Origin of the sequence: Cyanobacterium sp. IPPAS B-1200, assembly GCF_001747005.2 — a bacterium.
Classification (GTDB): Bacteria; Cyanobacteriota; Cyanobacteriia; order Cyanobacteriales; family Cyanobacteriaceae; genus Cyanobacterium.
Map to the genome: position 1 here is coordinate 173,015 of NZ_CP182899.1, position 57,671 is coordinate 230,685.

Annotated in this window: 45 protein-coding genes and 1 riboswitch (1 of these 46 cut by a window edge); of the genes, 22 read left to right on the forward strand and 23 right to left on the reverse strand. The window is 38.0% G+C overall.

From position 1 onward, the window contains the following. Positions 1-1,441, reverse strand: partial view of an alpha-mannosidase gene (locus A5482_RS00780; RefSeq protein WP_069789979.1) — the beginning only. 1,670 nt of this gene lie to the left of the window's left edge; only the first 1,441 of its 3,111 coding nucleotides appear in the window; the start codon lies at positions 1,439-1,441; its stop codon lies off the left edge, out of view. A 389-nt stretch (positions 1,442-1,830) separates the two neighbouring features. Here A5482_RS00780 and A5482_RS00785 point away from each other — a divergent pair, with 389 nt between their 5' ends. Next, complete coding sequence (locus A5482_RS00785) at positions 1,831-2,367, forward strand: universal stress protein (protein WP_069789978.1); 537 nt, start codon at positions 1,831-1,833, stop codon at positions 2,365-2,367. A 151-nt stretch (positions 2,368-2,518) separates the two neighbouring features. Beyond that, on the forward strand, positions 2,519-3,769 hold the full coding sequence (locus tag A5482_RS00790) for an aspartate aminotransferase family protein (protein WP_069789977.1): 1,251 nt from the start codon (positions 2,519-2,521) through the stop codon (positions 3,767-3,769). Between the two features lie 97 nt (positions 3,770-3,866). On the opposite strand, the gene A5482_RS00795 is transcribed toward A5482_RS00790, so the two are convergent. After that, on the reverse strand, positions 3,867-6,140 hold the full coding sequence (locus A5482_RS00795; RefSeq protein ID WP_069789976.1) for a DUF3769 domain-containing protein: 2,274 nt from the start codon (positions 6,138-6,140) through the stop codon (positions 3,867-3,869). A 330-nt stretch (positions 6,141-6,470) separates the two neighbouring features. Here A5482_RS00795 and hemE point away from each other — a divergent pair, with 330 nt between their 5' ends. Further along, a complete protein-coding gene (gene hemE / locus A5482_RS00800) occupies positions 6,471-7,508 on the forward strand; it encodes a uroporphyrinogen decarboxylase (RefSeq protein WP_069789975.1) in 1,038 nt (345 codons plus the stop codon). A gap of 213 nt (positions 7,509-7,721) precedes the next feature. On the opposite strand, the gene A5482_RS00805 is transcribed toward hemE, so the two are convergent. Beyond that, positions 7,722-8,885: a GuaB3 family IMP dehydrogenase-related protein gene (locus A5482_RS00805; protein ID WP_069789974.1), complete on the reverse strand. Its 1,164-nt coding sequence runs from the start codon at positions 8,883-8,885 to the stop codon at positions 7,722-7,724. A 262-nt stretch (positions 8,886-9,147) separates the two neighbouring features. On the opposite strand from A5482_RS00805, the gene petM reads away from it, so the two are divergent. The 8 genes from petM (at position 9,148) to A5482_RS00845 (ending at position 15,853) form a co-directional block, all read left to right on the forward strand. Beyond that, complete coding sequence (petM, locus tag A5482_RS00810; RefSeq protein ID WP_069789973.1) at positions 9,148-9,258, forward strand: cytochrome b6-f complex subunit PetM; 111 nt, start codon at positions 9,148-9,150, stop codon at positions 9,256-9,258. Between the two features lie 55 nt (positions 9,259-9,313). Beyond that, positions 9,314-10,231, forward strand: coding sequence for a thylakoid membrane protein ThyD (gene thyD, locus A5482_RS00815; protein ID WP_069789972.1), 918 nt, complete (start codon positions 9,314-9,316; stop codon positions 10,229-10,231). Positions 10,232-10,464: 233 nt separating this feature from the next. After that, positions 10,465-12,477, forward strand: a complete 2,013-nt coding sequence (gene tkt, locus A5482_RS00820; RefSeq protein WP_069789971.1) for a transketolase — start codon at positions 10,465-10,467, stop codon at positions 12,475-12,477. 105 nt (positions 12,478-12,582) lie between these two features. Beyond that, complete coding sequence (locus A5482_RS00825; protein WP_446684787.1) at positions 12,583-13,701, forward strand: glycosyltransferase; 1,119 nt, start codon at positions 12,583-12,585, stop codon at positions 13,699-13,701. A gap of 305 nt (positions 13,702-14,006) precedes the next feature. Beyond that, a complete protein-coding gene (locus tag A5482_RS00830; protein WP_069789970.1) occupies positions 14,007-14,231 on the forward strand; it encodes a Calvin cycle protein CP12 in 225 nt (74 codons plus the stop codon). Positions 14,232-14,311: 80 nt separating this feature from the next. Continuing rightward, positions 14,312-14,905, forward strand: coding sequence for a DUF3177 family protein (locus A5482_RS00835; protein ID WP_069789969.1), 594 nt, complete (start codon positions 14,312-14,314; stop codon positions 14,903-14,905). 12 nt (positions 14,906-14,917) lie between these two features. After that, the gene (locus A5482_RS00840; protein WP_069789968.1) at positions 14,918-15,205 is read left to right on the forward strand and encodes a DUF7734 family protein; all 288 of its coding nucleotides are present in this window, start codon (positions 14,918-14,920) and stop codon (positions 15,203-15,205) included. Between the two features lie 9 nt (positions 15,206-15,214). After that, a complete protein-coding gene (locus A5482_RS00845; RefSeq protein WP_141712656.1) occupies positions 15,215-15,853 on the forward strand; it encodes a HEAT repeat domain-containing protein in 639 nt (212 codons plus the stop codon). A gap of 68 nt (positions 15,854-15,921) precedes the next feature. Here A5482_RS00845 and A5482_RS00850 read toward each other — a convergent pair whose 3' ends face one another. After that, entirely contained in the window at positions 15,922-20,148 is a 4,227-nt protein-coding gene (locus A5482_RS00850; protein WP_069789967.1) for a choice-of-anchor I family protein, read from the reverse strand. 259 nt (positions 20,149-20,407) lie between these two features. Here A5482_RS00850 and hisG point away from each other — a divergent pair, with 259 nt between their 5' ends. The 5 genes from hisG to A5482_RS00875 all read left to right on the forward strand — a co-directional run bounded on the left by hisG (position 20,408) and on the right by A5482_RS00875 (position 27,721). Further along, positions 20,408-21,040 carry an ATP phosphoribosyltransferase gene (gene hisG, locus A5482_RS00855; protein ID WP_069789966.1) on the forward strand — a complete coding sequence of 211 codons (633 nt, stop codon included), beginning with the start codon at positions 20,408-20,410 and terminating at the stop codon, positions 21,038-21,040. 120 nt (positions 21,041-21,160) lie between these two features. Further along, a complete protein-coding gene (locus tag A5482_RS00860) occupies positions 21,161-22,741 on the forward strand; it encodes a glycoside hydrolase family 3 protein (RefSeq protein ID WP_069789965.1) in 1,581 nt (526 codons plus the stop codon). A 149-nt stretch (positions 22,742-22,890) separates the two neighbouring features. After that, entirely contained in the window at positions 22,891-23,124 is a 234-nt protein-coding gene (locus tag A5482_RS00865) for a DUF4327 family protein (protein ID WP_069789964.1), read from the forward strand. Positions 23,125-23,784: 660 nt separating this feature from the next. Further along, positions 23,785-27,033 (forward strand): carbamoyl-phosphate synthase large subunit, encoded by a 3,249-nt coding sequence (gene carB / locus A5482_RS00870; RefSeq protein ID WP_069789963.1) that lies wholly within the window; start codon positions 23,785-23,787, stop codon positions 27,031-27,033. Positions 27,034-27,295: 262 nt separating this feature from the next. Next, the gene (locus A5482_RS00875; protein WP_242411901.1) at positions 27,296-27,721 is read left to right on the forward strand and encodes a DUF411 domain-containing protein; all 426 of its coding nucleotides are present in this window, start codon (positions 27,296-27,298) and stop codon (positions 27,719-27,721) included. A 376-nt stretch (positions 27,722-28,097) separates the two neighbouring features. Here A5482_RS00875 and A5482_RS00880 read toward each other — a convergent pair whose 3' ends face one another. From A5482_RS00880 to A5482_RS00895, 4 genes are all read right to left on the reverse strand, one after another. Continuing rightward, positions 28,098-29,387, reverse strand: coding sequence for a cytosine deaminase (locus A5482_RS00880; protein ID WP_069789961.1), 1,290 nt, complete (start codon positions 29,385-29,387; stop codon positions 28,098-28,100). A 256-nt stretch (positions 29,388-29,643) separates the two neighbouring features. Further along, positions 29,644-30,696 (reverse strand): anthranilate phosphoribosyltransferase family protein, encoded by a 1,053-nt coding sequence (locus tag A5482_RS00885; RefSeq protein ID WP_069789960.1) that lies wholly within the window; start codon positions 30,694-30,696, stop codon positions 29,644-29,646. A 58-nt stretch (positions 30,697-30,754) separates the two neighbouring features. After that, positions 30,755-31,882, reverse strand: a complete 1,128-nt coding sequence (locus tag A5482_RS00890) for a HEAT repeat domain-containing protein (protein WP_161486823.1) — start codon at positions 31,880-31,882, stop codon at positions 30,755-30,757. 314 nt (positions 31,883-32,196) lie between these two features. After that, positions 32,197-32,403: a glycogen debranching protein gene (locus A5482_RS00895; RefSeq protein ID WP_069789958.1), complete on the reverse strand. Its 207-nt coding sequence runs from the start codon at positions 32,401-32,403 to the stop codon at positions 32,197-32,199. A 137-nt stretch (positions 32,404-32,540) separates the two neighbouring features. On the opposite strand from A5482_RS00895, the gene A5482_RS00900 reads away from it, so the two are divergent. Beyond that, a complete protein-coding gene (locus A5482_RS00900) occupies positions 32,541-33,944 on the forward strand; it encodes an amidase (protein WP_069789957.1) in 1,404 nt (467 codons plus the stop codon). A gap of 46 nt (positions 33,945-33,990) precedes the next feature. Here the strand turns inward: A5482_RS00900 and A5482_RS00905 are convergent, their stop codons facing one another. The 4 genes from A5482_RS00905 to A5482_RS00920 form a co-directional block, all read right to left on the reverse strand. After that, on the reverse strand, positions 33,991-35,748 hold the full coding sequence (locus tag A5482_RS00905) for a two-component system response regulator (RefSeq protein ID WP_069789956.1): 1,758 nt from the start codon (positions 35,746-35,748) through the stop codon (positions 33,991-33,993). Between the two features lie 741 nt (positions 35,749-36,489). Further along, on the reverse strand, positions 36,490-37,086 hold the full coding sequence (locus A5482_RS00910; RefSeq protein ID WP_069789955.1) for a hypothetical protein: 597 nt from the start codon (positions 37,084-37,086) through the stop codon (positions 36,490-36,492). Positions 37,087-37,130: 44 nt separating this feature from the next. Continuing rightward, positions 37,131-38,006, reverse strand: a complete 876-nt coding sequence (locus A5482_RS00915; protein ID WP_069789954.1) for a (2Fe-2S) ferredoxin domain-containing protein — start codon at positions 38,004-38,006, stop codon at positions 37,131-37,133. Between the two features lie 9 nt (positions 38,007-38,015). Then, on the reverse strand, positions 38,016-40,103 hold the full coding sequence (locus tag A5482_RS00920; protein ID WP_255365529.1) for a TonB-dependent receptor plug domain-containing protein: 2,088 nt from the start codon (positions 40,101-40,103) through the stop codon (positions 38,016-38,018). A 24-nt stretch (positions 40,104-40,127) separates the two neighbouring features. Then, positions 40,128-40,274, reverse strand: a riboswitch (cobalamin riboswitch). Between the two features lie 143 nt (positions 40,275-40,417). Between A5482_RS00920 and A5482_RS00925 the strand changes: the two genes are divergently transcribed. The 3 genes from A5482_RS00925 to A5482_RS00935 all read left to right on the forward strand — a co-directional run bounded on the left by A5482_RS00925 (position 40,418) and on the right by A5482_RS00935 (position 45,607). Continuing rightward, positions 40,418-41,065, forward strand: coding sequence for a MotA/TolQ/ExbB proton channel family protein (locus A5482_RS00925; protein ID WP_069789953.1), 648 nt, complete (start codon positions 40,418-40,420; stop codon positions 41,063-41,065). Then, positions 41,052-41,453 (forward strand): ExbD/TolR family protein, encoded by a 402-nt coding sequence (locus A5482_RS00930; protein ID WP_069789952.1) that lies wholly within the window; start codon positions 41,052-41,054, stop codon positions 41,451-41,453. The genes A5482_RS00925 and A5482_RS00930 overlap by 14 nt, the downstream gene beginning before the upstream one ends. 146 nt (positions 41,454-41,599) lie before the next feature. Then, positions 41,600-45,607: a type ISP restriction/modification enzyme gene (locus tag A5482_RS00935; protein WP_083260386.1), complete on the forward strand. Its 4,008-nt coding sequence runs from the start codon at positions 41,600-41,602 to the stop codon at positions 45,605-45,607. Positions 45,608-45,796: 189 nt separating this feature from the next. On the opposite strand, the gene A5482_RS00940 is transcribed toward A5482_RS00935, so the two are convergent. From A5482_RS00940 to A5482_RS00950, 3 genes are all read right to left on the reverse strand, one after another. After that, positions 45,797-46,132, reverse strand: coding sequence for a ribulose bisphosphate carboxylase small subunit (locus A5482_RS00940; protein ID WP_069789951.1), 336 nt, complete (start codon positions 46,130-46,132; stop codon positions 45,797-45,799). A gap of 3 nt (positions 46,133-46,135) precedes the next feature. Next, entirely contained in the window at positions 46,136-46,540 is a 405-nt protein-coding gene (locus A5482_RS00945) for a chaperonin family protein RbcX (RefSeq protein WP_069789950.1), read from the reverse strand. Between the two features lie 161 nt (positions 46,541-46,701). Next, positions 46,702-48,108: a form I ribulose bisphosphate carboxylase large subunit gene (locus tag A5482_RS00950; RefSeq protein ID WP_069789949.1), complete on the reverse strand. Its 1,407-nt coding sequence runs from the start codon at positions 48,106-48,108 to the stop codon at positions 46,702-46,704. Between the two features lie 492 nt (positions 48,109-48,600). Here A5482_RS00950 and A5482_RS00955 point away from each other — a divergent pair, with 492 nt between their 5' ends. Next, positions 48,601-49,476: an MBL fold metallo-hydrolase gene (locus A5482_RS00955; RefSeq protein ID WP_069789948.1), complete on the forward strand. Its 876-nt coding sequence runs from the start codon at positions 48,601-48,603 to the stop codon at positions 49,474-49,476. Here the strand turns inward: A5482_RS00955 and A5482_RS00960 are convergent. Then, positions 49,438-50,754 (reverse strand): mechanosensitive ion channel family protein, encoded by a 1,317-nt coding sequence (locus tag A5482_RS00960; RefSeq protein ID WP_083260385.1) that lies wholly within the window; start codon positions 50,752-50,754, stop codon positions 49,438-49,440. The genes A5482_RS00955 and A5482_RS00960 overlap by 39 nt on opposite strands. Positions 50,755-50,781: 27 nt before the next feature. On the opposite strand from A5482_RS00960, the gene A5482_RS00965 reads away from it, so the two are divergent. Next, positions 50,782-51,087: a hypothetical protein gene (locus A5482_RS00965; protein WP_069789946.1), complete on the forward strand. Its 306-nt coding sequence runs from the start codon at positions 50,782-50,784 to the stop codon at positions 51,085-51,087. Between the two features lie 286 nt (positions 51,088-51,373). On the opposite strand, the gene A5482_RS00970 is transcribed toward A5482_RS00965, so the two are convergent. The 7 genes from A5482_RS00970 to A5482_RS01000 form a co-directional block, all read right to left on the reverse strand. Beyond that, positions 51,374-51,802: a YggT family protein gene (locus A5482_RS00970; RefSeq protein WP_069789945.1), complete on the reverse strand. Its 429-nt coding sequence runs from the start codon at positions 51,800-51,802 to the stop codon at positions 51,374-51,376. Positions 51,803-51,834: 32 nt separating this feature from the next. Then, the gene (locus A5482_RS00975; protein WP_141712655.1) at positions 51,835-51,987 is read right to left on the reverse strand and encodes a lmo0937 family membrane protein; all 153 of its coding nucleotides are present in this window, start codon (positions 51,985-51,987) and stop codon (positions 51,835-51,837) included. Positions 51,988-52,086: 99 nt separating this feature from the next. Next, the gene (locus A5482_RS00980) at positions 52,087-52,566 is read right to left on the reverse strand and encodes a CsbD family protein (protein WP_069789944.1); all 480 of its coding nucleotides are present in this window, start codon (positions 52,564-52,566) and stop codon (positions 52,087-52,089) included. A 305-nt stretch (positions 52,567-52,871) separates the two neighbouring features. Then, positions 52,872-53,246 carry a hypothetical protein gene (locus A5482_RS00985; RefSeq protein WP_069789943.1) on the reverse strand — a complete coding sequence of 125 codons (375 nt, stop codon included), beginning with the start codon at positions 53,244-53,246 and terminating at the stop codon, positions 52,872-52,874. 172 nt (positions 53,247-53,418) lie between these two features. Next, on the reverse strand, positions 53,419-53,601 hold the full coding sequence (locus A5482_RS00990) for a CsbD family protein (RefSeq protein WP_069789942.1): 183 nt from the start codon (positions 53,599-53,601) through the stop codon (positions 53,419-53,421). 318 nt (positions 53,602-53,919) lie between these two features. Continuing rightward, positions 53,920-54,816 (reverse strand): ABC transporter substrate-binding protein, encoded by an 897-nt coding sequence (locus tag A5482_RS00995; RefSeq protein ID WP_069789941.1) that lies wholly within the window; start codon positions 54,814-54,816, stop codon positions 53,920-53,922. Between the two features lie 122 nt (positions 54,817-54,938). Beyond that, complete coding sequence (locus A5482_RS01000) at positions 54,939-57,569, reverse strand: TonB-dependent hemoglobin/transferrin/lactoferrin family receptor (protein ID WP_069789940.1); 2,631 nt, start codon at positions 57,567-57,569, stop codon at positions 54,939-54,941. Positions 57,570-57,671: the final 102 nt, after the last annotated feature.

The following is a 57,671-nucleotide window of genomic DNA, read 5'->3' on the forward strand; positions in this document are numbered from 1 at the left end:
GAATATTACCTTTTGATTTATCCTTAATTTTATCTAAATAATTTTCCGCCTTAGCAAAATTTACCTGCGGAAAAAATGGAGAGTCATCATAACGTTTCACTACATCCAACATATCACGGGTAGGACCTCCCCCATGATCACCCACCCCCGGCAACCAAAAAATGTCCTGTAATCCCGTTTGCTTTTCCCAATCTACACTATAATCACTCATCACCACAGGATTTGTATTCATTACCCCCGCCACATTTGGAGGAGACATGGCCGTAAAAATCCTACTCCCATCAGGAGACTGCCACCAAAAACAACCATGGGGAAACTTATTAGTATCATTCCAGTGTAGCTTTCCTGTTACGAAATAATCAATTTCTCCCAAACTCAGAATCTGAGGCAATTGGGCAGGAAAACCAAAACTATCAGGCAACCATGCCACCCGATTATATTTTGCAAACTTTTCTTGGAAATATTTTTGTCCATATAATACTTGTCTAATTAATGATTCTCCACTAATTAAATTAACTTCTGCCTCTACCCACATTCCCCCTAATATTTCCCAAGTATTATTTTTTACTTTTGCTTGAATTTGAGCAAATAAAGGTTTATTATGATTTTCTATCCATTGATATAGGTATGCAGTGGTATGTCCAAATGTTAATGAAAGACTATCTTTTTGTAAATTTAATGCTGAGTTAAAAGTTCGTTGAGCAACGGTATAAGTTTCATCCATTGTCCATAACCAAGCCATGTCTAAATGGGCATGACCTAATAAATAAAAGTTTCTATTTTTTATATATGCAGATAGAGGTAAAAGTTTATTTCTCAACTCAATTAATGATTGATTAAATGAGTTTTGATTATTAACATTATTCCAGTTAATTAGTTGAATAGCATTCTCTAATTTAATTTTATCTTCGGGGTAAAAGTTATCAATATATTGAGATAAAACGGTTAGTTCATTAGCTACAAAACTAGGATCAATGGTGTTATATTCACTTTCATAAAGACATCGAGAAGACATTAGTCCTCCGATGTCATGATTCGGACTAACTAATTTTAGACTAATGATAAACTCTTCATTTGGTTGACTGTTATTAGTAATTAAAACTCGACTTGATGAGTCAAATAAATCTCCTTCACAGACTAATTTATCATTAATATATATCTCTGCTGATTCTGCCCACCATGTTAATCCAATTCGTAGTGAGAGGTTATCAAGAGGATAGTTATTTAGATGATCTGGAATGGTTATTTTTTGAGCAAACCAACGAATTTTATTACCTTTTTCCCAAACTAAATATTTTTTTTCATTGGCGATCGCCTTTTGCCAATTATTATCTATAGCTAAGGGAGGGGGTAATAATTTTTCGTCTAAAAAATACCAGTGGTTTTGTATGTCTAGTTCAGTTAAAGATTTAAGTTTATTTATAGTTTCTTGTACTAACATTTATAAAAAATATATATTGATATAGACTGATTTATATTAGTAATATAATACCTTTGTTTTAATAAACAAATTATTTAAAAACCTTACTCTAATCTTTGAACAAGAGTAAAACGTTTTACAAATAGTAATTTGATGGCAAATTATTCATGATTATAATTGTACATTAATTTTTCAGAATCTAATATTTCCGTATTACTTTAATTCTTAACTTTATCTTACTGATTATACAAAATATTTTAGTGACAAATCATTTAGAAAAAAATCTAGCATTAATAATTAAAAATTGTTGTACCATAAAAACAAAGTTAATTTTTTTATCATAAACCCTTCAAAACTAAGTAGTGATGTCAAAATATAAATAGGGGAAAATATACCAAAGGTACAAAACCATGGATAAAAAATTAGATAGTGAAAAGAAAAAAAACAATAGTTTATCCCTAGGCTTTCATAAAATTATTGTAAGTTTAGACTACCCAGAAAATAATAAAGAAGTCTATCAACAAGCCCTAGAGATAGCGAAAAATAATCATAGTGAATTAATGTTGTGCCATTGTTTACATGAGAATTTATCCCATAATGCCGATTTGTTAATGCCCTCTGTGGTGGGTAGTGGAATGTACACCTCAGAAGTGTGGGATGTAGAGCAAGAAATGTTAGAAAATAGTAAGAAAAAAATAAATGAATGGTTAGAATCGCTACAAGCTGAAGCATACCAAGCAGATGTTAGATGCGAATTTATGTGTCTGACTGGTAGTATTGCCGTAGAAATCTGTGAATTAGCAAAGGATTGGGAAGCGGATTTAATCGTTACTGGGCGCCGTGGTTTAAAAGGTTTAGGAGAGGCTTTACTAGGTAGTGTCAGCAACTATGTTGTCCATAATGCTCCTTGTGCTGTTTTGGTCATACAACATGGTACAAACAATTAATCATGAATAATTTTAGTTTGGCACGGTTGTTAAATTGTCTTCAATTCCTTACCATTGGCAGTCGAATAAAAGTTAATGTGACACAATAAAAGTTAATTATTAATATTTAAACAGTAAAAAAGTCTTTAAGAAAATTTAAGGAGTTTAATTTGTGAGCACGGCAACTTTAACATCTAGCTTTGACGTAACGGAAAGAGACACTTTTGATAAATACGTAATGAATACCTATGGGCGTTTTCCTGTAACTATCGAAAAAGGAGAAGGCTGTAAGTTGTGGGATACGGAAGGAAAAGAATATCTTGATTTTGTAGCAGGAATTGCTACTTGTACCCTTGGCCATGGACATCCTGCTTTAATTGAAGCGGTTACTGAGCAAATCAAAAAATTACATCATGTATCCAATCTTTACTATATCCCTGAACAGGGGGAATTAGCAAAAAAGATTGTAGAAAATTCCTGTGCGGATAAGGTTTTCTTTTGTAATTCTGGGGCTGAGGCTAATGAAGCGGCCATTAAGCTGGTGAGAAAATATGCCCATACTGTATTAGAATTTTTAGAAGAGCCTGTAATTTTAACGGCGAAGTCTAGTTTTCATGGACGAACTTTGGCGACTGTCACGGCAACGGGACAACCCAAGTATCAAAAGCACTTCCAGCCTTTAGTTCCGGGGTTTGAATATGTAAACTATAATGATATTCGTGCGGTAGAAGAAGCTATTACTGATATTGATGAGGGCGATCGCCGTGTAGCTGCTATCATGATAGAGCCATTACAAGGGGAAGGCGGTGTGCGCCCAGGGGATTTGGACTACTTCCTTAGACTCAGAAAAATATGCGATGATACGGGCATTCTTCTGGTGTTTGATGAGGTGCAAGTGGGAGTAGGACGCACAGGAAAAATGTGGGGCTATGAAAATCTGGGGGTTGAGCCTGATATTTTCACCAGTGCTAAAGGATTGGCTGGGGGTATCCCCATCGGAGCGATGATGTGTAAGGCTAGTTGTGATGTTTTTGAACCTGGCAACCATGCAAGTACCTTCGGCGGGAATCCCTTCGTTTGTGCTGCGGCTCTCAAGGTGCTAGAAACTGTCGAGAGTGGGGGTATTTTACAAAATGTTCAGGCCCGTGGAGAACAACTTAGAACCCGCTTAAGAGCGATCGCAACTGCCTATCCTCAAATATTTGAAGAAGTGAGAGGTTGGGGTTTAATTAACGGTATTGAAATCAAAGCCGATGCCGATTTAACCTCCATTGAAGTAGTTAAAAAAGCCATGGAAAAAGGTTTATTACTAGCCCCCGCAGGGCCTAAAGTAATTCGTTTTGTACCTCCTTTAATCATTTCCAGTGAAGAAATTGACCAAGGGGCTGATATTTTAGAACAAACCCTGAAGGATTTAGTCTAGTTGCATAGGGACGTTTGATGGAACGTCCCCCCAATCTCTTTATTAAGGATTAAGTTGTAAACTTTGACAATTATTCATCCTCAATTATCCATTAAATCTAATCTCTACCATCAAAGGATGTGGTATCTCCAGACCAGTTAAAATTACTGATGCGGAAATTTACTGAACCAATCTCCAAGACAGGGTTGTAACGTAAAAGAATACCATAGGCACGACGACTATATTCAAGAATATAATCGGTGCTAATGGCTTCATCGGTGTCGAGGTTAATAAAGGTTTGAAAACCAGCCCTCACAGGCCCATATACTTGTTGATTCAAGCCCACGGACAATACACGGGTATCAGCAAAACGATCAAAAAGAAAGGGGGAGTTACTGTTAGCTAAACCTTGGCTATAAGTAACATTAAAACTAGTATAATCAAAGGTTTTGCGGGAAAAGTTCCCAAATTGTCCTTGTAATCCCACACTGGCAGTTAATGAGCCTTGGGTATCTCCGTTACTGTAATAGTTACCGATGGCGGTTAAACCGTTGGTGACTGCCACAAAAGGGGTTAGGGGTGCAGGAGTATATTTTAACCCTTCATTAGGGGTTGGAGGCAAGGCTTCACCTCTCCAAAGGAAGATATTACCATTAATTAAGGCGGCGGCTTGGGCGCGGGTAAGGTTAGTTTCATTATCAGTGCGATCGCCATTACCCAACAATTCAACCCTATCCGTATCCGCCGTAATATTTTGCAGTGAACCTTGATAAACTAAACCATAACCACTATTCCCCAAGGGAATGTTAGGAGAAGTAATAATCGCCCCAATACTTCTTTCCACCGTCTGAAAACCTAAAGAGCCGTTAAATAACCTTTCTCTGCTGGTAAACTCCCCCGTTAAACGATAGGGGTTCGCCAAATCACCAATTTTATGGTTAAGGCTGATATTAGCCCGAAGACGATCATTAAAATTCTCCAAATCTAATCCCGTTAGGTGGGTAGTAGAAATTAACTCTGTGCGCTCACTGAAAGTAGCATCCAACTTCACCACCAACCCATAACTAGAAGGATTAGTCAAACCTCCATTATCTCCGGGATTAGGGATATTAGTATCTTCTACAGAATCAGGAAATAAAGCCCGTTGCACCAAAAATTGAGGGGTAATACTTAGAACAATATCATTCTCATCATAAATATTAAAATCCCTTTCAATAAATAAACCCCCCAAATCTTCCCCATCAAAACCCACCGAGAAAAAGAAAGGACGACGACGACGAGAGCTAAAAGTAAACTGGCTAAAAAACAGAGGTAAAGAAAGAGTTTGATCTAAAACCACCCTAGCATTATCAGCACTCAAGTCATCCCGAAAAGGACTAATATTAGTTAACCTCGCTTCACTAGCCCTCACCTCCAAATCAGGGGGGGAAAAAGGATCATTTGTCACCCTAATATTAAAGGCTTTCCAGTCCCGGCCATCAAAATCAACCCTTTCGGCTTCAAATCTAAGGCGAGTAATAGTTTCATCCTCTTGGGTAACGGGGATGCCCAATCGACTTTGTAGGGCTTCCAAGTCTTGCTCACTGCCCAAAAGGAGGTTTAGAGAGCCACTAGATTGTACTTGGGTAATGGGCTGATTTGCTCTGATTTGCCCAGAAAAGGGTAAAGAAGGTTGAACAATGGATGTATCTCCTATGTTGACATCCTCATCGAGACTAGGTTGAAAAATTGTCCCCCGAGCATTTTGGATAGTACCTTCATTTTGCACAAAAAAGTACTCGAAGCGATCGCCCCTTAAAATTTGTTCTCCCCTGACAAGGGATACATCCCCCTGCGCCACCGCAACTCTGGTATCAAGATTGACCGAAACCTGATCCGCACTCAACACCCCATTGGCAAAGCGAATTACTACATTTCCCCTCGCCGTCACTACATTATCTTGATCTGAAAATTCCTGTTCATCGGCGACAATTTCCACCACATTAGTTAAATCATCACTGATGATAGTAGAACTTTGGTTATCGGTTTCTTGGGCAACCTGAAAAGTATCAGAGTTTTTATTAAAATCAAACTGATATTTTTCTCCCCCCCTTTCCGTGGCAACTAATCGCACCGTCTCATCATCGATAGTCCGAACCGTTGGAGAATTAGTATTGGTGGTTTGTGCCACTGTCCATGAAGATGATTCCGAAATGGGTAGGTTTTGAAAAGGTAAATGACCTAAATTATATTCTAAATCTTGGGAAAACAGAGGAATTTCCTGATTATTTTCCGTAATGTCCATGGTTTCTTCCACCACAGGAATATTATTGTTGATGGTTGTCAACTCCTCCGAAAAATAAACATTAGTAGGGGAAAAGGCAACGAGGGAGCTAGTAAAAATCGGAATCATCTTTGTTAATTTTCCACTAAATTTTTTTGAGAGTGAGCCATTGTTATTTAACAACGTTTAATACTATATAGTCCAAAATTTCAAGACACGGAAAATTATACTAAATCATTAATCGAAATTTTTGGTTTGCTAGAATTTTGGTAACAGCATATCAATTTAACCCATATTTGAATTAACTTTTAATTACTATTCCCCATTCCTACTCAAACAAGTATTATAAGCATCTTCCCAAGGTTTATCGCAAATAATCTTAACATTTCTTGGAGAAAAAATAGGTCTAATGATAAGCTGAGTGTTGCACTAAAATTTGAGATAAAAAATATATATCTAATGAGCGATTTACCTCTTTTATTAAGGGTTGCAAGGGGAGAAAATGGCGATCGCCCTCCCGTGTGGATGATGCGTCAAGCGGGACGTTATATGAAAGTATATAGAGATTTAAGAGATAAATATCCCAATTTTCGGGAACGCTCAGAAAATCCAGATCTTGCCATCGAGATCTCCCTACAACCTTGGAGAGCATTTCAACCTGACGGAGTGATCATGTTTTCCGACATCCTGACACCCTTACCTGGTATGGGAATCCCCTTCGACATCATCGAAAGTAAAGGGCCCATTATCGATCCTCCCATCCGTAGTTTAGAACAAATCGAGAATCTACGCCCCCTAGATCCCGAAGAATCATTACCCTTTATAAAAACTATTTTAAAAACCCTTCGCTCCGAAGTGGGCAACAAATCCACCGTACTAGGTTTTGTAGGCTCTCCTTGGACTTTAGCCGCCTATGCCATTGAAGGTAAAAGCTCTAAAAATTACTCCATCATCAAGAGTATGGCATTTTCAGAGCCTGAAATATTACATAAATTATTAGGTAAAATAGCCGATGCGATCGCTGTTTATGTGCGCTATCAAATCGACTGCGGAGCGCAAGTAGTTCAACTATTCGACTCTTGGGCAGGACAACTCAGCCCCCAAGACTATCAAATTTTTGCCCTACCCTATCAACAAAGAGTAGTAAGACAAGTAAAAGAAACTCATCCCGACACCCCCCTAATTCTCTATATCAGCGGTAGTGCTGGAGTCCTAGAAAAAATGGGTCAATCAGGAGTAGATATTGTCAGCGTTGATTGGACAGTAGATATGGCCCAAGCCAGAGCCAGACTAGGAAAAGACATGAAAGTTCAGGGCAATATGGATCCAGGCACCCTATTCGGTTCCCCCGAATTTATCAAAGCCAGAGTCCATGACACCGTCAAACAAGCAGGAAATCAAGGACATATCATGAACCTAGGTCATGGTGTCTTAGTCGGTACTCCAGAAGACCATGTTAGAGTTTTCTTTGAAACCGCCAAAAGTATCCGCTACTAATTAAAAAAACATAAGTTTCCTTCTCCCCTTTCAAGGGGAGATGCCCAAGGCACAGGGGTAGAATTGACTAAAAAAAGCCCCTCTCCCGAAAGAGAAGGGTTACTATAAAAATTATTTACATGGGTTAAGGTGCGCTGGATAAATCAAAACAGTTAAGGGATATTAAAAACACCATTATCAACTATCAATTCTCAATTATCAATTCCCTTTAAACTACTTACCCATCCCTAACTGTTGAGCCTTTTGATATACCTTACCTTCAGTCAATAGAGAAGGAGCAATAACCACCTCAACCTGTTGCATTTCCTTGATGTCCTTGGCTCCTAAAGTACCCATACTGGTTTTGAGAGCGCCCAGTAAATTGTGAGTACCATCATCTAGTTTTGCAGGACCAGTTAAAATTTCCTCAATAGTACCAGTAGTACCTACATTAATACGAGTACCACGGGGCAACACAGGGCTAGGAGTTGCCATACCCCAATGGAATCCACGACCAGGGGCTTCGGCACTACGGGCAATGGGAGAACCAATCATCACCGCATCCGCACCACAGGCGATACATTTACAAATATCTCCCCCAGTGATAATACCACCATCAGCAATGATAGATACATATTTACCAGTTTCTCTGTGGAAATCATCCCTTGCCGCCGCACAATCAGCCACTGCTGTCGCTTGGGGAATACCAACCCCTAATACCCCACGGGAAGTACAGGCAGCCCCGGGGCCAATACCGACTAAGATACCCGCGGCTCCTGCTTTCATCAAATTCATGGCTACTTCGTAAGTAACACAGTTCCCGAGGAATACGGGCATGGGCATTCTTTCACAAAAACCAGCTAAATCCAAAGGATCAATAGATTCAGGGGAAAGGTGTGCAGTGGATACCACTGTGGCTTGAATAAAGACAACATCTGCCCCCGCTTCAGCTACCGCATCACCATAATTTGCAGCCCCTGCGGGAGTTAAACTAACGGCGGCAATACCTCCTTTTTCTTTGATTTCGGTAATTCTTTTTTTGATCAACTCAGGTTTTACAGGCTCACTATATAATTCTTGCATTAAGCCCACAAATTCAGACTTACCCACAGAGGCAATACGATCTAAAATAGGATTAGGATCTTCGTAACGGGTTTGGATGCCTTCAAGATTAAGCACTCCCATGGATCCTAATTCGGAGAGTAATACTGCCATTTTTACGTCAACTACACCATCCATGGCACTGGCAATAATGGGAATTTCTCTTTCAATACCCCCTAATTCTACTTTTGTATCTGCTAATATAGGGTCTAGGGTTCTCATCCCCGGTACTAAGGCGATTTCATCTATACCGTAAGCTCGACGAGCTGTTTTTCCACGACCAATTGCGATTTCCACTTTAATATTTATATTTTCTGCTATAAGTTATTTGCTTAGATTATCAAATTTTGACATCTTTAGGCAAGATAGGGATAATGGAGAGTTGATAATTGAGAATGGATAATGAGGAGTTATTAATTTTGTTGTGTTAAGTAATAAATATCATTGGCTTTTTTGTGAGTTTAGACCGCACTACGGAGCTTTAATTTTCCTAGGGTAAAGGGTTAGGATATAATTGTTGAGATAAATAAGTTAATAATTAATCAGGAGATATTAGATCATGACTGCTGAAAGTATGTTGTTTGGTGGTGCAATTCTTTGTTTTAGTGTTGTATTAGTAGGTTTGGCTTGGGGCTTTTTGCTTTTAAAAATTACTGGGGAAGCTGAATAATATTAGGTTTGGTTGGGTGTTAGGTTATTTTTGGTTATATAAATAAAAAATTTTTATGAAAATTGCTATTACCGGCGCCACGGGATTTGTGGGCAAAGAGTTGGTTAAAAAACTGGCGGTAAATCACCAAATTGTTGTTCTAACCCGTAATGTTGATAAGGCAAGATCGGCTTTTCCTAGCAACTTACAATCTAATTTGGAATATGTCAGTTATACCCCCAAACAGTCTGGAGATTGGCAAAAACAACTTGATGGTTGTGATGGGGTGGTTAATTTGGCAGGGGCTCCCATCGCTGAAAGATGGAATCCTAGTTATAAACAAGAAATTTTTGATAGTCGTCAGCTAGGTACGAGAAATATTGTTGAGGGTATCAAATCTTGTGAGCAAAAGCCTTCTTTTCTTATCAATGCTTCGGCGATAGGTTTTTATGGTACTAGCGAAACGGATACCTACACGGAAATTAGTCCTGCGGGGGATGATTTTTTGGCGAAGGTATGTGTGGCATGGGAGGAGGAAGCCCAGAAGGTGAAGGAAGCGGATGTGCGTTTGGTTATCTTTCGTCTTGGTATTGTTTTAGGAGATGGCGGTGCTTTGGCTAAAATGATTCCTCCTTTTAAAATTTTTGCAGGGGGCCCCATTGGAGAAGGAAAACAGTGGTTTTCTTGGGTTCATATCGATGATTTGATTAATTTATTGGTAAAGGCGATCGCCGATAGTAGTATCGAAGGAACATTTAATGCTACGGCTCCTTATCCTGTGACCATGACTCAATTGTGCAGTACTTTAGGGGAGGTGATGAATCGTCCCTCATGGTTGCCTGTCCCTGGTTTTGCCCTTGAGTTACTATTAGGAGACGGAGCGAAAGTGGTATTGGAAGGACAAAAGGTATTACCAGAAAAAACCATGGAGACAATGGGCTATAACTTCCAATATGCTGATCTCAAACCTGCTCTAAAGGACATTGTCGATTAATTAATAATTATCAAAAAATAACAAGTTACGGATATTAAGTGACAGAACAAAAATGGAGAAATCATTGCCTATCAATCATTCCCCGTTCTTTCCCTTCGGGAAAACATTTTTTCGACAACTGTATATAATTGTTGTGAAGAAAACTTGCGATCTCTGCTAAACAATGAGAAGATAAACGGTAAATTCTCTAACAATTTTTAAATTTAAAGTCAAATCTAGTAAAAAAAATAATTATGGTGGTTGCAACCCAATCTATTCAAGAACTTTGCGTTAACGCAATTCGTTTTCTCTCCATTGATGGGGTAGAAAAGGCTAAGTCTGGACACCCCGGTTTACCGATGGGTGCAGCTCCTATGGCTTTTGTGCTATGGGATCAATTCATGAAGTTTAACCCTAAAAATCCTCAATGGATTAACCGCGATCGCTTCGTACTTTCTGCGGGTCATGGCTCTATGCTTCAATATTCTTTGTTGCACCTATACGGTTATGATAGCGTAACTATCGAAGATATTAAACAATTTCGTCAGTGGAAATCTAGAACTCCTGGACACCCTGAAAACTTCGTAACTGCAGGGATTGAAGTTACTACCGGTCCTTTGGGTCAAGGTATTGCCAATGGTGTTGGTTTAGCCCTAGCAGAAGCTCATTTGGCGGCTAAATACAACAAACCTGACTGTACTCTTATTGACCATTACACCTATGTAATCATGGGTGATGGTTGTAATATGGAAGGTATTTCTGGGGAAGCGGCCTCTATCGCTGGTCACTGGGGCTTAGGTAAACTCATCGCTTTATATGATGATAACCACATCTCCATTGATGGTTCTACCGACATCGCTTTCACTGAGGATGTTTCCAAACGTTTTGAAGCCTACGGTTGGCACGTTCTTCATGTGGAAAATGGTAATAGTGATTTAGATGCGATCGCAAAGGCGATCGAAGAAGCAAAATCTGTCACCGACAAACCTACCATGATCAAAGTAACCACCACCATTGGTTACGGTTCTCCCAAAAAAGCCAATACCGCTGGGGTACACGGTGCCGCTTTAGGTGGTGATGAGGTAGATGCAACCCGTAAAAATCTCGGTTGGAATTACGAGCCTTTTGTAGTTCCCCAAGATGCTTATGATCATTTCAAAAAAGCTGGTGACAAAGGTGCTGATTTAGAAGCCCAGTGGAATGAAACCCTAGCTACCTACAAATCTAAATACCCCACCGAAGCCAAGGAATTTGAAACCATCACCTCTGGTAAACTTCCCGAAAATTGGGCAGATTGTCTTCCTACCTACACCCCCGAAGATAAAGCCTTGGCTAGTCGTAAACACTCTGAAATTTGTTTAAATGCTATTTCTGAAGTATTACCTCAGTTAGTAGGTGGTTCTGCGGATTTAACTCACTCCAACTTAACCCAATTAAAAATCTCTGGTGATTTCCAAAAAGGTGCTTACGAAAATCGTAACATCCACTTTGGAGTTAGGGAACACGCCATGGGTGCCATCTGTAACGGTATTGCCCTTCACAACACAGGTTTGATTCCTTACGGTGCTACTTTCTTGGTATTCACTGACTACATGAGAAATTCCATCCGTCTTTCTGCCCTTTCCGAAGCACAAACCATCTGGGTAATGACTCACGATTCTATTGCTTTGGGTGAAGATGGTCCTACTCACCAACCTGTTGAGCATGTAGCTTCTTTACGTTTAATCCCTGATTTAATGGTATTCCGTCCTGCCGATGGTAACGAAACCTCTGGGGCGTACAAAGTGGCGATCGAAACCAAGAAAACCCCTTCTCTCATGGCTTTAACCCGTCAAGGTTTACCTAACCTCGCTGGTTCTTCCATCGAGGGAGTAGCCAAAGGTGGTTATGTGGTAGCCTGTGGTTTTCCCCCCGAAGAATTAGATTTAATCCTCATCGGTACCGGTAGCGAAGTTTCTCTCTGTGTGGATGCCGCCGAAAAACTAAAAGCAGAAGGCTTAAAAGTTCGTGTGGTTTCCATGCCTTGTGTTGAACTATTCGACAAGCAAAGCGATGAGTACAAAGAATCTGTATTACCCAAAGCTATCAGAAAACGTATTTCCGTTGAAGCTGGTACCACCTTTGGTTGGGAGCGTTTCGTAGGTGATGAAGGATTATGTATCGGTGTCAACACCTATGGTGCATCTGCCCCTGGTGGAGTTGTCATGGAAAAATTTGGTTTCACTGTTGATAATGTTGTTGCTAAAGCTAAATCCATCCTTGGTTAATTTCTGTTAACTGATTAAAGTTTTTAAGTCACTAAGGGCAAAATTGACTATGATAAGTCAGAAGTCCTTAGTGGCTTTTTTGTTGATAAAAAATATGGTTTAATAATGGTGAATAAAAAAAAGATTGCAGTGTATGCCCCTTACTTTGCAGGAGGAGGTGCAGAAGCAGTAGAACTAGGAATAGTGGACGCTTTACAACATGATTATGAAGTAACTCTGTTTACTTTTGTGGATGTAAACATTAATAAGTTAAATCAATTTTATAGCACTAATATTATTTGTAGCAATATCAAAATAGAGTATATTTTATCTCGTCCCCTATCTAAGATAACAACCTATTTTTACGCAAATAATAAATTTTGTAGAGCTTTTATTCTTTACTCCGTTATTGCGAAAATGAAGTTTTATAAAGATGATTATGCTCTTTTAGTTTCAGGATATAATGCAGTAGATTTAGGAAAAAAAGGAATTCAGTATTTACATTGGGTTAATGTAGTGGATGGCTTAAATAATTTTTTAGCAAAAATATTTAACTTTTCAAAACAACAAATAAGAGAAAATATAACTCTAACGAATAGTCAAGTAACGGCCGAAAACGTCAAAAAAGTGTATGGTATTGATTCAACAGTGGTCTATCCTTGTGTCATGTTAGAAAACTCTCAAATCCCTTGGGAACAAAAAGAAAATGCTTTTATATGTAGCGGAAGATTAGTGATGGAAAAAGCTCCCCATCGAGCTTTAAATATGCTCAAGGAAGTCAGAAAAAGGGGTTTTAATATTAAGCTATATTTAACAGGGGGTACAAGTAGTATTTATAAAAGTAAATACTATCGTTTTTTAAAAAAGGTAGTTAAAGAAAATAGTGATTGGGTTATTTTATGTGAAAACTTAAGTTATCAAGAATATACCCAAGTATTGAATAAGTGTAAGTATGGTATTCATTTTAAGTTTGAGCCTTTCGGTATATCTGTAGCAGAAATGATGAAAGCGGGAGCAATTCCTTTTGTTAAAAGCAGAGGAGGACAAATGGAAATTGTAGGATTAGAGAATACGGAGTTATTTTTTGAGACGGAGAAAGATGGTGTGGAAAAAATTGTTAATGTCCTTAAAAGTCAGGAAAAAAAAGATAGATTAAGGAGTATATTGGACGGTCGAAAAAATTTATTTTCACAGGAAAAGTTTTATCGAGATATTAAAAATTTTGTAGATAGTTTTTTCGTTTAACCAACAATCTTGAGAATGAGGATGTGATAATACGGACTATCATAAATTACTTGAATAAAGTTTTTGAAATGCTATTTTATCAATGGCCTTATTGCTGTATTTGTGATAAACCTAAGTAAGTAGGCATAATTAAATCGATTTAGGCAAGGGGTTTAAACCCCTTGTTTATAAGAGTCTTAACAGCCTAAAATACTATCTCTGATTCTTTCTGGGAGTGTGTCACCGTAGTAGAATTATCCCTATAACAAAGATCTTAATTCTGTTATAAGCTATAAAGGTATAAGAAAATCATAAGGTATTAAACTATGAGCAACATACAAGATCAAATTCAAGAAGAATTAAAACAGGCTAGGGAAGTATGTAGCACTGAAGGTGCAACCTCTGGTGACTGTGCCGCTGCTTGGGATGCAGTAGAGGAGTTACAAGCTGAGGCTTCCCACCAACAACAGGGAGAAAAAAAGAAAAATTCTTTAGAGCAATATTGTGAAGATAACCCTGATGCGGCTGAGTGTCGTATCTATGACGACTAATCGGTCAATTTATTGTTTAATAAAAGCTAGGGGTGGGGTTATCCCACCTCTTTTTGTGGTGAATATTAAAATTTTTTATTATGGAAGATACCTTATTAAGGGCTTTGGTTTGGACTAATTACAAGTTATTTTTAGTTTTCTGTTTATTTTTTCCTCTTTGTCTTTCTATTTGGGGCTTATTCTCTAATATTGCTTCGATTCAAAGGTTATTGTTGATTTTTTGGCGGGTTGCTAGTTTATTGGCGATCGCCATTTATTTATTTATTCCTGTATGGCAACTGGGTTATTTAGCTTGGTTTGTGGGTCATATTTTGATTGTAATTAGTCTTTGGTTTTGGGTGGATATTAATGACGAAATTCGAGATTTACCTAAAAGTCCTTTGCGTTTACTGCTCACTTCATGGCGCTGGGCAACTTCTATTTATGGTATCCTAGGCGCAATCGCCTTTGCACCTTTTTTACGATGTACTTTTTCCGAAGATGCGGCGGTGGAGAAGGTTTGCCGTGCATGGTTAGAAGCGCCATGGCATTATAAAAGTTGGTTTCATCCCAATGCTACCACAGGATTTCTTGGCTTTTTGGGAATATCTGGTTTGATTATTTACACCATTTACTTACTTTACTTCCTCGCTTTTCGTTTAATTAAACAAGGTAGAATTGCCATTGAGCAATAAAAACAATGGATAATGAATAATTTACTCTTGAACATTGAAGAATATACCAAGGAAAACCCCCATTTTGTGATCATAATCAGAGCCGAAGAAAATGGAGAAAACCTTGAAATTATGACCTTTAGGGGTTTTTCTAGTTGTCTGACAGGAGCCACAGAATATGACCCAGATTTGCCTGTGTTATCATCCTCTGGGTTAATTTCATCTATTGATCTACTCCAAGCCCCTTACAACCCCATAAGTCCCCAATATATTGAACAAAATTTGACCCCTGCACAATTTGAAGCAAACTTTTTGTCCTAAAAATTGACCATGACAGAAACTATTACCCCTATCAATGATTTAATCAAAGCTGTAGAAAAGGCGGATTCGGCCTCCTCATTATTTTTAGCGGTTAGTAACTTGGCTAAAGTGCGATCGCCCCGAGCCATTCCCACTCTAATTGAGGTCCTAGGATTCAATAACCCAGGGGCAGCCGTCGCAGCCACAGAAGGATTAATCGCCCTAGGGGAAACCGCCATAACCTCCCTTCTCGAAAACGTTGACGATTACAACTATGGGGCAAGGGCATGGGCTATCAGAGTATTTGCAGGCATTGGCGATCCTCGTGGGCTAGACTTGTTACTAAAAGCCGCCAGTAGTGACTTTTCCCTCAGTGTTAGAAGAGCGGCCACCAAAGGCCTAGGGAGTATCACATGGGACAAAATGACCTCCGAAAACTTATCCCAAGCCCAACAAAGAGTATTAGATACCCTCCTCATTACTGCCCAAGATGGTGAATGGGTAGTACGTTATGCTACCGTGGTTTCCCTAACTAATCTTTATGTTGCCATGGATAATCAAGGGATGAAGAATACCATCCGACAAACCTTAATCAATCTTCAGGATGATGAAGAAATAGCCATCAAAACCCGCTCAAAATTAGCCCGAAAAACCGTCGCAGAAAAATAATAAAAAAACCCCTCACCACAGGGAGAGGGGCTAATAACTAAAAGTAAATAAGATTAATTTTTGATTGATTAAACAACAGGAGCAAACCTAACCACTGCATCATTAAAGTCGAAATCACTTACTCCTAAATTACCTGGCAAATCTTCAAATCCAAAGATATTATTACCCAAACTACGGATGTGAGCAGAATTATCAGGATTAGCACCTAGATAACTAAAGTAAGCGACAATATCAGTGTCAAAGTTTTCCAGAGTTGCACCCACATTTGAAGGATTAAGCTCTAGAAAAGCCTTCATACCATCTCGAATACTACCCTCATCAGGAATTAAATTACCCGCATTGGTAATGATGAAAGGAGCATAAATTCTTCCCCCTTGTAGTAAAGCATCACCAAAGGCATCAGCGTTGGTATTTTTATTGGGATCTCCATTAGCTCCTAATTCAAGATTAAAGTTATTAACCGCATTAGAAACAGCAGTAAAGGCATAACCTTCATCACCTGGGTTTAATAGGTCGTTGGTAGAGCCGTTATTGTTAGAATCGAAGGTATCAATAATAGCACCATTGACGTTCTGTACTTGATATAGCCCAATGATGTTGTGGAAACTAGCCTCTGTACGATTTAAGATATTATCCTCTACTCTGACAGTGACATTTTGAGGGTTTTGAGATAGATTAATGACAATACCTTCTCCGTTGCCAACTTCTTGCACGGTAAAACTAACGTTATCATCGATATTATTACCCCCTTGGTTGTTATTACCCCCTCCGCCTCCGCCAGAGCCAGAGTTATTTATCAAGGAATCGTTACGGAAATTGAGGTTTTGGATACGAGTATCTTCTTCAATGGGAGTGTCAGCTTGATTAAAGGCTCGATCTGCATCGGGATGAAATTCTGCTAAATATTCTGCTAATGCATCTTGCTCACGGCCAATCGGTAAGTCAGAATTACTAGGTAAATTATCCACCGTCAAACTATCTAGGGTGACAACATTTTCAAAATAGAAAGCAGGATAGCCGTCACCTCCAGTGGCTAAGAAATCCAAAATTGCCATTTTATAGGTACTATTGGGATCAACTACTAATTCACCATTAATAACGATCGCCTCTTGAGTACCATCTTCACGGTTTAAGACGAGGTTTCGGATTCTTTCCCCTGCTACTGCTACCCCAGTGGCATTTCCACTGCCATCACGGGTAAATTCGATTGCTGTATTATCAGGGTCAAAACTAAAGCTAAAACCGCCAATTTGTCCGAATTGTCCTGGGGTTGCACCTTCTGCCCATTGTGCCACAAAATGCTCTGCTAAATCTTTGATACCTTGGGCTGAAATATCAGCAACGGAGAGTTTATTATCAAAACGTAAGGAATTTTCAATATCTAATACCGAAATATCTCCTTCTTCTTTACCCACGGCAGGATTAGCTTGGGGAGGCAATTGTACTAACTCGTTTGTGCCACCTTCAATAAAGGATAAGCCAATTTGATCTCGGATACCGCCACCATTTTTCACGGAAATATCGATGTCAAAGCCATATTGTTCGGCATACCAAAGGTTAGCATCGGCGGTTAAGTTACCGAGGTTGGTTTCTTCTGCTCTGACACTGCTACGCAATCCGTTAAGATAAACCTCTGTATTACCAAAAATAGTGCCATCTTTGCCATTAATGAAGTTACCTACGTTATCGACAACTGCTACTAAGTCTTGATTGGCAAAATCTCTTACTTGCTCAAAAGTAGTAATATCTTCTTCATAGAGACGATCAACCCCTGCAATATCCGTGGCGAAAGTACCGCTATCATCGCCAATTTCAATAATTTGACCTTCAGAATCAAAATCGATGATTAATTGCCCTAAATAACGATAATTCCCCCCTGTATTGACTAAGTAAACGTCATTACCTTCAGCATCTTGGAATACTTGGGGATAAGGTTGTAATAATTCGGGAGCTACTTGAGTTTCATCTTGACGCAAAATATCGTCATCATTGGCCATGACACGATTAGAACCACCGCCCATGATAATATCAACGTCGGTGAGTTTAGTGGCCAACGCCTGTTCAATCTCAAACTGTTGTAAGTGAGTCATCAAGACTATTTTATTGATGCCTTGATTTACTAATTCATCCACAAAGGGTTGAATATTATCAGCTAAAAGTTGAGCATTAACTTCAATATCTCGACTGGTGGGATTAGTTAACATGGTGATGCCACCGATACCGGCAATTTGAGGAAGATAAGGCACGACCGCACCAATAACCCCCACTTCTTCACCATTAACATCAATTACCACACTTTCACTTAGACTATTGGGTTGAGGTGCTTGACCAGATTCTACTACTAAATCTTTCAAATCAGAGCTATCGGTGGAATAGTCTAGGTTGGTAGCTAAGTAGGGGAACAATGCTCCCTCATAACCCGTTTCAGGATCAATACCGACTCCATCAATGAAAAAGTCAGGGGCGATCGCATTATAGAAAGCACCAGGTCCTGCGTCAAATTCGTGATTACCGACGGCGGCAGCATCCCAACCTAAGGCGTTTTGAATGAGAATGTCTGCAATGCCCTGTTGTCCATAAAGCTCACCACTAGCATTAAAAAAAGGTCCTGCGATGAATAAATCCCCTGAGGTGAGTTTCAGGGTATTATCATAACCTGCATCTAAGGCATTCATTACCGCAGAAAAACCGATGGCATCTTGTAAGGCTGGAATACCAGCTTCTTGATCCGAAGCATGAAGGATTTGTAAAGTGAAGGGTTTTGGTTCTATTTCATAAACGCTAGTGGAGCCACTCACTTCGCTGGAAACCACTAATAAAGGAACACCATTGGGGCTATCATCGGCACTGATAAAAACTAAACCCTCTGGTCCTAAATCCCCTGCTGCTGGATTGGAAGAACCATCTTCCAATTGAGCATCCACGGTAAAATCACGGTTGTTGATATATTGAACAAACTGAGCATCAGTGGGATCACTAATATCATATACCATAATACCGCCTACCCTTTCTAGGCCAATGAAGGCATAGGGGGTGCCGTTTATTTCTCCAATTGTTACTCCTTCAGGTTCTGGTCCTTTGTCGTCGGAACGAGCATCAAAGGAATCATTATCATCGTTGTTACTGTTGAAGTATTCGGGGATTTGTTGGGCAACGATATTTTCAAATTCACTACCGCTATCAAAGACTAAGTTACCGTTTTCGTCCCAGATGGAAAAAGAACGTGCACCGTAAGCATATATTTCTTCATAAATCCCATCACCATCAGCATCCCCTAGGGTAGTGGTAATGTTTAAACGTCCTAATTGACTATTTTCTTGTAACTGTGCAGCGTTAGGGAAGACTGTGGGATCAAGGTTTAAGTCTCCTACCCTTGCTTCTTCACTAAAGTTATCATAATCTCTGGCATCCCCTTCGTTGGCGGTGACAATGTAGTTCATGCCGTCAACGGTGTAAGAGGCGATCGCATCTGGTTGGAACATTCCTTTCACAGGCCAGTTACGAATATTGATGACATCATCACGGTTACTAGCATCTAGCTCATTACCAACTAAACTATGATCTTTAAATCCAAGGGGAATGATATTGGTGACGGTACTAGAAGCAATATCCACCACCGCTAAAGCGTTGTTTTCCTGTAAGGCTACATAAGCGGTGCCAGAATCCGCAGAAACGGTAATATATTCAGGTTCTAAATCTTGAGAAACTGTGGCATTGGGTCCAAAAATTCTCACTCCCTGATCGATTAATTGATCTTTTTGATCATCAAAAGCATTGAAATCAGCAGTGGTAACGGTGGCGTTAGCTATCCCATTACTGATGTCAATGATACTGATTGAACCCTCTGGATCGATAGACGCTTCTGTATTGTAGTCATTGGGTTCTCCCTCATTGGCTACTAATATTTTAGTTCCATCGGGGGTAAAAGTGACCATGTCAGGTAATGCTCCAACCCCAAAACTGGCGATAGGATTAATAGCGGAACTAAAATCACTGTCAGAATTAAATAAAATTATACTGCCAGGATCAGTTTTAACATTGGCTTCAAGGGCGATCGCAACGATACCATTTTTTATGGTGACACTGTTAATCACACCACCTAGAGAGCTTCCCACAATTTCCCCTACTTTGGTAGGCTGTGTGGGATCGCTTAAATCCAAAACATCCACCGAAGCCGATTGAGCATTTACCACAAACAACCTTTGGGTTGTAGGATCATAAGCAGGAATTTCCGCCGCACTTTCATCAAAAATACCCGTATTATAGGTACTGATGCGATTAAGATTTATAGTCATCGTAATTTCATAGATTAATTGTAGTCTCGAAATACTGGCTCAGTATTATCTGTACCGTCTAACAAAGTACCGTGACAGGTTTAACGACTAATTAACTTTTAAATAAGAAATGATTAAGAAAAGAGACTTATTGATAATAACAATCGGTAATTGATGATAAAACTTTAATCACCCTATCCCTCATTCCCTCAAATAACCCATTGTGTGATGACAGATTTTAGTTAATAATTGGTTGAGTCACCATTGCAAAAGTAAATCCATGTTAACGATCGCACTTCCTAAAGGCGCATTACTAAAAGACAGTATCGAACTATGTCAAAAGGCAGGGCTTGATTTCAGCCTATTTCTATCATCTAGTAACCGTCAACTGCAAATTGAAGATCCCACGGGAGCAGCCAAAGCCTTATTAGTCAGGGCGCAAGATGTACCCGTATATGTAGAATATGGTCAAGCCCATCTTGGTATTGCAGGTTATGATGTCCTGAAGGAAAAGAAAGCCAACATTGCTCATCTAGCGGATTTAGGATTTGGCTATTGTCGGATGTCTGTCGCTGTGCCCAAAGATAGCCCCTATCGCAAATCTGTTGATTTACCAGCCCATGGCATTGTCGCCTCAAAGTTCGTTAACTGTGCAAAAGAGCATTTTAGAGCCTTGGATTTACCTGTGGAAATTGTACCTTTATATGGCTCGGTAGAATTAGGCCCCATTACGGGGATGTCAGAGGCGATCGTAGATTTAGTTTCTACGGGCAAAACTTTACGGGAAAATGGATTGATAGAAATTGACGTATTATTTGAAAGTAGTGCTTATCTGGTGGCCAATCCCCTTCTCTATCGTCTCAATCGTGATAATATTGGTGATTTTGTCGAACAAATGACCGTAAATAATTGATAATTGATAGTTGATAATGGATAATTCAACTTGATTTATAAAAGTATTATTACCATTGCCTATTCCCCGCCTCTACTAGAAATCATATCTAAAATCAGCAACGTTAATTCCTAATATCCCATGAAAAACCTATCCTTAAAAGAAAAAATAGGACAATTAATAGTTGTGCGCACCACAGGCTATTTATTTGATCATCAAATTCGCTATCCTGCATGGGAAGCCAACCAGCAACAATTGCAGACATGGTTATGGGAATATAACATTGGTGGGGTAATTCTTTTGGGGGGAAGTTGTGCAGAAATTGCTCAACGCACTAAGCAGTTAAATCAGTGGGCAAAAACTCCTTTATTGGTAGCTGCAGACATCGAGGAAGGGGTGGGGCAAAGGTTTACGGGGGCTTCTTGGTTTCCCCCTCCCATGGCATTGGCACAAATTGCTCAGGATGATTTGGAGTTAGCCAAAAAATATGCGGAGGAAATGGGTAAAATTACCGCCAAAGAAGCTCTTTGTATGGGGGTAAATTGGATTCTTGCCCCTGTGGTGGATGTGAATAATAACCCTGATAATCCTGTGATTAATGTTCGGGCTTTTGGGGATAATCCAGAGGTGGTGAAGGAGTTAAGTTCGGCTTTTATTCGGGGTACTCAATCATATCCTATCCTCAATGGGGCGAAACATTTTCCCGGTCATGGGGATACTTCCACCGATTCCCATTTGGATTTACCCGTTATCAGTCATTCTCAGGCACGGTTACAAGACATAGAGTTAGTACCTTTTCAAGGGGCGATCGCCCTTAACGTTGATGCTATTATGACAGCACATTTGTTAGTTAGTGCCTATGATAATCAAAATCCTGCTACTCTTTCTCACCGTATCTTAACGGAGGAATTAAGACATAATATGGGCTTTGAGGGTTTAATTGTCACCGATGCCCTCATCATGGGAGGGGTGGCGAAATATGCACCCCCTGAAAAAATTGCCGTCAAAGCGCTACAAGCAGGGGCCGATATTTTATTAATGCCAGAAAATCCTCTAGTAGCCATTCACTCTATTATTGAGGCGGTGGAAAAGGGAGAAATCAGCGAGAGTCGTATTGATGAAAGTTTACAAAGGGTATCCAAAGCCAAGGAAAAGTTATTTAAGTCTCAACAGTCCTTTTCTTTCGCTGAAATTAGCAGTAATGAGTCTCAACAGGTCATAAATAAAATTTTATTCAAAAGTAATCAAATAAGTGCTTTAAATCCTATCAAAAAGGTCGGTGAAGGCATAAATTTAGTAGTGGTGGATGACCTCTTAAACTGTGATTTCTTGGATCGGCAAACTCCCTCTATCACCATTCCTGACAGCTTCGGTTATCATGCCCAAGTATTTGACCAACGGAATCTCTATATGTGGGAGAATCAGCCCATATCAAAGCCTTTTATCCTCCAAGTTTTCGTCCGTGGTAATCCTTTTCGTGGTACTGCGGGGCTAAGTGCGATCGCCCTTAAAACCTATGAACAAATCCTCAAAAATCCACACCTACAGGGAATAATGGTTTATGGTAGCCCCTACGTCCTAGATTGGTTCAAAAATCAGATTCCAACACGCATACCATGGGGGTTTTCCTATGGACAAATGGCGATCGCACAACAAACCATTTGTAACGGAATATTTCAAATATCAGCAAACCTTGACATCACCAAAGGAAACTTTCTGTAACATAAATTACAAAAAACCCATATCTACAAAGACATCCATAGAAAATCTTAAGATAATGTAATAAATTATACAGAAGGACTTTATTTCTGATTTTCATAAGTTAGACTATAGTGAAGAGTAGATAAAATCAATCAACGAGGAAAAAGCAGATGAAAACCCTAGAAAAAACTGCAACCAGATATTCCATCGACATGATCAAAGACGAAGTAAGACAGCTAGTAGAAAAAGGTACTGTCAGTCGTCATCAGCCCATTTATATCCTTTGTCAATACATTCCTGCCAGAGAGTGGGTGTGTGTAGAATGTGAACTTGAGAAATGTGATTATTTATTGAGAGACCAAATCGGTGATTTAGTTTCCTCAGAACAATGGGACAATGACTAAAATTAGTTAGTTTTATTTAGCTCTTAATTTACTCATTGATAAACTTTATAAGTTTTTTTATAAACTACTGAGATCAGAATAATCTTGCCAAGACATTTGCTAAAACCCGAAGTTAAGGCGATATTTTTGTCGGTAATTCAAGTCAAAATGGTTTAAAATAACTAAGTAAAATTTTGATATATAAAGAATCATTTTGGCTCATCCAATTAACCTTTTACTTTTGTTCCAAAGCATATATCTGTAAAGACAAGCGATATTAAATTTTAAAGTTATTGTAGATAATTATTAAAACTTAAACATAATTGATAACAACCATAATTGAGGAAAACAAATTTAGCGTAATAAATTAGTTGTTTTTCCAAAAAAAGTAATTAATAAAAGTTTTGTAATTGACACAAATAAGAATTAATTTTTAAATAAAAAAGAAACTTGCACATATCATTTTGATGTCCAAAAAGCTCAAAAACAACCCTTCATTTTTTGTCTTTTGATCATCTTCAACTATCTAAATATCTATTTTTTAAGCAAAACCGCCCCTCAATTGCCATATCTCGACAATATTGTCATTGAATAGAAACAAACTAAAAGAACAATAAACAACGATAGGCATTAAAATATGTGAGACTAATATAAATTAGAGAGTTAAGGCGGTAAAGATATATGCCACGTCGTGAAGATATAAACAAAATTCTTATTTTAGGTTCTGGACCCATTGTAATTGGACAAGCCTGTGAGTTCGACTATTCAGGAACTCAAGCCTGTAAAGCCCTAAGAGAGGAAGGTTACGAGGTTGTGTTGGTCAATTCTAACCCTGCAACCATTATGACTGATCCTGATACGGCTGAACGCACTTATATTGAACCTATTACCCCAGAAATTGTTGAAAAAGTAATCGCTAAAGAGCGCCCCGATGCTTTACTGCCCACCATGGGGGGGCAAACTGCTCTTAACACTGCGGTTTCTTTGGCAGAATCAGGAGTTTTAAATAAATACGGTGTGGAATTGATTGGGGCAAAGCTACCTGCTATTAAAATGGCAGAAGATAGAGAATTATTCAAAGATGCCATGGCAAGGATAGGAGTGCCTGTATGTCCTTCGGGTATTGCCAGTAATTGGGAAGAAGCCAAGGCGGTGGCAGAAGAAATTGGCTCTTATCCTTTGATTATTCGTCCTGCTTTTACCATGGGGGGTACTGGGGGTGGTATTGCCTACAACCAAGAGGAATTTGAGGAGATGGCGAAGTTTGGTATTGATGCTTCTCCTATGTCCCAGATTTTGATTGAAAAATCCTTGATTGGTTGGAAGGAATATGAGTTAGAAGTGATGCGGGATATGGCGGATAATGTGGTCATTGTTTGTTCCATTGAAAATCTTGATCCTATGGGGGTACACACAGGGGATTCTATTACCGTTGCCCCTGCCCAGACTTTGACAGATAAGGAATATCAGCGTTTAAGAGACTATTCCAAGGCTATTATCAGAGAGATTGGGGTAGAAACGGGAGGCTCTAATATTCAATTTTCTACTAATCCTCTTAATGGGGAGGTGATTGTTATTGAGATGAATCCTCGGGTTTCTCGCTCTTCTGCTTTGGCTTCTAAGGCGACGGGTTTCCCCATTGCGAAGTTTGCGGCCAAGTTGGCGGTGGGTTATTCTTTGGATGAGATTTCTAATGATATTACCAAGAAAACCCCTGCTTCTTTTGAGCCTACTATCGATTATGTGGTTACGAAAATTCCCCGTTTTGCTTTTGAAAAATTCCCTGGCTCATCTTCTACTCTTACTACTCAGATGAAGTCTGTGGGGGAAGCTATGGCTATCGGGCGTACTTTTAATGAGTCTTTCCAAAAGGCGTTGAGATCCCTTGAAACTGGTCGTTTTGGCTTTGGGTGCGATCGCCATGAAACTTTACCTACTCTATCTCAGATTAGTTCTCAATTACGTACTCCTAAACCTGAACGCATTTTCAGCGTTTATCATGCCCTTAAATTGGGGATGAGTGTGGAAGAAATTTACGGATTAAGTGCGATCGATCCTTGGTTTTTGGATAAAATGCAAGAGATTGTGGAGATCGAGAAGTTTATGAAGCGTACTCCCCTTAAACAAATGACGAAGGAGGAGATGCTAGAAATTAAAAAACAAGGTTTTAGCGATCATCAAATCGGCTTTGCCACTAAAACCACCGAAGACGAAGTCAGGGCTTATCGTAAATCATTAGGAGTATTACCTGTTTACAAATTGGTAGATACTTGCGCCGCGGAATTTGAAGCCTTTACCCCTTACTATTACTCCACCTACGAATCAGGGGAAAGCGAAAACAACGTCACCGAAAATAAAAAGGTAATGATTTTGGGAGGTGGTCCCAACCGTATCGGACAGGGGATAGAATTTGACTACTGTTGCTGTCATGCTTCCTTCTCCCTCCAAGATGCAGGTTTTGAGACTATTATGGTAAACTCTAACCCTGAAACCGTTTCTACCGACTACGATACGAGCGATCGCCTTTACTTTGAGCCCCTAACCAAAGAAGACGTTTTAAACATCATCGAATCGGAAAATCCTGATGGGGTAATCATCCAATTTGGCGGACAAACCCCCCTCAAATTAGCCATGCCCCTGAAAAATTATCTTGCAGACGCTAATTGCCCTGTTAAAACCAAAATTTGGGGTACTTCTCCCGACTCCATCGACACCGCCGAAGACAGGGAAAAATTTGAAGCCATCCTCGATGACTTAGGCATCAAACAACCCCCCAACGGTATTGCTCGAAGTTTTGAAGAAGCCCTTATCATTGCCGAAAAAATAACCTATCCAGTGGTGGTACGTCCTTCCTACGTTCTTGGGGGTCGTGGTATGCGTGTAGTTTATAATGTGACTGAACTAGAACAGTACATGAAATATGCCGTACACATTGAACCTGAACATCCCATTTTAATTGATAAATTCCTGCAAAACGCCATCGAAGTAGATGTGGATGCCATTTGTGATCATACAGGGCAAGTGGTCATCGGCGGTATTATGGAACATATAGAAGAAGCAGGGGTACACTCTGGGGATTCTGCCTGTTCTATTCCTTATACTACCCTGAGCGATGAAATTGTCCATGTTCTCCGAGATTGGACAGCAAAATTAGCTCAATCATTAAAAGTAGTGGGCTTGATGAATATTCAGTACGCAGTGCAGGGAGAAACTGCATTTATCCTCGAAGCCAATCCCCGTGCTTCCCGTACCGTGCCTTACGTCTCCAAAGCCACAGGAAGACCATTGGCAAAAGTTGCATCCTTGGTAATGTCTGGGAAAACCTTGAAAGAGTTGAACGCCACCGAAGAAATTATCCCTCGCCATGTAGCTGTAAAAGAGGCGGTATTACCCTTTAACAAATTTGTGGGAGCAGATACCCTCTTGGGGCCTGAAATGCGAAGCACAGGGGAGGTAATGGGCATAGATAGCGATTTTGGTAAGGCTTTTGCTAAGGCTGAAATCGGTGCAGGGGTTACTATTCACACCTCTGGTACGGTATTTATTTCCATGAGTGACAGGGATAAAGAGGCGATCGTACCTGTAGCCAAGGATTTAGTGGCTTTAGGGTTCAAACTTGTAGCCACCTCTGGTACTCGTAAAGCTCTCATGGACAATGGGGTGGAAGATGTTGAATTGGTTTTAAAACTCCATGAAGGTCGTCCCCACGTCATTGATTGTATCAAAAACAATCAGATTCAATTTATTATCAATACCCCCAGTGCTGAGGAAGAGTCTTTGTATGATGGGCGCAAAATTCGCCGTTCGGCCCTAGATTATAGGTTGCCTATTATCACTACCATTGCAGGGGCAAGGGCTACAGTAGAAGCGATTCGCTCTTTACAGTCTGAACCTTTACAGGTTAAAGCGCTCCAAGATTATTTCGTTTAATTTTTTAGGTGGGTACATTGCCCACCTTTTTTTGATCAAATTTTGTAAGAATAAAGCAAACAACGCTTTTGTTGTTTATCGAAAATTATTTCATTTTGATTTCGTACTTTTTTACAAAATAAATATATTGCTGATGAAAAAGATAAGATTACTTCTAAACTTGACTATTATTCTCGCTGTTGCAATTGTTGCTAATATTGCTTTTTCATTTAATAACCCAAGTTATGCAAATGACATTCAAAATAGTTTTGAAAACCAAGTTATGGTTGCTAGTGTTTGGGATGAATCTAGTTTAGATTATATTGGAGCGAAAGAAGTCACTGTATATCGTAGTCCGTCTTGTAGTTGTTGTGGAGAGTGGATTTCTCACATTGAAAAACATGGGTTTGAGGTGAGAGAGATTAAAACTGATGATATGGAGACTATTAAACGTCAAAATAATTTACCTTCAGAGTTAGCATCTTGTCATACGGCTATTATTGACGGTTATGTGATGGAAGGACATATTCCTGCGGATGATATTAAACGTTTTTTGAATCAAAAATCCACCATGAAAGGATTAGCTGTGCCAAATATGCCTATTGGTAGTCCGGGTATGGAATCTAACAATATTAAGCAGCCTTTTGCTGTTTTAAGTTTTAATGATCAAGGAGATATTGCAGTTTTTAATGAATATGAAAACTATTAATAGAGTAAATAAAATTACAAAAATAGATTTACATATTCTTCCGACAAGTAAGGCGGATAATGTATTTTTAGATATTAAACCAAATCATACTAAATCCCGTTTAAATAATGTACTAATTATGGCGGAGAACTGAAAATAGGGAACGGGGAACACTTTATAATTTTGGATTAATAAGCGAATCCTCTCCATTTCAAATTGATGAATAGGTACATTATCTAATAAGGATTTGGTATTATTTATTGTTTTAAAATAAAAGATGAATGAAAATTAAAAAAATAAATTCTAGTATATATAATCCCTTAATTATCAATTATTATGAAATTAATTAATAGTAAGAAAAAATGGAAAGTGATAAAAGAGAAATAAGTTGTAGTTATTATTTTTCACCGTTAATAAATTTATCTAATTCTTCATAGTCGGGGAGTTGAGCATCTACTATTTTACCATTTCTAATTAAAGTGCGATCGCACTGATTTCGTGACAACAATTCACTAAAATAACGACCCTTAAAAACAATTAAATCTGCGGTACTTCCCACGCTTATTGTGCCTAGGTGGGGCAATTTGATCATTTTTGCTGGAGTTTTGGTTACAGAGGTGATCCAGTCGCCATAAGGGGTGTCTAGGTGGGCAATGCGTACGGACTGATTAAAAACTTCTAACATATCATGATCGCCAAAACCAAAAAAGGGATCTCGACAATTATCACTGGCAAAAGCCACCTTTATGCCTGCGTTTTTCAACTCTTTTGCCCTTGTTACCCCACGCCAAAAGGGGGTAGTTTCTTCCTGTCTATCTTGCAAATACAGGTTACACATGGGTAAACTAACGATGCTTATATTTGCTTGTTTTACTAATTCAATGGTTTTTTTGACTACTTCGGGGGGTTGCACTGCTAAGCTACAACAATGACCACAGATAATGTTACCTTGATAGTTCATTTTTATAGCAGTCTTTGCTATTTTTTGTAAACAAATTGAATCTATCTCATTGTTTTCGTCAGTATGAAAATCTAAATCTAAATTACGCTCAATGGCAAGTTTAAATACTGTTTCTATTTGTTTATCTATATCTTTATTCATATAAGCAACTCCCCCCAAATTCCCCTCATTTTCCGCCATTGTATCAGCTAATTTTTCGGCATCAGGGGTTAGGAAATAATCTAAGCTGACGAGGGATACTGCTTGAATTGTTAGTTTATTTTGCCATTCTTTTTGTAGTTGTTTCCAGATTTCTACACTCATAAAAGAATCATAACTATAACAGTCTAAATGGGTTCTAAGGGCGATCGCACCGTGGGCATAACTACACTTTAAGCCAAAGTTCATTCTTTGATAAACTTCTTCTGGATTCCAAAATTTAGCATCATTTCTAGCCATTTTTAAAGCCGTTGCAAAATCTCCTTTTAAGTTAGGAGAACGTTGATAAATATGTCCTTTATCTAAATGAGTATGAATATCGATAAAGCAGGGTAAAACAATGCCTTTTTTCAAATCTTTTCCTTGGGTATTATCATTAGCAGGAATAATTTGCTTTATTTTTTCTCCCTCAATTTCAATGTCACAAAGAACCAGATTTTCTCTAGTTTTTTGCTCAAATTTCATAGTTGAATTTTCAATCAGATCTAAGGGAATGTGAGCATTTTTTAGCCAATATTTATTATTCATTATTTAATATTCTTTATTATTAATATAGCGTTTTTTATAATTATGAGATACATTCATTATTCTTAAGTCCCCCGAATTTGCGGGGGATTTAGGGGGATCATCTTGTACTCCGTAACCACGATAATTGCTATAGTATAATTACTTCAGTTTATCAAAACTATATTATCTTTTAAAATTCTAACTTAAATTTTCTACTTATTAAGGCGGATAGGGGGGGGATCAAATTATTTACATTTTTAGAAAATGGATACTATATTTAATTACTTAAAACCGCTTTTATTTCTTCTAATTTAGTCAATAATTTATCAGTTTTTAATAAATCCTTAACATTGTTTATTCCTTCCTTCAAAGAAGGGGAATATCCGCAACGCCAAAGATAAAAACCACCATTCAAAATTGCACTTTCTAATAAAGTAGATTGTTGTCCTTGTACAAGTTTATGTAACTCTTGATAATAACTATCATAGTCCTTTAATTCAATGTCATGACGAGTCAAACCGAATTCTTCAGGATGAATTTTTAAATACTCATAACCCTCTTCTTTATCAGAACTATTAATACATACAATGGTGGTTTGTGCTAACTTTAAATCGGGGCTACCTTCTAAACCTTTGATGAGGGTAAACTGTTTTACTCCCCTAAGATGTAGGGCTTCTCTAATCATTTTTTCTGTGGGAGGATGGACAAAACCAGCTATTAAATGACTATTGCCTGTGTAGGGTTGCCAGATTAATTCTAGGGTAGCAAGGGGAGGACGTTTGCCGATTTCTTCTCTATATTGAACTAATTTATTTGCTAAGGGGAAATGTTGAGGTAAATAGAGGAAAGAAAAGTTAGTTTTTGCTAATAAATTTTGAGCTTTTTCTATGGTTAATTGACTTAAATCTATTCCTAAATTTTGCCAAATTTCAATAAGAGGTAATCCATATTTGGTGGGCATGGTTTTCCCTCCGTGCATTAAAACGGGGATGTTATGACAAGCCAAAATTAGGGCGGTGATAGGAGAAATGGGGGCTGTGCGCGATCGCCCATCGTAGGGAATTCCGAGTATAGTTAAGGGATAAGAGGTATTGGGGATAGTATCTAATGTTGCCCCCAATTCGCTATAGGCATCTAGCATTCCAGCTAATTCGATGCCTGTGGGGCGTTTAATACGTTGGGCAATGAGAAAAGCACCGATTTGGGCGGGGGTAGCTACCCCTGTTAACATCATTGTGGCGGCTTGGTGGGCTTCTTCTCTGGTTAAATCTTTATGGGTATGCGCCCCACTACCAACTTTTTTTAATAATTCTCTGAATTCTGCGCTCATTATGATGGATTTTCATTTAAGTTAGGGCTTGTCTATGGATTAAGACAATAAAGTTATTTTAATCTATGGTGGGAGTTTTATTTATGTTGTGAAAGGCTGATTGGGCATAAATTTTACTTTTCTCTCCTCCTGTATTGATAATTTTTATTAAAACGTCAAGGGATTCTTGAGCGTTGATTTGTTGCCATGTATAACAGAGATTTTGAATGATTTGATCTGATTTTTTTGCTAATTCATGGTTACGATAAAATTTTAGGGAGATTTTAGCAATGGTTTCTTTTATTTTTGGTTCGTTTATTCTGCCTAAAATGGCTATTATTTCACAACAAATTTCTTCTGATACTAAATATAATGCTTTTTCAAGGGCATGAATACTATGGCTGGTTTCTTGCCAAGCCAAGGATTTTATGATGGTATGTTGTAGGGGAATGGGGGTATGTGGTTTGATGAGGGTGGAAAAAAGGATGTCAGTGGCTAATGTATGGGGTATATGACTCAGGCAGATAGCGGCTTGTTGACAAACACTCAAGTCAACATCATCGAGAAAAGGGGTAATCAGAGTTACTAATTGTTGGGGGGAATAATATTTAGTTTTGCGCATTAATCCGATTAATGCTTCTTTTCTGATACTAGAGTGGTAGTCTTTGAGGGCGTTTTCTAAAATAGGGATAATACTGGAGTCATCAAAGTTGCTTAAAGAGGCGATCGCACTTTGTCTTATATCAAGATTACCATCATTAGCCACAGAAAGCAAGGGTTTAATAACTAAACGATGGGGAATTTGGGCTAGGGCTTTGGTAGCGCAAAGACGATATGGAGGAGAATCCAGTAGGGCAGTCAAGATAGAAATAGCCCTTTCCCCTTGACTAGCTAAAATCTGAGCGCCAACACTGATTAAATCTTCATCTTCCGTGGTGTTTAATAATTCACTGATGATTAAAACAATATCAGGGTTATCTAATTGACTAATAATTTTTAGGGCAAACCAACGATATTCACTATCTCTATTTTCGTCCAGAATTACCGCTTTTAATGGTTCAATGACTACTTCACTGTATTTTACCAGAACCTTGGCGATCGCCCATCGTTCTTCAAAACTACCATTTTCCAAAGTTTTAAGGGCAGAATGCAAGGAAAAAGACTCAAGATTGTTTAAAGGGAGATTGCTCTGTTGGGATAAATACATTATATTCTCAGTTTGTTGTACCATCTATTAACTACCATAGTCTAAGAAAATTCATTAACCTGATTTAGTCATTCACAATACATTTTTATTTTTGTCATGCAATAAACGCATCATGTTAAAGCATTATATGCATAAAAAGTGTAAAAAAAATAATCAGGGTACGCTCAATAAAACAAAATCTAATGACACAAAAGGTTTTGACACACTACAAGTATCAAAAAATAAACTTTCTTTGACAAAAACTCAACGAAAAACAGCAATAAATAGAAACAAAAAAAAGAATGGGGAGAAAATATAACCCCCAAACCATAATATTAACTCAACTTAAGAGCATTAACGGGAACATCATCCCAACTGTTAACAGTACGCAAAACAGCCTTCCAGCCTTGCTTTTGTTGATCATCCGTCAACTTTTCTTGCCAATCACGGTGACAATCATCCGCCGCTTCCTTATTCACTCCAGCAATACAGGCTTGAACAATTCCACAACCATCAATTTGTTCATTTACCCAAATAGTCATAACTCAAACCTCTATATTTTTACTCTATATTTATATTCTAAATGCCAACTCAAACCTAGAATCACTGCTTAATGTTTTGTAAATCTTTTACCATGGCAAAGGCAATGTTACCTTATAAAAAACTAGACTAATTAATTATGGATAACAATCTCCCCTTTACCAGCGCCCACGAGTTAGAAAAACTAATCCGAAAAAAAGAAATATCACCCCTCGAATTAACGGAATTATATTTGCAACGTATTGATGATATGGATGCCCAATGGGGTAGCTTCGCCCATGTCGCCCACGATAGCGCCATCAAAGATGCCCATGTGAAAACAGAAATTTTAGGCAACACCAAAAACACCCAAGAATTACCTACCTTTTTCGGGATTCCCACCGCCATCAAAGATTTATACTCCGTAAAAGGAATGCCCACCGCCTATGGCAACGGTTTTATAAAAGATAATATTGCCGATTTTGACAGTGGTATTGTCACCAAAATCAAAGAAGCCGGGATGATTATTTTAGGCAAAACAGCCACCTCAGAATTAGGCTCATTGCCCTATATTGAGTCCCCTAGTGTCCCCCCTTGTCGCAACCCTTACAACCCCAAATACACCGCAGGAGGCTCTAGTGGAGGGGCAGCTGCCGCCGTGGCTGGGGGCTTAATTCCTGTAGTACATGGGTCAGACGGTGGTGGTTCAGTGCGTGGTCCTGCTTTTTGTTGTGGTTTGGTGGGTTTAAAGCCTTCTCGGGGCAGAATTTCTAGCGCCCCTGTGGGAGATTATTTAGCAGGAATGGCAACCCAAGGTTGTTTGAGTCGTAGCGTCATGGATTCGGCTATGTTACTAGATATTTTATCGGGTTATGTGATGGGAGATCCCTATTGGTTAGACAATCCCTCCGAAAGTTTTGCTTCTTTGGTTACAAAAAATCCACCTTCTCTCAAAATTGCCTTTGCTACGGAGATATTACCTTTTGGTAAGGCTGATGATTGTTTACAAAAACAGGTAAAGGATGCGGTAGATATTTTTGCGGATATGGGACATAAATTAACGGAAGGTTGTCCAGATTTTTCTAGTATCGTTGAGCCTTTCAAAATCATTTGGCAAGGAAGTATGGTGCAGGGCGATTTCCCTGATGCTATTCTTAGCCCGATGAATCTTTGGTTAAGGAAAACCGCACCTAGTTTGAGAGAGTATTTAAATGCTGTCCATCAAATACAGGTGATTTCCCGTCAAATAGTGGCTTTTTTTGCTGATTTCGATGTGTTGATTTTACCTACTTATCTTCAACCTCCCATTAAAGTCGGCGAGTGGGCAAGTCTATCATCTGAAGTTACTTTAGATCATATCATTAATTGGATTGCACCTTGTCCACCCTTTAATGCTACTGGACAACCGGCGATCGCCCTTCCCACAGGATTTACCGATTCAGGCTTACCCATCGGCATCCAAATTGTCGGCAAACCTAAAGATGAAACAACTATTCTTCAATTAGCTTATCAATTAGAGCAAATTAAACAATGGCAAAAATACCGACCTTCTAGCATAGACTAGCATTGAATAATGGGTGTGATCTGAAACTTCCCCATGAGAAGAAACTCTAATGGTTTCTAAGACTAATTAAATCAATTAGTTGATCAAAAGCAATGGGACGACTAAATAAATAACCCTGAAAAATATCACAATCATTATTAGCTAAAAAGTTTAATTCTCCGGGGGTTTCTACCCCTTCTGCCACCACTTTTAAATTTAATTGGTGTGCCATTTCAATTAAACATCTAACAATACTAGCATTTTTATAATTGCCATCAATATTTTTTATAAAATCTCTATCAATCTTTAAAGTATCAAAATTAAAATGTTGCAAATAACCAAGGGAAGAGTAGCCTTTACCAAAGTCATCGATCGCAATTTTTAATCCAGCAGATTTAAGTTTGTTTAATTTTTTTACTGCCAAGGAAGGATTTTTGATTAATAAACTTTCTGTTAATTCTATTTCCAAAAACTGAGGATTAAAATAGTGATCAGCTAATATCTTAAATATTTTTTGTTCTAGTAGATTATCATTAAATTGACGGGGAGAAAAATTTACAGACACTTGCATTTGTTGACCGCATCTTTTTTCCAAAATTTTAAAATCTTCACAACTTTTATTCAGTACCCATTGTCCGATGCTATCGATCAAACCAATTTGTTCGGCAATGGGAATAAAAACGGCAGGGGAAATGTTACTATACCCTGGATCATTCCATCTTAAAAGAGCTTCAATACCGATTATTTTGTTAGTTTTAAGGTTTACTTTTGGTTGATAAAAAACTTCAAATTCTTCATTAGCTAAAGCATCATGTAATTTTGTTTCTATGGCTACTTCATTTTTATTATTGGTATGAAATGCGGGGGAATAGACTTCGTATTGATTTAATCCTACAGTTTTATTCTCAGTAACAACAGCTTTCGCATTATTTAATAACTCATTAATTGTGTCTCCCTGAATAGGATAAAAACTAATACCAATATTAAAATCAATATAGATTTTTTGTTTTTTATAAATAAGAGGAGGAGTAATTGTTTTTAATAAATTTTCTGCTAAATCAATGGCACTTTGACGATGTCTAATAGGTTCAGTAATTAAACAGAATTCATAGTGTTCTAATTTTGCGAGAATTATGTCATCTCCTAGATTCGCTTTTAACCTTTTGACCACTGCTTTAAATAGGGAATTAGAAATATCAATACCTAATTCATCTCGGATTAAATTAAAACGGCTAAAGTCAAGATAAAAAATAGGAATTAAAGATGGTATTGTTTCTTCGTTATTGTCGGCACTTGCATTTATTTGTTGATAAAAAACTTCTAAAATGGCGTTGAAATTTTCTACTAAGGATAGCTGATTTGGTAATTGAGTTAAACTATCGTATTTACTGACGGCGTTTAACTTTTCTTGTTGTTTTACTAACTGTAATTCTTTATCAACAATTTGTTGATGTTTATTGAGCGCGATACTAATATTGCTTTCTAAAACTTCTATTTTGTAAGGTTTGGCAATGAATCCATAGGGGGAAGTTTTGATGGCTCTTTTAATGGTATTTTGATCTGTATAAGCGGTAAGGTAGATGATTGGAATGGAATTGGAAGTTTTTTTAGCTATTTCTTCTGCAAGGATGATGCCATCATCATTTTTTATTTTTATGTCCATCAGAACTAAGTCTGGCTTACTCTTATAAATACCATGTAGGGCATCTTTTCTATTGTCGGCTAATCCTACTACTCTATAACCTATGGTTTCTAAGTCTAATTTTAGGCTTTCTGCCGCGATCGCCTCGTCTTCTACTATAAATATAGTAATGGGATTAGTCATAGTATTTTTTTGTAAAGGGAGAGGTTGATGATTTTTTATCTTATCTTGAATTCCTCGATTTTAATAAGGTAAAATTATCACCTTTGTAAGGATGTTTTTAACTCACTTTAGAGGAAATATATAAATAATAAACTATTTTTACCTATTCTTGATTATAGTTCATGGAAAAGATTAATTAGTATGATTAAGAGGAATCACCTATGTGTAATTTAAGTCTTGTTAGCTGTCGTAATTTTGAATTATTCGTCTTACAATAATACTCAATGATTGACGGATGGAGATTTAAATATTTTTTTCAAATAAAACCCATAATTTTTTTGACTATGGGTAAAAATTTTACAAGTATAAAATACAGTCGTTACATTATGCGTCGTTACAATTTTTACTTTTTTGTTATTCACCTAGCTACTTTTTCAAGAAGTTAAATTATCTTTTTGTCCTTGCTCTATGGAGGGAGATGAGTAGGTTATGGTATTTATTTTGCAAGTAAATTGCAGTTAAGGCACTTTTTCCATATTAAAAGTTTGCACTAACTAATAATATTTTGCAATAAAAGTAGAAGGGTTTAAATTAGATAGTGGGGAGATAAAGAAAAATTATTAAATTTTTAACGATGTTGGAGTGATTGGGCGTTAAAAGTAATGATTACGACATGAACCGAAACTCAATTACTTTTTGTTCTTTTTGATTTCTCGGTGCAGATAAGATTTTACAAGGGGTTAAAACCCCTTGCCTCGTCAATTATTTCATTTTCCCTTTGGGGCTAAATTTGAGTTTTTGAGCAATTAAGACATTGTGTAATGCCATTAATCCTAAAGTCCATAAAGCATTAACGTAAAATACTTGCCAAAGTACAGATATATTAAAGCCGTGTAAATCTCCTAACACAACTCCACCGAGCCAAATCATGGCTTGATAAGCGACGAAACCGATGATAAGGGTTAAGCCGATGGCAGAAAGATATTGACGGAAGTTTTTGCTTTGTCTGTCAAATTGGAATAAACCAAAGGTACAGGCGAGAAGTCCGCCTAATAGGATGACAACACCCCAAGCAAAGGTACTAAAATCGAGGGGATAATCTCTCATGGTAAAGCCAATTACTTGGTTTACAAACCACATTAATAAGATGGTGGTGATGGCTTTTGATTTTGATAAATTAGTAGATGCGATCGCACCGAAGCCCACCAAAGGTAAAGCACAGGTAAACACCACATTACTAAAACTACCCAAAGCAAGGAGAGCAAAAAACCAAGTACGGCTATTATTCACCGTAATTTGACAACTTGCCCAATTAATCTTGTCTGAATCATTGGGAAATCTGGAAACTGAAAGAGTCATAATCAATACCTCATTGATAATATTTGTTACGAAAACGAAAATCCCTAGGGTGACATAGGGGGATAAAGATGATCAGCCATTTTGTTGCCTCCTACGATATGTTTATGGACAATATCCCTTGCCACCTCAGGAGAAACCCTTGTGTACCAAGTTTTGTCCCCCGAATAAAAAACCACTGGCCCCATTTTGCACACCTCCAAACAACCCGAAGTTTTTACCTTAATATCAAGTCCTGTTTTTTCTACCTCCTCCTGTAGTGCATCAAAAATAGGTTGCCAATCCTGACAAGGATAACAGCGCCCCGAACGACACACCGACAAATAAGGGGTTTTCAAAGGATTACGATCATAGGGAATAGGTTTTTCCCCCAAAACATAAATATCTCGCAACTCCTCATATAAACTAAGTCTTGCCAAATCTGGCTTATGCTCAGGTAATAAATTATCATCCTCATCCACAAAAGGATTAGGCAGAAAAATATTCATCATCTTTTCCCCTGCCCCATTCCAAAACTGAATACCCCAACTGCGAGGCTGATTCTTTTCATTAAAACGACGATAAAAAGAAGCTCTACTAACAACCCTTTGTTGTCGTAACGATAAAGGCGTTTTCTCATCCGGGCCTCCCCCATGTTCTTCTAAACAAAGGTGTAAGTGCCAAGCATCCGTCACCACAGTCAGATAACCGTCATAGATAACACATACCTTGGGGGGTTTGGTTAGTTCTAATTCTAAGACGCTACCTTCTACCACATGACCTACTTGGGTTTCTTGCCAATGTTCTTGAAACAAAGTGTATAGTAAACAACCGAGGGTATCCACATCACAGGGAATATCTTCATATTCCATCAAGCCCCCTGTAACGAGATTTTCTGTAGTTAACTTATTTAGAGGTTTAACCCAAGGATTAAATTCGCCCATAATTGACTCCTAAAATGTTGCATTCACCCCGACTCGGAAATTTCTACCGAGGGCGGGAAAACCGGGGAATTGTTCATATTGTTTATCAAATATATTATCTATTCCCCCTGTTAAGTTAACATTAGCAGAGAGAGGAATGCGGGTTTTAAAATCTACGGTGGTGTATCCTGGCAAAGAATCGGTATTGGAGTTATTGATAAAGTAACCGCCCAAACTTTTGAGAATCAGAGCAAGATAAATCTCTTTTTCGTAAGCAATACCAAGGTTAAAACTATTTGCCCCCCTGAAGCCTAGCTCATTTCCTTCGATGGCGGGGTTAACATCTTCTATGATGCGAGGATCATTTAAAGTATAGTTGGCAAAGGCAAAAAAGTTGGGGGCTACCTGAACATTTAAGTCGGCTTCTATGCCTGTGCTTTTGATTTCGCCGATGTTGGTGTAGGTGCTAGGGTTGCCAAACTCGAAGTTAATGAGGTTATCAATGCGATTACTAAAAAAGGTGAATCTTAATAGCCCGATGTCTCCCAATTGTTGATCGATACCAATATCAAAACTATTGCCCCTTTCGGGTTTTAGCTCAGGATTACCGACAATATTAAATGCTCCTAAACCTTCTAGGTTAACAATTTGGGGAGATCTAAAACTTTTACCATAGTTTGCCCTGACGGTGGTGGTGGGGGTAATGTGGTATCTTGCCCCGATGCTAGGGGAAGTGAAAGAGCCATTTACAAGGCTATTAAAGTCTTGTCGGATTCCTAGATTAAGGTTAAATTCGGGGGTCAAATCAACGTTGTAACTAGCAAAAAGGGCTTGTTGGCTGATGCTACCGTCATAGTTGAAGGTGGTGATGCCACTGTTGCTACTAAAGGTGTTGTTTTCTGCTTGGGTGTTACGAAAATCGTAGCCGTAGGTAATGTTTTGATTGGGGGTTAGTTGCCAGTTGTGTTGAACTTGTAACCCTAATGCTCGGCGGTTAATGTCATCTCTCCCTGCAGAAAAACCATCGGGGTTCTCAAATTTGTAGTCGAGAAAATCTCCAAAAATTCTGGTGGTAAGGAGGGAGTCGTCTCCTCCTCCTAGTTTTGATTCTAGGGTTAAATCAAGGAAGAGTTCATCGGTATTTTGTCGGGCGAGGGGAGTAAGGCTGTTGAAGGGGGCTTCGGGTACAGCAATTCCCCCTGCTACTCCAAATTCTTTGTTGAGGTAAAGGGCGCTAAAGGTGAGCTTGTTGCGATCGCCCAGATTTCCTGCTAATTTCAAATTGAAGTTATTATAAAGTACATCGGCGTTTTCTCTTTGGGATTCTAGCCCGATGCGATCGATACGGAAGGGGAAGTTATTATCAGATTGGGTTCTGGTGTATCCCACCGCCCAGCTAACACCGTTAGTTTCCCCACGACTCTGAATGGCTTGTTCATTTAAACCAAAACTACCCACATTAGCCCTGACGGTTACTTGAGGAGTTTCCCCCGCACCGCTACGGGTAACAATGTTGATAACACCCCCAAGGGCATCGGAGCCATAAAGGGTAGAGCCGCCCCCGGGTAAAAGTTCAATTCTTTCAATGTTATCGGTGGTAAAGCTAGATAGATCAAAACCCCCAAAACGACCAACATCATTAATAGGTCTGCCATCGAGTAATATCAATACTTGAGAGGTACTAGCACCCCGAATAATTTGGGTACTTTGCGCCCCTAATTGCCCTCCTGTGGTGCCATCACTCAAAACCCCCGGCAAGTATTTTAGGGCTTCTTGGACGGTTCTAGCCCCCTGAGCCTCTATTTGTTGCCTATTGATGACATATACGGGGCGACTAGAATCCCTAACGGTGGCTTCCCTTCTGAAAGGGGCAAACACTGGTTGATTGAGAATTTTATCGGTTATGATAATAAAAATTTCTTGTTCTTCTTCGGGAGTTAGATTATTTTCTACCTCTTGCTCTTCTTCTGATTGAGTTAAACTATTTTCTATTTGTGGCTCTTCTTCGGGTTGAGCGGACAAGGGAACACCATTATTAAACAGGACAGTTGCCACTAATAAAGGCAATGCCCAAGCTAGACTTTTGCTTTGCAAAAGCCACCAATATTTATTCTTCATCCATACCTCGCAGATGATATTTGATTATGTAGATTTATTTTGGTGGGCATCCTGACTCAAAGACTTGATATGTCTTATTTACAGTTGCGGGACAGTGCTGGATTTTCACCAATCTTTCCCCGTTTCCTCTAATGGCTGACCCCCATTAGAACCAAAAGTTTATGTGATAGCCTACTAATGTATCGCACTAGGTGGCTTTTGTCAAACTGAGTTTCATCAGTTTTATTGCTAAAGATTATACATAACTTTACTATTTTGTTATATTATATTTTTGAGTTTAATTAATAACTATTTGCAATTAGTGTGGTGATTAAATGTTTTTTGATGATTTGTTGAGTATGGGAGGGGTGGTAGCCATTCCCCTATTAGTTTTTTCTTTGATTACGGTGGCTTTGATCGTGGAGCGGTTTTGGTTTTGGACTAGAATTAAGTCAAGGGAAAAGCCTTTGATTCGGGAGGTTTTGAAAATTTATCGCTCTGATTGTGTAACGGCGATCGCCCGTTTGCGCAAAAATATAGATCTACCTATGGCGAGAATCTTTTTGGAGGCTTTAGAATTAGAAGGGGCAGATTCCACAGAGTTTCGCCTTGCCCTAGAAACCGCAACCCAAGCAGAATTACCCCTATTGAAAAGGTTTAATACTTTCTTTCAAACGGTGATTACGGTGGCGCCTTTGTTGGGTTTGTTGGGTACTATCTTGGGTTTAATCGAATCCTTTGCATCCCTTGATTTGGGTAATGCAGGAGGGACAAACACCGCAGGGGTGACGGGGGGAATCAGTGAAGCCCTTGTATCTACGGTGATGGGGTTGGTAGTGGCGATCGCAACTTTGATATTTGCCAATGTTTTTCGTTCTTTTTATCTACGCCAAATTGCTTTGATACAGGAATATGGTGGACAGTTAGAGCTTTTGTATCGTCGTTTATATGAAAAAGGAAATAAGTCTTATGCGAATACCTGAAGAAAATGATGTGCAGGGGGAAATTAATATTGTGCCGATGATTGACGCTATTTTTTCTATTTTGGCGTTTTTCATCATCTCCAGTTTATCCCTCATTCGCTCCCAAGGATTACCAGTAAATCTGCCTTCTGCCCAAACTTCCCAACCGAATCAGCAGGAGGAAATCAATATCACCATCCAAGAAGACGGTAGCACTTTCCTTGACGGGAAACCTATTTTAGTGGATGATGTGCGATCGCAAGTTACTGATTTAATGGGTGAAAATCAAGAGGCTATGGTAATTATCAATGCTGATGAGAAAGTATCCCACGGGGTTGTGGTATCAGTAATGGATCAACTTAGACAGGTACAAGGGGCTACTTTGGCGATCGCCACTAAAGATCAATAATACTTATTAGGTTTTTTCCCTGCGAACTTAAATTCCCCGTAAATGTTGAAAGTAAAAGGTATTTAGTTTATTTAAAAAACTTATTCAATTTTAGAACGGCTTTATTCTAAACTAAAAAAAATGTTCCCTTTAAAGCCCATCAGCCTATGTCTCGCATTCTCATTAACCAATACCGCAAAGAATTGGAAAATAGAAAACGTTATGGAGGCAGTACCAATGAAGGCTCCATCCGTTACGCTTTCGCCACTTTATTAAATGGTTATTGTCGCCCGAGGGATTTTATTCTGGTAGAGGAATTGACCATCGCTTCTCGTTTGCAGACTAAAATTAGGTTAGATGGCATCGTCAAAGACGCACTCAGGCTTGATTGGGGATATTGGGAAGCCAAGGACGAAAAAGATAGCCTTGATGCAGAAATTGAAGCGAAATTCAAAAAAGGTTATCCCACTGATAATATTTTGTTTGAGGATACCAAAAACGCCATCCTAATCCAAAACGATAACGAATCCATGCGGATTCCTATGGATGATGACGATGCTTTGGATGAGTTAATTAATAAATTTTTAGACTATGAAAGGGCAGAAGTAAAAGATTTTCGCAGTGCGATCGCCACTTTCAGCCAAGACTTACCCACCATAATCGATACTCTTAGAAATTTGATCGATAGTCAAGACCCTATCATCTCTCAAGGTAAGGGGCAGGATTTACGAGGCAAGGGGCAGGATTTACGAGGCAAGGGGCTTAAGCCCCTTGTTACAAACTCGGAAGAGAATAAACCTAATCAAAAATTCATTGAAGCAAGGAATAAATTCCTCAAAGTCTGTCAAGACTCTATCAATCCCGACATCTCCGTTGATGACATCCGAGAGATGATTATTCAACACATTTTAACAGAAGATATATTCACCAATATTTTTAGTGATGCTCAATTTCACCAAGAAAATAACATCGCCAAACAACTAAATGAAGTTATCAAAACCTTCTTTACAGGTAGCGTTAAAAGAAACACATTTAAAACCATTCAAAGTTATTATAATGCCATTATTCGCACCGCTTCCAGCATTGTTAATCACCAAGAAAAACAAAAATTTTTAAAAGTAGTTTACGAAAACTTTTATAAAGCCTATAATCCCAAAGAAGCAGACAGATTGGGTATTGTTTATACCCCTAACGAAATAGTCAAATTTATGGTACAAAGTACCGATTATTTATTAGAAAAACACTTTAACAAAACCCTTGGGGATAAGGGAGTAGAAATATTAGATCCTTGTACTGGTACGGGTACATTTATCACAGAAATATTAGATTATTTATTAACCAGAGATATTGACCATAAATATCAGCATGAGATTCATTGTAATGAGATGTCAATTTTGCCCTACTACATTGCGAATCTGAATATTGAATATACTTATCAGCAAAGAATAGGAGAGTATTTAGAGTTTAATAATATCTGTTTAATGGATACTTTAGATAACAGTAATTTTGCAGGTAAACAATTTGATTTGTTCGCTATGAATCAAGAAAATACAGGAAGAATTAAACGACAAAATGAAACTGATATTTCCGTCATTATTGGTAATCCTCCCTACAATGCTAAACAGGAAAATTTTAATGATAATAATGCTAATCGTAAGTATGAAACTATTGATAAAAGAATTAAAGATACTTACATAAAAGAAGGTACCGCCCAAAATCAAATCGTTGTGTATGATATGTACACTCGTTTTCTTCGTTGGGCAACGGATAGATTAGGAGATGAGGGAATTGTTGCTTTTGTGTCTAATTCTTCTTTTGTTGATGCTTTGGCTTTCGATGGTTTTAGAAAAATTGTTGCTGAAGAATTTAATGAAATTTGGATTATTAACACCAAAGGAAATGCTCGTAATAGTGGTGAAAGAAGAAGACAAGAGGGAGGAAATGTATTTAGTGATTTAATAAAAGTTGGCGTAGCAGTTTATTTCTTGATAAAAAACCCTCAGAAGAAAGGATTTAAGATTTACTATCATGAATTAGATGATTATTTAAAAGCAGATGATAAAAAAGTATTTTTTGTTCAAAATAGGATTGAAAGTATTAATTTTTCAAGTTTAAAACCTGACAAAAATAATAATTGGATTAATCAAACAGATAATGATTTTGATGATTTAATCGCTTTGATTGATAAGGATGTCAAAGCAGGTAAAAGTAAAACAGTTAAGAATGAAGTAACAGGAAAGTTAGAAAATCAAGTTTGTGATGAGGCAATTTTTCAACTGTTTTCTAATGGATTAGAAACAGGGAGAGATCAATGGATATACGATTTTTCTAAAAATAATTTAAAAGAAAAAGTTGATTTTTTTATTAATCAATATAATCAAAGTATATCTAACAAAAATAAAAGTTGTAAAATAAAGTGGAATAGAGATCTAAATAATTTACTTGAAAGAAAAAAAAGGGTAACATTTACTTTAAACAAGATTGTTGATTCTCATTTTAGACCTTTTATCTTAAAAAAATACTATGCAGATAATGAATTAAATTATTTACTCACTAAAAATCATTATGATATGTTTGGAAATAGTTTGTGCGATATAAATAAAGTTATTATTTTTTCTGGTACTGGATTTAATCAACCATTTCATTGCTTAACATCTAAATATCTGTCTGAAAGACACTTTGTTGAAAAGTCACAATGTTTACCATTATATAGATACGAAGAAGGAGAGAGGATAGAGAATATAACCGATTGGACATTGGATTTGTTTCGTGAGCATTACAACGTCTCAACAAGGGGCTTAAGCCCCTTGCCCCCCAACAATAACTCCTTTCTCTCTAATAGCACTTTATCTGCCGACGAACATTTAACAATGAGCTTAAGTACATTGCCTGAGAGTAATGTATCACCTGAAAACTGGTGGCTTGTGACATTTGTTACCCATAATTCTCGTATATCAGAAAGAATGGTTACTTATGGAGTGAAAAAAGGAGAACCATTAATTTTTAGTGAAGAAGATAAAGTTTTGATAGCTGAAAAAATCTTGGAATCAGTGAGAAAATATGGTCTTAATATTATCACTTTTAATGTTTTACCAGATCATGTTCATTTAATTATCAGTAGTAATACGGAAAAAGAATTAACAGAAAATATTAGAAAACTAAAAGGATTTATTTCTTTTGAATTTAAGAAATTAAACAATTGGGAAAATGGTCAACAATTTTGGGCTCAAAAATTTCATAGAGAAGTTATTGAAGATGAGGAACATTTACGAAATGCCATAGAATATATTGAAAATAATCATCTCAAGCATAGCGAAACTTGGGGAGAGCAAATAATAACAACTTGGGAAGACAGCATTAAGAATATTGTTCAACAAACACAGAATATAACAAAGCATTTAAATCCATTATGGAATGACTCCGTAACAATAGGCTTAAACCCATTGCTTGAAAACCATCCTTTACTTAAAAATAACTCATCACAGAATAATGAATTAATTACTAAAGAAGACATTTTTAATTATGTTTATGGAGTTTTACATAACCCTGAATATCGCCAAAAATATGAACTAAATTTAAAAAGGGAATTCCCCAGAATACCGCTTTATGATGACTTTTGGCAGTGGGCAAATTGGGGCAAAAAGTTGATGGATTTACATTTAAATTATGAAACCATTGAGCCTTACAAGTTAAGAAGAATTGATTTACCCAACGCCAAAACAAGGGGCTTAAGCCCCTTGCCTGAAACTAGCCCCTCACCTGAAACTAGCCCCTCACCTGAAAATAGCCCCTCACCTGAAAATAGCTCTTTGCCTGAAACTAGCCTCTCGCCTGAAAATAGCCCCTTACTTGAAAGTAGCTCTTTGCCTAAGTCTCAACCTAAAATAAAAGTAAAATTGAAAGCGGACAAAGTCAAACATAAAATTATCCTTGATGAGATTACCACTTTAGAAAATATCCCTCCTGTGGCATGGGAATATAAATTGGGAAATCGTAGTGCCTTGGAGTGGGTTTTGGATCAATATAAGGAGAAAAAACCAAGGGATAAAACCATCGCTGAAAAGTTTAACAATTATCGTTTTGCTGATTATAAGGAGGAGGTAATTGATTTGTTGATGAGGGTAACTACGGTAAGTATAGAAACTATGAAAATCATTGATGAGATGAATCTGTAAATTTTAACAAGGGGCTTAAGCCCATTGCCTGACTTCCCAATCCCCTTGCCTGACTCCCAATCCCATTGCCTGACTTCCCAAGCCCCTTGCCTGACTCCCAAGCCTCTTGCCTGACTCCCAATCCCATTGCCTAAAACTAAAAAACCCTCCAAAAAAGGAGGGCTTAAAGACGAGTTTATTTTCTATAACCTAGAAACGGGTAGTGTTAGGTTTGTGAACGATGAAACTCATGGTTTGACACTGCTTGAGGTTGTCGAAACCGATAACTCTGATGTAGGAGTCAGAATACTGACCTTTACATTCACGAACTTCGTTTAATACTTCTTGAGGAGAAAAAGCATTGAATAAAGGTAGTTTCCAAAGAGTCCAGTGGTGATCGTTAGGTAAAGGATCTTTTTCAAATTCTACCGCAGGAATAAATCCTTGGTCGAGTAAGTATTGAACCTGTTTAACGATTTGTTGATCGGTTAAAGGGGGTAAATAAGAGAGAGTTTCGTAACGACGCTCTTTAGGTAAAGTTTGCATGGTTTATTCTTCCTTGTTTTCTGATTTATTTGATTCGGTATCTATTTGTGTCTCATCTAATGATGAGGACTGAGTTTGAGTCAAACGTTCTAAAAGATAGCGACGATGTTCTATATTAGATTGCTCTATATTCGTTTTTACCATTTCTGGCAAAAACTCCACCGTTTGTTCTGCAATGTCTTTTCTTACTGTCAAAATCCGTAAAACTAATTCTTTGTTTTCCTTCACCAAAGCCTGAAGATAATTGTCACTATCTTGAATGGAGCGACTATGGGAAAACTCTCTTAACCAAATTGCCAAAGCTGGATTAGTTTCGGTAAGTTGTTCAATGATTAGCTTTACCGCCTGATAGGTAAGATAACCTTGCAAAACTTTTGCTGTATCCTTGACCGCTTGTTTATAAGACATAAATTTTAGTGGGGATAACCCCTTGGGTGAATCAGAAGATCGGTAATAAATTTCGTTTGTTATATCAATTACTTAATTATTCCTATTATGCTCAGAATTATTGTTCATTGATTACTGTTTCCATTTATTTTCCGTAAATTCTGACCCCCAGTTACTAAAATTTAGAGAGTGTCAACGGTGTCAAACTCGAACTTGATTTCTTTCCAAAGGTCACAAGCCGCAGCAAGTTCAGGACTCCAACGACAAGCCTCACGGATTACGTCATTACCTTCACGGGCAAGAGAACGACCTTCGTTACGGGCTTGTACACAGGCTTCTAAAGCTACACGGTTAGCGGTTGCACCAGGTGCGTTACCCCAAGGGTGTCCTAGAGTACCACCACCGAACTGTAAACAAGAGTCGTCACCGAAGATTTCTACGAGTGCGGGCATATGCCATACGTGGATACCACCAGAAGCGACAGGCATTACACCAGGTAAGGAAGCGTAGTCTTGGGTAAAGAATACACCACGAGAACGATCTTCTTCTACGTAGTCTTCACGCATGAGGTCAACGAAACCAAGGGTTACAGCGCGATCACCCTCTAGTTTACCTACAACGGTACCAGAGTGTAAGTGGTCACCACCAGATAGACGGAGACACTTAGCTAAAACACGGAAGTGAATACCATGGTTTTTCTGACGGTCAACTACTGCGTGCATAGCGCGGTGAATGTGTAGTAAAATTCCGTTGTCACGACACCATTTAGCAAGGGTGGTGTTAGCAGTGAAACCACCAGTGAAGAAATCGTGCATGATGATAGGAGTACCGATTTCTTTAGCGAATTCAGCACGTTTCATCATTTCCTCACAAGTACCAGCGGTAACGTTGAGGTAGTGACCTTTCATTTCATTGGTTTCGGCTTGAGCTTTTACGATCGCCTCTTGAACGAATAAGAAACGATCTCTCCAACGCATGAAGGGCTGAGAGTTAATGTTTTCGTCATCTTTGGTGAAGTCTAAACCACCACGGAGACATTCATAAACTGCACGACCGTAGTTTTTAGCAGATAAACCTAATTTGGGCTTAATGGTACAACCCAAGAGAGGACGACCATATTTGTTTAACAAGTCACGCTCTACGGTGATACCGTGAGGAGGTCCTTGGTAGGTTTTGATTAGAGCAACGGGGAAACGGATGTCTTCTAAACGTAACGCACGAAGAGCTTTGAATCCGAATACGTTACCGACTAAGGAGGTTAATACGTTAGTGATAGAACCTTCTTCAAATAGATCTAAAGGATAAGCAACAAATACGAAATATTGGTTATCTTCACCGGGTACAGGCTCAACGTTGTAACAACGACCTTTATAACGATCCAAGTCGGTTAGACCATCAGTCCATACGGTGGTCCAAGTACCAGTAGAAGATTCAGCCGCTACCGCCGCCGCACATTCTTCGGGGGGAACTCCTGGTTGGGGAGTCATTCTAAAACAGGCTAATAAATCGGTATCTTTAGGGGTGTAATCAGGGGTGTAGTAGGTTAAACGATAATCCTGAACACCAGCTTTAAATCCAGCTTGTGCCATTAGTGGCATCCTCCAAATATATAAATTTTCTTTATAGCTTTATTGTTAACAACCTCTATAAATAGAAGTCAGTTGTTAGGCTTTTGCTTTTCGAGTTTCAATCTTATCATGAAGGGGGATCATCTTCTTTCAGAAAACATTTTTTTTTCCATTAATATTTATTCTGATTTTTATTAATTTAACTAATCTTATTTTTTCCCTTGATCACTGTTTCATAGGCATTAATACTCTTTTTCCTACAATTCCTTGATTCTAAAACATTATTTTCTACATATTTCTTTACACTTTTTTCTAAATCCATTTACCTGTTATTGTAATGATTAGATTTACTTATGTTTAGGTCTTGATGAAAAGTGTTTTAGGTACGGTGGGCAATGGTGATAGTAGTAGATAGTTAAGGCAAAAAATAATAACAGCTTATAGTCCACTGTTTCAGCCCATCACTCTATTTTCGTGGGCTAAACTGGAATAGTAGCACTCAAGGCTAAAATTATGGCATCTCTAACAGAAAAACGAGAGGAAAATATTTCGGGTAATTTTTATGTAGATAGCAGTTGCATTGATTGTGATACTTGTCGTTGGATGGCGCAATCAACTTTTTCGAGGGTGGGAAAACAGTCGGCGGTATCCCATCAACCTTCTAATTTGGAGGAAGAAATAAAAGCCCTACAAGCGTTGTTGTCTTGCCCTACAAATTCCATTGGTACCATAAAACCTCCTGAAAACATTGATCAGGTACAGGATACCTTTCCTATTTTGGTAGATGAAAATGTCTATCATTGTGGCTATCATTCCCCAAAATCTTTTGCGGCTGCTTCCTATTTTATCCAACGGGAGGAGGGTAATATTTTGGTTGATTCCCCTCGCTTTAATGCTCCTTTGGTAAAAAAACTAGAGGAGATGGGGGGAGTAAGATATATGTATCTTACCCATCGGGATGATATTGCAGATCATCAACAGTTTCATGAGTATTTTAAATGCGATCGCATCTTACATCGTGACGAAATCAGCGATAAAACCAAAAATATCGAAATTCCCCTTGACATAAACGAACCACTACAGTTTGCTGATGATATTATTATCATTCCTGTACCCGGGCATACCAAAGGACATACCGTCATGTTATACAACAACAAATTTTTCTTTACAGGAGACCATCTAGCGTGGTCAGATAAACTAAATACATTGATAGCCTTTAAAAATCATTGCTGGTATTCTTGGGAAAAATTGGTAAAATCCACCGAAAAATTAACTGATTATTCCTTTTCTTGGGTATTACCCGGCCATGGTAGAAGACACTATGGCTCACCTGCCGATATGGAAAACGAATTAAGAAGTTGTATCCGTTGGATGCAAACCACCTTGTAACAAAGAAGGGTTATCCAAAGTAATTACATAACTATTGGTGGGAGTTTTAATATTTTCTTTTTCCAAGACTTCCTTAATGCCCTGACACACATCCGAGGTTACTTTTAAAAAAGATTGACGACGGGAGTTAACCCAAAACAAAACTTCAATATTAACGGTACTAGGAATCAATTCTGTTACTAAAATCATTATTTCGCGCTCTGACTCTACCCCCTCGGTGTTAACCACTGTTGCCCGAATGATTTGTTTTACAAAATCTAAGTCCGAATCGTACTCTACCCCCAAGATTATGCTACTGCGGCGAAAAGGAGAAGCAGTAATATTGACAATGCTACTTTGAAACACTTGCTGATTGGGAATATAAACTAACCGCCCATCATAGGTTTGTAGTGTGATAGCCCTTAACTGAATTTGAGTGATAGTTCCTTCATAATCGGTGATAACTACTTGATCATTAATGCGAAAAGGACGGGCGGCTAGTAAAATAACCCCAGAAATGTAGTTACCCAAAACATCCTTGAGACTAAAACCAATGGCGACACTGGTTAAGCCCAAAGTACCGAGTAACAATCCAAAATCTAGACCTAAAATCCCTAAACTGATTACACTGCCGACTATCCAAACTCCTCCATAACACAAGCGACTTATTAATATATCTGTACTGCGATCGCCCTCAGTCTTTTCAGCCCATAAATAAGCAATATTTTTAACTGCGATCGCCACCAACCAAGTAAAAACAACCACGATGAAAGCCCCCATAAAAGAAGGCAAATTATCAATAGTATCCTGAATTAGATTTTGAATAGTAACATCCAATCTTTGAGCCACATCCACCATAAAACTAGGCTGACTCAAACTATCATCTAAATCCTGCGCCCATAACTGCGCCAACTCCTTCACCGAAACATTAAAATCAAGGGCATCCTGACTTGTCACCGTCATCAAAACTCGATTATTAACCTGCAATAGAGCACTACTACCCCCATCAATTAAAGCAATTTGCACAGAATTAAATGAATCCGACTGACTCACCAAACTAGCAATACGACGATTTATAGTTCTCGCCCTTTCCTTTGCCGTTATATCCACCAAACCCCCTATCTGAAATATAGGGTTGCCACGCACCATCACATCAGCAAAAAAAACATTTTCCTCCAAACTTTCCACTGACGAATCCTGCGCCTTGAGTTGCCCAGATACGTCAGACCATTGAGGGTAAAAAAATGTACTAAAATAAGTGAAACAAAAAAGCGTCAATACGTAATATTTTCTCATCATCAAAACCCCATTGAAAGCAGATATAAAATGTCAAAAAAAATTCATATCGCCATTTCCACAGACAACCTCACAGAAAGCATCAAAGACTATAATAAACGTTTATCCGCTTCACCCATCATAATTGTGGAGAATCAATATGCCCTCTGGGAAACAGAAACTGTAAACTTTTCTGTCAGAGTGGATAAAAATGTTCCTTCTGGCAGCCTAAGACATCTGGGGTGGCAAGATTCCACCGCCGAAAAATTCAGTGAAGAAAAAGATGTTAATGGAATTACTTGGGAGAGATTTAATCGACAAAATCAATTAGACGAAATAAATCAACTAACTAATTGAGTAAGTAGGCATAATTAAATCGATTTAGGCAAGGGGTTTAAACCCCTTGTTCACAAGAATCTTAATAAAATAAGAGCTATAATTAATTTCGCCAACCTACTTAGGACTTGATAAAAAAATGGGTTAATTAGGACAGGGAAAGGTTTTCTTGCTTTAATTAATGAGTGTAGTATCTAGGGTATAAATACATATTTCATCAAAAATGTCGGCTATCTATCCTAACCCCACTACAAAGTCAAGATAAATGCCGACAAGTACATTAATTTCCTATCAAACGGTTACTTTTTCAACGCCGAGCATAGATATATTTAACTAAACTCACCCCAAGCCAACCTAAAACAGCATAAACGACAATGGCCATTAATACATTGAGATCAAAAATGTTTCCTTCACCGATAGGATTTGCGCTATCCTCAGCGGCAAGGCTCGTAAATAACGTAGAAAAGGGTGCAACAAAAACATCAGAAATACCGTAAATAAATTGAGTAAACTGATTTTGAGTATTCGCACCCATCAAACGAAGAAAGAATCGTAAACTCAGTAATATTTGCAAAAATCCAATTAGGATATAAATACTCCTGAGAATCCAAGCATAAGAAGAATCCCGTTGTCTTGTTCTTAATGTTCTTTCCTCTTTTCGCAATAAAAAGGCTTCTTCCTCGTGTCGAAGTTCTTGTTGTCGATCAAGATTACTTTCTGATGGATCTTTATTCATTGTTTTCTATCACTCATTTAATGTTTTTGGAATTAAACTCTGCGACCGACCATTAAATTGTAAACAATACCAATAAGAGCTAAAACGAGAAGGATATGAATTAAACCTCCCCCAATGTTGATAGAGAATCCTAACAACCATAAAATTATTAAAACCCCTACTCCTGTCCATACTATATTCGGCATTTTTTTCCTCTCAAAAATATTACAGTGATTTTTTCATAAAACGAAAAACAGACTTGACTAAATTGTTTAAATTGTCATTGCCCATTTCTCTAAAAAAGTTTAGTTACCTTTTATATCTTCGATCGCATTGCGAACTTGACTTTCTACTTGCTTGACATTGCCCATTAACTTATCTTTTGAGTCTCCTGTGGTATTACCCACAGCTTCTTGAGCCTTACCTTCGAGATTTTTAGTTACAGCTTTTGAGCGACCTTTTGACTTCATACTGTCTTTCATGTCTTCTTTTTTGTTCATCGCCCGACTTTCTACCTGCTTGGCATTACCCATTAATTGATCTTTGGGATCACCTGTTATATTACCGAGTGCCTCTTGGGCTTTACCCTCGATGTCCTTGGCGAGAGCTTCTGAACGTTTACCCCAACCCCATGCAATTTGATTTGTGGGGGGGGTTATGGATGAATTTCCTAGTTGTGCAGCGTAGCTATCATCCATAGCACCAAAAGCGGTGACTGTTGAAATAACGAAAAACAAAGTAATTGTCATTAACAATAACTTACGAATTTGTTTAAATAAAATCATATTATTCTCCAAAAAAAATTGAATTGTTATTGATTAAATTATTTTTATTAAAAATCTAGTTAAGCAGAGATTCATATAAGTTTACAGATGTTGAAATTGCTTGGTGTCCGGCAATAACAAAATATCGTTATCATTACGTGAATCCTATTAACTATCAAAAATTCAGAGTAAATCTGTGTGAGTTTGGTTGAAAATGCTTTAACTAATGATCTATTAGAAATCATTAACAAATTCATACTTAAAGACTATTTATCAACTTCACTAAAAGGGATTAAAGTGCGATCGCACTTACTTGTGGCAAAAGTTTAATTAGAAAGCATCGCATCACGAGCTTCCGCTTTTATATCTTTTGTTGATTGACGCTCTTCTTTTTGAATCTGTCCTTTGTTGGGTTTGTAGCTAGGATTTTGAATAGCATTACTGATACTGTCTTGAGTTTCGCTGTCTAGCTTCTGAGACTCTTCCATCTGAATCTCCGTTTTTCCCTCAAGATTTTTATCACCAGTTTCTATATCTTCATCTCCCCACGCTATCTGATTACTTAAAGGACTTATAGAGTACATTGGCTTTGTTGACGCAAAACTATTTCCACCCATAAAACCAAAAGCTGTAACCATGGAAATAAGTAACACTAAACTAATAGTGATAAAAGATTTATAAATTGGTCTTAATAAAATCATATACCCTCCGCAAAAATGAATATATTTCGTACTTAATACCTAGGTTAATTTTTTTATAAACTATTAACTAAAATGAGGGACTTTTAAACAAGTGATCAATAAATAATACTAACCATTTATCTTGATACCATCCCCCATAAAACTACCCTAAAAAACTATGATGTTATGAAAATTAATCCATCGCTTTTTTTGTCTCATCCTTAACATCTTCAGTGGTATGTTTAATCTTTGCATCCACTTGCTTGGCTTTTCCCTCAGCTTCATTTTTAGCTGAACCTGTAGCATTACCGTAGGTTTCTTGGATTTTACCTTCGATATTTTTAGCTGTTGCTTTGATTTTATTTTTCGAACCCATAATTTTATGCTCTTATTTTTGAAACAACATTAGGTAAACAATTTTTACTTTTGATTTTAAAATTAAGGTACTACATTTTTATTTTCACCAGAAGCCATACTTGACTTTTAGCCAAATTATTAAAAGCAATTAAAATTAAAATTCATCAAGAATCAAATTATTCAAACCTAAGCCGAGAATAACATTATTTTTTCAAAACTAATGTACGATTTTGTACTTAGCAAAAAACTATAAAGATTAATAGTCATTCTCTATGTACCTTGTAGAGATTGTTAAGAAAATAAGTAGTTGAAAAAATCAATCTTTGAACATTTGAACCTAATCTTTTGTCAAAGCAGATAATTTATTAATGGTTTCCTCCACCTTGCCAGTATTGCCAGGATTCACCAACCCATAGTAATCAAAAACATGAACATTATCCTCCTTCACTGCCCGTAAATTGCCCCAGAAAGACTCTGTTTTCATTTGTTCTTCTATACCCTGTTGCCCAGGATCTACTAAAATGATAATCTCTGGATCAGTTTCCAAAATTTTCTCAGGAGATAAAGTTACATAACCTCCAAATTGTGAGCTACCTTGTAAATCTGCCACCACATTATTAAATTGAAACTGATTTAATAAATCCCCTGCCCAACTATTTTTATTGGGGGCGAGAATAGGTTGACGACTTACCAAAACCACCACGGAAGTATCAGAGTTTACCTGTGCAGGTATCCAGTTTTGGTAACTATCCACAAGGGATTGAGCATCTTCCCCTATGATAGAGGCTATATTTTGGGTTAATGTTGTCAAAGATTCTAAATTATCCACGTTGGTAGAAATGGTTTTGATGCCTACTTCTTCCAGTTTTGCTAAGGTTTGATCACTAAAACCCTCCGCACCAATGACCAAATCTGGCTCAAGGGCGACTATTTTTTCTAAGTCTGGGGGTGCATTTCCTTCACTGACGGTAGGATAATCAGCAAATCTGGGGTCATTTCTGGTGAGGCTACTACCCGGAATTCCTACTAATTTTTCAGGGTTTAGTTGATAAATAATATCTGCACTCAAGGAGGTTAAGGCAATAATTCTCTGGGGTTGATTAACTGTTTCTAATTCAGTATTGATACTTTCTTGTTGATTCTCTTGTAAAGCAATATTATCGGAATTATTACAGGCAGTAATGGTTATTAAGAAAAAAGATAACAATATTGAATTAATAGATTTAATATTCATATTTTTAAAGTGTTTGAATAGATGGATTTGAGCACAAATTATTAACAAGGGGCTTAAGCCCCTTGCCTCACAAAGCTTTTTTGTTAGGATAAAAGCCGATTAAGATGCAAGATAACACTCCATTAAAAACGTAGTCTAAAGTTAATTCCTGCATTAAATCCTGGAGGGGCAAAACGTTCTAGATTAGCATTATCAACGGTAGTGCCACGGACATCTGACCAGACAAAATATTTTTGGTCAAATAAGTTAAATAAACCAACGTTTAAAGAAGTATTTTTGGAAAAATTATAGTAGCCAATTAAGTCTAGTAAAAAGTAACCATTGGGAAGGAATAAATCATCTCCATCAGCGTTTGTTTTTGCTCCTACAAATGTTCCAACTAATTCTGAACCCCATCTATCTTCGGGGGCTCGATACCGTAAACCCACTACGGCTTGAAAGGGATCAATGGAGTTGAGTGGTACAGAATTACCATCACTGTTATTATTACCTTCAGTCCATGCTAGGCTACTCACTAAGCTAAAACCGTCTTGTCTGGTGGGGTTAAAGAAATATTCTGCCCTTGCTTCTACACCGTAAATTTCTGCACTATCAATGTTTTGAGCTTGAAATTGTCTAAATCCGTCACTGGGGCGATCGCCCAGAGCCACATTATCGATAAAATTATTGTAGTTGTTATAAAATCCTGCCAAACTAAAATCCACTTGAGGATATGAACCACGTACCCCAATTTCAAAACTATCACTGGTTTCAGGGCTTAAATCACCATTAGGCAACACCGCATATTGAAAAGCAAAATTAGTAAAACCAATATTAGCATCATCATAGGGAGGACTGCGAAAACCTCTAGCATATTGTCCATATAAAGATAACTCTGGGGTAGCCTTGTAAACTACGCCAATTTTGGGAGAAAAAGCCGAGTCATTACGATTTTCCACCTCGAAATTATCTACATTAATACGGCGAAAATCATCATCCTCATTGGCATTGAGACTAAAATAATCCCACCGTAAACCGGGTATTATTGACCATTTACCCATTTCAATTTCATCCTGAATATACGCCCCGATGCGAAGGGTATCAGTATCAGGGAAAGTCTTGTTAGGAAATTCCTCCCCAATGACAAATTTACTGGTAGTGCCATCACCGAAAATTAAGGTATTATCCCTTGGGCGAGAAGTGCTGGTGTTAAATAACTCTAAGCCATAAACTAAACGATGGGATGCTCTAGCGGTTTGAAAGTCACTTTGTAACTGAATTTCACCGCCAAACACTTCTTGGGAAAACTCGTTAATTTCATCTCTGGTGACAGGGGCAAATCTCGGTGGCCCCATGCCAAGGGATTGTTGGATACCGCTAGATATTTTTTGTTCTCGAATAAAAGCATCTTGATAATATATCTTGGCGTTGATGGCATCTAACCATGAAGGGCTGGGGTTGGTGCTGTTGTAGTCGAGGCTGAAACGGTTTCTTTTACGGGTATCTGTGGCTTCGGATAATTGGCGATCAAAGAATACAAGATTAGGGGGGCGAAGGTTAAAAGGTGTTCTACCCACTTCATCAAGAAGGTTGGTTTCTACTTCTTCGTCTAAAAATTCTCCTGTAAATTTAAGGCTACTATGGTCATTAAAGTTATAGACTAACTTCGCCGTAAGGCTTAAATCTCCGGTGTCTTGAGGATTGGCGATCGCATCTCCCCTCGTTTTAAATTCTGAGCCACTACCAAAACCAAACACCGTAGAAAATTGTAGTTTTCCGTCTTCATCTTCCCCTGCTAATACCCCTGTGAGAGAAATACTTTCATCTCGGCTATCGTAACCTATCTGCCCACTGGTATAAAAGGAGTTTCCAAAAACATCCAGATAATCTTGAGGGTCTTTGGTAATAAAAGAAACTACACCCCCAATGGCATCACTACCGTATAAAGCAGAAGCTGGCCCTTTAATAATTTCTACCCGTTTGGTGGTTTCTAAATTAAAATAATCCCTACCTCTACCCACGAAATTATCAGGTACTCTAATACCATCTACTTGTAATAATACTCGGTTGCCGTCAATGCCCCGAATATTAAAATCTTGATTACCAAAACGATTTGATGCTCTGCCGACGGATACCCCAGGCTCATATCTAACCAAGTCTTGGATATTTTGAATTAGTTGTCTTTCTATTTGTTGGGAGTCGATAATGGTAATGGAGTTGGCAGAATCAAGAAGTCTTCGGGCGGTTCGTGTACCTGTGATGGTGATGGTAATGTCATCTTGGTTAAAAATGTTTTGTGCTGTGTTTCGTTGCCCTGTGGTTAGGCTCAAAACTAGGTTGTCGGGGGAGGGTACTATTTCACCGAACGGGGTTTGTTGAGTGCCTGTAACTACGATTCTGACGGTGTTATCATCAAGGGTGCTAAGGGTAATGTTACTAATGTCTAAGCTAATGTCATTTACTTGAAATTGGTTGTCACCGTTAATGTTGAGGGTGGTATCTACAAAGTCAATGATTACTTGCTCTGATTCGTTCATAATTAGGGGAACGGGGCGGGTGCCGTCATCGGTTTCGATGGTGATTTCGATTCCTGATTCTCGGGGATTTATTTGGATACCTGTAATGGTGGTTTTGCTATTATTTTGGGCAACAATCAAGGGTTGCTGTTGATTTTTTATGGTTGTTTCTTGGGCTTCTACGGGATTAGTTATGGCAAGAACTGTTAATGATAATAGGGTAGATTTTTTTATTATTTGTCGTTGGGTTTTGTTCATTTTTTTGATGAGTTTTTATAAAGTTTTCAAGTTTTATCGTTCTATTTTTTTTAATAGATCCCCCCTAACCCCCCTTAATAAGCGGAGAGTGAATGTTAGGTT

What these genes read in the sequence shown, in the direction of transcription:
- A5482_RS00785 (WP_069789978.1), top strand. Translation starts at nt 1,831, where the DNA reads ATGGATAAAAAATTAGATAGTGAAAAGAAAAAAAACAATAGTTTATCC.
- A5482_RS00795 (WP_069789976.1), bottom strand. Translation starts at nt 6,140, where the DNA reads ATGATTCCGATTTTTACTAGCTCCCTCGTTGCCTTTTCCCCTACTAAT.
- hemE (WP_069789975.1), top strand. Translation starts at nt 6,471, where the DNA reads ATGAGCGATTTACCTCTTTTATTAAGGGTTGCAAGGGGAGAAAATGGC.
- petM (WP_069789973.1), top strand. Translation starts at nt 9,148, where the DNA reads ATGACTGCTGAAAGTATGTTGTTTGGTGGTGCAATTCTTTGTTTTAGT.
- thyD (WP_069789972.1), top strand. Translation starts at nt 9,314, where the DNA reads ATGAAAATTGCTATTACCGGCGCCACGGGATTTGTGGGCAAAGAGTTG.
- tkt (WP_069789971.1), top strand. Translation starts at nt 10,465, where the DNA reads ATGGTGGTTGCAACCCAATCTATTCAAGAACTTTGCGTTAACGCAATT.
- A5482_RS00825 (WP_446684787.1), top strand. Translation starts at nt 12,583, where the DNA reads ATGGTGAATAAAAAAAAGATTGCAGTGTATGCCCCTTACTTTGCAGGA.
- A5482_RS00830 (WP_069789970.1), top strand. Translation starts at nt 14,007, where the DNA reads ATGAGCAACATACAAGATCAAATTCAAGAAGAATTAAAACAGGCTAGG.
- A5482_RS00835 (WP_069789969.1), top strand. Translation starts at nt 14,312, where the DNA reads ATGGAAGATACCTTATTAAGGGCTTTGGTTTGGACTAATTACAAGTTA.
- A5482_RS00840 (WP_069789968.1), top strand. Translation starts at nt 14,918, where the DNA reads ATGAATAATTTACTCTTGAACATTGAAGAATATACCAAGGAAAACCCC.
- A5482_RS00845 (WP_141712656.1), top strand. Translation starts at nt 15,215, where the DNA reads ATGACAGAAACTATTACCCCTATCAATGATTTAATCAAAGCTGTAGAA.
- A5482_RS00850 (WP_069789967.1), bottom strand. Translation starts at nt 20,148, where the DNA reads ATGACTATAAATCTTAATCGCATCAGTACCTATAATACGGGTATTTTT.
- hisG (WP_069789966.1), top strand. Translation starts at nt 20,408, where the DNA reads ATGTTAACGATCGCACTTCCTAAAGGCGCATTACTAAAAGACAGTATC.
- A5482_RS00860 (WP_069789965.1), top strand. Translation starts at nt 21,161, where the DNA reads ATGAAAAACCTATCCTTAAAAGAAAAAATAGGACAATTAATAGTTGTG.
- A5482_RS00865 (WP_069789964.1), top strand. Translation starts at nt 22,891, where the DNA reads ATGAAAACCCTAGAAAAAACTGCAACCAGATATTCCATCGACATGATC.
- carB (WP_069789963.1), top strand. Translation starts at nt 23,785, where the DNA reads ATGCCACGTCGTGAAGATATAAACAAAATTCTTATTTTAGGTTCTGGA.
- A5482_RS00875 (WP_242411901.1), top strand. Translation starts at nt 27,296, where the DNA reads ATGGTTGCTAGTGTTTGGGATGAATCTAGTTTAGATTATATTGGAGCG.
- A5482_RS00880 (WP_069789961.1), bottom strand. Translation starts at nt 29,387, where the DNA reads ATGAATAATAAATATTGGCTAAAAAATGCTCACATTCCCTTAGATCTG.
- A5482_RS00885 (WP_069789960.1), bottom strand. Translation starts at nt 30,696, where the DNA reads ATGAGCGCAGAATTCAGAGAATTATTAAAAAAAGTTGGTAGTGGGGCG.
- A5482_RS00890 (WP_161486823.1), bottom strand. Translation starts at nt 31,882, where the DNA reads ATGTATTTATCCCAACAGAGCAATCTCCCTTTAAACAATCTTGAGTCT.
- A5482_RS00895 (WP_069789958.1), bottom strand. Translation starts at nt 32,403, where the DNA reads ATGACTATTTGGGTAAATGAACAAATTGATGGTTGTGGAATTGTTCAA.
- A5482_RS00900 (WP_069789957.1), top strand. Translation starts at nt 32,541, where the DNA reads ATGGATAACAATCTCCCCTTTACCAGCGCCCACGAGTTAGAAAAACTA.
- A5482_RS00905 (WP_069789956.1), bottom strand. Translation starts at nt 35,748, where the DNA reads ATGACTAATCCCATTACTATATTTATAGTAGAAGACGAGGCGATCGCG.
- A5482_RS00910 (WP_069789955.1), bottom strand. Translation starts at nt 37,086, where the DNA reads ATGACTCTTTCAGTTTCCAGATTTCCCAATGATTCAGACAAGATTAAT.
- A5482_RS00915 (WP_069789954.1), bottom strand. Translation starts at nt 38,006, where the DNA reads ATGGGCGAATTTAATCCTTGGGTTAAACCTCTAAATAAGTTAACTACA.
- A5482_RS00920 (WP_255365529.1), bottom strand. Translation starts at nt 40,103, where the DNA reads ATGAAGAATAAATATTGGTGGCTTTTGCAAAGCAAAAGTCTAGCTTGG.
- A5482_RS00925 (WP_069789953.1), top strand. Translation starts at nt 40,418, where the DNA reads ATGTTTTTTGATGATTTGTTGAGTATGGGAGGGGTGGTAGCCATTCCC.
- A5482_RS00930 (WP_069789952.1), top strand. Translation starts at nt 41,052, where the DNA reads ATGCGAATACCTGAAGAAAATGATGTGCAGGGGGAAATTAATATTGTG.
- A5482_RS00935 (WP_083260386.1), top strand. Translation starts at nt 41,600, where the DNA reads ATGTCTCGCATTCTCATTAACCAATACCGCAAAGAATTGGAAAATAGA.
- A5482_RS00940 (WP_069789951.1), bottom strand. Translation starts at nt 46,132, where the DNA reads ATGCAAACTTTACCTAAAGAGCGTCGTTACGAAACTCTCTCTTATTTA.
- A5482_RS00945 (WP_069789950.1), bottom strand. Translation starts at nt 46,540, where the DNA reads ATGTCTTATAAACAAGCGGTCAAGGATACAGCAAAAGTTTTGCAAGGT.
- A5482_RS00950 (WP_069789949.1), bottom strand. Translation starts at nt 48,108, where the DNA reads ATGGCACAAGCTGGATTTAAAGCTGGTGTTCAGGATTATCGTTTAACC.
- A5482_RS00955 (WP_069789948.1), top strand. Translation starts at nt 48,601, where the DNA reads ATGGCATCTCTAACAGAAAAACGAGAGGAAAATATTTCGGGTAATTTT.
- A5482_RS00960 (WP_083260385.1), bottom strand. Translation starts at nt 50,754, where the DNA reads ATGATGAGAAAATATTACGTATTGACGCTTTTTTGTTTCACTTATTTT.
- A5482_RS00965 (WP_069789946.1), top strand. Translation starts at nt 50,782, where the DNA reads ATGTCAAAAAAAATTCATATCGCCATTTCCACAGACAACCTCACAGAA.
- A5482_RS00970 (WP_069789945.1), bottom strand. Translation starts at nt 51,802, where the DNA reads ATGAATAAAGATCCATCAGAAAGTAATCTTGATCGACAACAAGAACTT.
- A5482_RS00975 (WP_141712655.1), bottom strand. Translation starts at nt 51,987, where the DNA reads ATGCCGAATATAGTATGGACAGGAGTAGGGGTTTTAATAATTTTATGG.
- A5482_RS00980 (WP_069789944.1), bottom strand. Translation starts at nt 52,566, where the DNA reads ATGATTTTATTTAAACAAATTCGTAAGTTATTGTTAATGACAATTACT.
- A5482_RS00985 (WP_069789943.1), bottom strand. Translation starts at nt 53,246, where the DNA reads ATGATTTTATTAAGACCAATTTATAAATCTTTTATCACTATTAGTTTA.
- A5482_RS00990 (WP_069789942.1), bottom strand. Translation starts at nt 53,601, where the DNA reads ATGGGTTCGAAAAATAAAATCAAAGCAACAGCTAAAAATATCGAAGGT.
- A5482_RS00995 (WP_069789941.1), bottom strand. Translation starts at nt 54,816, where the DNA reads ATGAATATTAAATCTATTAATTCAATATTGTTATCTTTTTTCTTAATA.
- A5482_RS01000 (WP_069789940.1), bottom strand. Translation starts at nt 57,569, where the DNA reads ATGAACAAAACCCAACGACAAATAATAAAAAAATCTACCCTATTATCA.